The organism is Candidatus Binatus sp. (assembly GCF_036567905.1).
Taxonomy (GTDB): Bacteria; Desulfobacterota; Binatia; order Binatales; family Binataceae; genus Binatus.
This window is the reverse complement of the sequence record NZ_DATCTO010000044.1, coordinates 1-57,254: the sequence shown is the minus strand read 5'-3', so window position 1 is coordinate 57,254 and position 57,254 is coordinate 1. Positions and strand designations below refer to the sequence as shown.

Genomic DNA, 57,254 nt, shown 5'->3' with positions numbered 1-57,254 from the left:
GACCATCTTGGCGCCGTCCTTGGCGATACCACCCTGTTCGTAGCGCTTGCCGACGATGAAACCGGTGATGTTTTGCAGGAAGAGCAGCGGGATGCGCCGCGCGCAGCACAATTCGATGAAGTGGGTGGCCTTGAGCGCGGACTCGCTGAACAGCACGCCGTTGTTGGCGACGATGCCGACGGAATAGCCGTAGATTCGCGCGAAGCCGGTGACGACGGAGGTGGCGTAACGCGCCTTAAACTCATGCATCCTGCTCCCGTCAACCAGCCGCGCGATCACCTCGCGCACGTCGTAGGGCCTGCGGGTATCGACCGGGATGATGCCGTAGAGTTCGGCGGGATCGTAGTGCGGATCCTCGGGGGTGTCCTGCGCGATCGCGGCGGCGGTGCGGTTGCCAAGATTCTCGAAGATCGCGCGCGCAATCTGGAGCGCGTGCTCGTCGTCGTCGGCCAGGTGATCGCTCACGCCGGACAGGCGCGTATGCACGTCGCCGCCGCCGAGATCCTCGGCGCTGACCTCCTCGCCGGTAGCGGCGCGCACCAGCGGCGGTCCCGCCAGGAAGATCGTGCCCTGGCCGCGGACGATGACGTTCTCGTCGCACATCGCGGGCACGTACGCGCCGCCGGCCGTGCAACTGCCCATCACCACCGCGACCTGCGCCAGGCCGATCGCTGACATCCGCGCCTGGTTGTAAAAGATGCGCCCGAAGTGATCCTGATCGGGAAAAATTTCGGACTGCATCGGCAGGAAAGCGCCGCCCGAATCGACCAGATAAACGCACGGCAGCATATTTTCGATCGCGATTTGCTGCGCGCGGAGATGCTTCTTCACGGTCATGGGAAAATAGGCGCCGCCTTTGACGGTCGCGTCGTTGGCGACGATGACCGCCTCGCGCCCATGGATTCGGCCGATGCCGGTGACGATGCTCGCCGACGGCGAGTCGCCGTCGTACATCTCAAACGCGGCCAGCGGCGACAGTTCGAGGAACGGACTGCCGGGGTCGAGAAGTTTCTTGACGCGATCGCGCGCGCGCAGCTTGCCGCGTTCGACGTGGCGCTCGCGAGCGGGAGCGGGACCACCCTGGCGAATCCGCTCGATTTCGTCGCGCAGGCGCTTGACCAGCGCGTCCATCGCGTCGCGGTTGCGGCGAAACTCTTCGGAGTTGGCGTTCAGCCGGGATTCTATCCGATCCATTTGAGTATCCTTGATGCGTGTTAAAAATCCGTGATGCCTGCGGACCAAAGTTGGGCTAGATATTAGCCTGAGGGCCGGGCCAATAGGCAAAAAGCCGGGCGGCTCTGACGCGATGCGGGAACGCGATCTGAAAGCGCTCGAGTTCGACAAGGTGATTCACCTCGTCATGCAGTTTTGCGCCTCCGAGCCGGGGCGCGAGGCGACCACCGAGCTGCGCCCGTCGATCGACCCGGCCGAAGTGCGCCGCCGGCTTGATTCGACCGCCGAGATGGCCGCTCTGAGATCGCATGCCGGCTCGATCCCGATCGGCGAATTCACCGATCAGCGGCCGTACATCCTGGCGGCGGCGCGCGCGGGCGCGATCCTCGGCGGCGAAGCGCTGGTGAAAGTGCGCGATTTTATCGTGGGCTCGCGCCACGTCGGCGGCTTTATGCGCTCGCGGGTCGAGCGCTTCCCCCATGTCGCGGCGTTGGTGCGCAACCTGCTCGCGCCCAAGGAACTGGCCGACGCGATGCTCGGCGCGTTGGCCGACGACGGCGCAATCCTGGACGACGCGAGCCCCGAGCTGAAACGTCTGCGCGGCAAGCTGCGCGACGAGCGCACCGAACTCGAAGCGCGCCTGCTGCGCTCGCTCAACGCTTCGGGCATGGAGTCATTCGTATCCGATTACATCGTGACGATTCGCAATCGCCGCTTCGTGCTGCCGATGAAGCTGAACTACGCGGAACGATTCGAAGGAATCGTTCAGGACCGCAGCGTTTCCGGCGAAACACTGTTCGTCGAGCCGATGTGGGCGGTCGAGCTGAACAACCGGCTGATGATGCTCGAGCGCGAAGCGGAGGCGGAAGAAACGCGAATCCTCGCGCGGCTGACGGCGATGGTCGGCGGATACGCGCCGGAACTGCAACTGACGTTCGACGCGATGGTGGCGCTCGATGCGCTCAACGCGCGCGCGATTTTCGCCGAGCGATTTCGATGCGTCGAGCCGCAGCTCGTGGACGAGGGAATCGACTTTATCGGCGCGCGGCATCCGCTGCTGATGACCAGCGGGCGCGAGGTCGTCCCGATCGACGTGAAAATCGGGGCCGGACAGCGCGGGATCGTCATCTCGGGGCCGAACACGGGCGGAAAAACGGTCGCGCTCAAGACGGTCGGGCTGCTGTCGCTGATGGCGCAGGCGGGGATGCTGATTCCGGCGCTGGCCGGCAGCAAGGCGACGGTTTTTCGCAGCGTGTTCGCCGACATCGGCGACGAACAGTCCATCGAATCCAACCTGTCGAGCTTTTCCGGGCATATCGCAAACTTGTCGGAGATCGTCAGATCGCTGGTCGAGCCGGCGCTGGTGATTCTCGACGAGCCGGGCGCCGGCACCGACCCGGCCGAGGGCGCGGCGCTCGCAATCGGCCTGATGAACCATCTCGGGACGCGGCGCTGCATGCTGGCGATCGCGACGCATTCGACCGCGGTGAAGCTCCACGCATATTCGCAAGCCGGGTTCGAGGCCGCCGCCGTGGATTTCGACGCCGACCATCTCACGCCGTTATATCGGCTCAAGCCGCATACGATCGGGCAGAGTTACGGACTGGCGGTCGCGCGCAGGCTCGGGTTGCCCGAGGAAATAATCAGCGCGGCCGAAAAATCGATGGGCGCCGGGAGCATCGAGCTCAGCGACGCGCTGAAAAGATTGGACGGCGAGCGCGCCAAGCTCAATGCGCAGGCCGAAAAGTTGCGCGAGCGCGAAGCCAGCCTGGCGCGCATCGAGCAAGAGGTGCTTCAGAGCGCTGAAAAAACGCGCGAGCGCACCGAACTGGAAGGCAAGCGGCTGCGCGCCGAAGGCGCGGACCTGATCGAGGCGCTCAGGCGCGACGGTGCGGCACTGATGGATGAGTTGAAAACCCGGACGAAATCACGCACCGACTTGAAGGGATTCATCACGAAAGCGGCGGCGAAACTCGAGCGCCTGGCGCCGGCTGCCGGCGCCGTGGCGGAGTCCGATGCGCCACTCAAGGTCGGCGACAGCGTCGAGGTAGGCGACATCCGCGGCGAATTGATCGTGCTCGAATCGGGACGCGCTGTGATCAGCCGCGGCGGCCTCAGGATCGAAGTCGCGCCCGAGCGCCTGCGCAGGTCGGCGGCGAGTGCGCCGGAAAATCGCCCCGCGCGGCCAAAAGCGGCGACCGTCACCTTCAGCGCCGAGCGTGGCGAGGGCGACGAGCTGAACCTGATCGGGATGCGAACGTCCGACGCGCTGCGCAAGCTCGAGGAATTTCTCGACACTGCCTTCCTGACCAATCGTGCGGAGGTGCGGATTGTCCACGGGATTGGATCGGGCGCGCTGAGGAAAGCGGTGACGGAATACCTGGGCACGTCGCCGTATTGCGCGTCGTTTCGGGGCGCGCAGCCGCATCACGGCGGCGCGGGCGCGACGATCGTGCAGATGAATTTGTAACGTCGCGCGCGTGCGTTAGAACAATTTTTTCAGCTGATCGAGCGGATTCGGCGCAGGGGTGGACCCGCCCGCGGGTGCTCCGCTACCGCCCGAGCCGTTGTTTCCACCCGAATCGCCGCCGAGAAATTTTCCCAATCCTCCCGGAACTCCCTTCTTGCCAAAAATTTTACCGAGGTACTTCTGACCCTGCGCCTGGACCGCGTGACTTCCGGCGCGCTGCGCAAGTTCCGTCACGTTGGGCAGCACCTTCGGCTTGGGCAATTGCCCGACGATCTGCAGCGGGATGTCGATTTGTCCGTCCTGATTCGCGATGAACGCGACCTCCTTCTTCTGCTCGATCAGCTCCTTGCTGAATTGCGGCGAGAGCAAGATTCGCGCCGCCAGGTCGATATTCTTGTCCAGGTCGAACCATCCGTCGCCGAGCAGATTGTAATCCACGGTTTGCACCTTGATGTCGTGCGACGTAATTCGCGGTCCGGCGAGCACGAAGCTCAGACTCGCAAGCTGGATGTCGGTGTCGGGATCGCTGAACAGCTCGGGATGGTTCTTGACGACCGCATCCGGAACCAGATTGCCGATCGCGGGCAGTTTCTGCACCTTCTTGAGCGCCTGACCGCCGATATTGACGCCGACCAGCTTGGCGTTGGTCAGCATCAGCTTGCCGCTGCCCTTGAGTGTCGGCTTCATCTCGTCGAAGCTGCCGGTCTTGGCGGTGACGTCGATGCTTCCACCGAGCGACCCGCGAACAGTACCGGCGGCCTTGGACTTTTGCGCGTCGAGCGCCTGCTGAATATTGAGATTGGCAAAACTGATCGACGCCGCCATCGGCGCGGCCGCCTCGAGCCGGGTGTTTCCCGTCGCGACGATTTCACCCGAAAATGCCTTTACCTTGAGCACGGTCACCCGGGCGAGCTTGCCCGCGAGCGACAGCGACAGCCTCAGGTCCTGGTATGGGACGTTGGCGAGGTTGCCCGACGGCGACGTGATTTCAGAATCGATGACCGGACCCGTCACCGGAGCAATCGAGGCAGCGCCCTTGGCGAAAAGCTGGTTGATCACTTCGTCGGGCGGCCGCGAGGGCGCGAGATCGGCCAGATGAACCGAGGCCGCATTCAGTTCATAGCTCATGACCAATGGCTGAAACTGATCGACGTGCGACTTCAGCGTTGCCTGAGACGCGCCCAGGTTGAACGCCAGCGGGCCAATGTCGGCGCTGGTGCCCGTGAGCTTGATATTACCGCTGAGATGGCTCAGCGGCGGCGCTTTCTGATCGGGGATGGACAATCCGACATCGGCCAGCGCGACCGTGCCGTCCGCCGACAGCTTGCCGCGCTCAAGCGTCGCGTCGGTATGGATCTCGGTCTTGCCCTCGAGGCTGAATTTGCCGAGAGCCGGGATCATCTTCGCGATCGAAGCGATATCGAAGTTGTTGGTATCGATGCGGGCCGCGCTCGCGCCGCCGCCGACTTTAATGTTGGCCGCCTTCGCTTCGAGGTCGCCGAGAGTGACGTTGGCGAGCGTCACGCCGACGGCAGAGCCGGTCCGCGTACCTTCGGCGGAAATCTTGAGCGGCAGGTTGGCGGGTTTGTTAAACGTGTCGCCGAAGGCGATCGCGGGCGCGCTCAAATCGCTCGAGACGTTGAACTTGATCGATTGAACAGTGCCGTCGGCCGAGGCGTCGAAGCTAAACGGGCCGGAAATCGAAAGCTTCGGCGGGATGGCTTTCGCGAGCATCGGGATCGTTTCGAGCTGCGTCAGTAGAATCGGGCCGACCTTGGCCGTGGCCGACAGCGCAATCGCGTCGATGTCGATGGCGCCCTTGTTGATTAGGGGCCCAATCGTCGCGGAAAGATCGAAGTTATCCTGGTCGGCGAGCGCGGCGAAGGTGAGCGCGACGGTGAAGGGCGCCTGAAAGCCGAAATCGCGGACCTTGAGGTCGATCGCGTTGACGACGGCGGCTTGCGCCGCACCCTCCGTCTCATATTCCAAAGTGCCGCCGTTGACGGTGAAGTTGCGCACGAACAGCGAGCCCAGCGTCGCAGGCGTCCGGCCCGATTCGGCCTTCGGCGAGCCTCCAGCCATGCCCCAGTGTTGCTTGCGCTTGGCTTCGGCCGACTCCTCTTCGGTGACGATTTTTTTCCTGCCGAGCGTGGAGAGGTTGAGAGTGCCGTCGCGGGTCTGAACGATTCGGATCACCGGCTTGTCGAGCACGACTTCGGTGATTTCGATCCGGCGCGCCAGCAGCGGCATCAGTTCCAGCCGGGTGTAAACGTTGCTCGCCTCGATGAACGGCTTCTTCGAGATGTCGGGGTCGTCTGCGACCTGGACCCCGGTCACGTCGGCGAGGATTCCCCAGCCGAGACTCACTTTGATGTCGTCGGCGTGAACATTGCGCCCGAGCGCGGTGCTGACCTTGTCGAGGATGGTCTGGCGGCGCTCGGCGATGATCGAGTTGAGGTTGATCGCGGCATAGAAGAGGATCGCGCCGGCGAAAATCACGACGGCTCCGACAATAGCGGCGGCGGTTACAATGACACGACGCATATGAGGATCCTCACGTCAGGCAACTTCGAAGTGGTTCGCGACACGCCGGCAAGTCTAGTCGATGCGCGCCGAACGCGCATCATTAAGGCAGACGATTTTCCCGTCCGATCGCTTCATATCGCGTCCGCGGTTTGAACCGCGTTGCGTTCCCGGCGTAGTCTGTCTGGTCGTGCACGTATCCGGGACCTGCGACCCCCTCCGATGGCAAAAAAGCGAAAGCATGGCCGCCAGGATGACGAACGAGGCGGCGAACGAAAGGCGACACCGGCGCCCGAGCGGGTCTTTTCGTCGCCATTCAAAGACCTGAAGAAGATGCTCGCCGGGCGAGAGGTGTCGCCTTCGCCCCCGCCAATCAAGCCCAAGGCCGCGACGCCGGCGGCGCCGGTCGTCGAAAAACCCGCGCAAGCCGTCGATGGCTTATGTGACGAGCTGCTCGACGACGAGTCTTTCCTCCGCCGCGCGCTCGAGGGTGTGCGCCCGCTGAGTAGCAAAGGCAATCGCAGGTCGCGGATACCGCTGGAACCGCCGGTGACTCACACGATCGTCGATGAGGACGCGGAGGTAATCGCGCAATTGTCGGACCTGGTATCGGGGCAGGCGCCCTTCGATATCACCGAGTCGGACGAATACCTCGAGGGATACCGCGTCGGACTGGACCCGCGGCTGGTGTCGCAGCTTCGCCGCGGCGAGTTCGCCGTGCAGGCGCATTTCGATTTGCACGGCATGATCCAGGGCGCCGCCAAGGAAGCGCTCAAGGAGTTCATCATCGCCTCGGTTCGCAAGGGGCTGCGCACGGTGCTGGTCGTGCATGGACGCGGACTGCGATCTCCCGGCGGGCATTCTGTGCTCAAGCACGCGTCGGCAGGATGGCTGTCGCATGGCGCGATAGGCGGGCACGTGTTGGCATTCACCAGCGCGCGGCCGACAGACGGCGGCGCGGGTGCGACGTACGTGTTGCTGAAGCGGGAAAAAAGCCGCGCGCCGTTCGACATCTTGCAGGGCGCCAAGCGCCGCGGATAGCAAACAAAAAAAGAACGGGGCCCGGTCGGGCCCCGCGGTCGCTACGACATTGAGATTGTCGGCGTGCGTAATCGCTAGATCTTCGCCTGCAGCAGGTATCCGATAACCAGCGCATACAGGGTCAGCGCTTCGATGAACGCGAGGCCCAACAGCATCGGAGTGAAAATCTGCCCGGCCGCGTTGGGATTACGCCCAATGGATTCCATCGCAGATGCTGCCATCCGGCCCTGGGCAAGCGCGCTGCCGAACGCCGCGAGCCCGACGCCGAGGTTTGCGGCGAGCGCGATTAATCCAACGCTCAGCGGTGAAGTGGTCAGCCTGACCACCGGGGGCGCCGCTTCTGCCGCCATCGCGAGCAGCGGGGCCGCGATGATAGCAAGCGAGACCATCGCTAGAACCTTACCTATCCTTCGAACCATTTCTCGTTCCTCCTTGTTTCGCGCGCCTCGAAGTGCCGGGACCGGGCCGCCTCTCTTCCTCTACCACCACAATTTCCGGGCGGAATCTCGGGCGCATGAAAATCTATTTTATGCTTTTCGACTAATGTTCGTGGCTGACCGCAAGGCGTACATACGCCATCGACAGGATCATGAAGACCATCGCCTGTATAACGCACACGATCGATCCAAGCGTCAGGAACGCCAGAGGAACCAGCAACTTGGTCAAGCCGGTGAAGATGCTGAGCACCATGTGATCGGCAAACATGTTCGCGTAAAGACGTACGCCGAGCGAAAACGGGCGAAACAGGTTGTCGGCGATTTCAATCACGAGCATGAGCGGCGCAACCGCAATCATCGGTCCAAGAAAAGTTCGCAAGTAGCGGACCACGCCCTGCGCTTTCATCCCCTGGTAGATGTAGAAAGCGAAGCAAATCGTTCCCAACGCGAAAGTAAGGTCGGAATCGGCGGTGGGAGGTTCCATCCCCGGGACGAGCCCGAGAAAGTTCGCAAGCAGAATGAACATAAACAGCGTGCCGAAGAAGGGGACCAATCCGCGGTAGTGATGGATCTGGGTAACTTCAGAAACGGAACTGTCGACCCACTCTACGATGGTCTCCGCAACCGAGTGCAACGTGATCTTATCGTCGGAAACGATTGGGTCCGCGGCGGCGGCAAGCGAGCGTCGCGCAAGAAACGCGAAAATCAGCAGTATCCCCATCACCAGCCAGGTTCCAACCAGAACCTCGGGGATTTTGCCCCCACCGATCATTTCGAGGAAGTTTATCGACTGCTGCAAGGAATTATCTCCACCGCGGCAATCTTAGCTGGCGCCGCGGAGCGAAGCACGCCCGGTTTCAATAATTGCAGCGGTCATTTGAGTCAAGACCCCGAGCGCGAATCCCAGACCGTCAATGTGGGTGCGTTTGAAGAGCAGATAGACCAGGCCCGCTACGATCAGCATCTTGAGTGGTATCGCCATAACGCCAAACTTGGCGGCGGTGGCGGAGATGCCCGCGCCGGCGGCCGAAAGGATCGCCGCGCCGAAGAGGCTGAGCAGCCATAGGTTGGCGATTACGACGGCGCCGCCGAGCAGACATCCGAGGGCGGCGGAACTTGAGTCGAAATAAAAGAGAACGATCGCCGTGCCGGCCACCAGGATGAGGTTCATCCGCTGAATCGCCGCAATGGTCGGAATACGGTCGTTTCGCACCGCCGTCTCGCTAGCCTTCCGAACCGGGGGGTATTTCCTTGGCGATCCTGATGATCGTCAAAATTGAGTGAATGAAGCCCGCGAATGCGAGAATGCCGGTGAACCATGGCCCGGTTTGAAAGTATTCATCGATGTAATAGCCCAACACCCCTCCCGCGATCGGCGACATCGGGATCTCCAGCGCCATCGCGAGCGGCCGCGCGTACTTTCCGGGTATCAGCGCCAACGGTGATTCACCTCAGAACCGATCATGGTCGCATCGACGCGAGAGATTCGCGAGCGGCGGCAATCGTGCGGTCGAGGTCGGCATCGGTATGCGCGGTGGAGATGAACATGGCCTCGAACTGCGACGGCGGTATATTTATCCCGCGATCCAGCATCCCGTGAAAGAACTTCGCGAATTTGGCGCTGTCGCAGGTGCGAGCCTCGTCGGCGTCGCGTACGCGCTCTGGACCGATGAACATCGTCAGCAACGATCCTGCGCGATTGACGCATCCCGACCCGCCATTTGTTCTCAGCTCCTTCACCGCGTCGCGCAGTCCGGCTTCAAGCCGCGCGCCGGCGGCGTCGAGCGCGGCGTACGGATTGGTTTCCCTGAGAATGCGAAGCGTTTCGAGCCCGGCGCGCACGGAAACCGGATTTCCCGACAGCGTTCCCGCCTGATAGACCGGACCAATCGGTGCGAGCAAGTCCATGATCTCAGCCGGGCCGGCGATTGCCCCCACCGGCATCCCGCCGCCAATTATTTTCCCGAGCATGATGAGGTCGGGCGCGATGCCCATACTTTCAGCAACCGATCCGAAGCAGAGCCTGAACCCGGATATAACTTCGTCACAGATCAGAAGAGCGCCGTTATCGTGCGCGATTTCGGCGAGAGCTTTCAGCGAGCCGGGGTCGGGATTTACGACGCCCATGTTGGCGGCGACCGGCTCGACGATCACGGCGGCGATTTTGTCAGGCGCGGCGCGGAATAAACCTTCGACTGTCTCAATCCAGTTATATCGCGCAACCATCGTCATCGCGGCAAGCGCCGATGGAACGCCGGCGCTGTCGGGTTGACCAAGAGTCAACCCGCCGGAACCGGCGCGCACCAGCATCGAGTCGCTATGCCCGTGATAGCATCCGTCAAACTTTATTATGTTCGGACGCCCGGTCGCCGCGCGCGCGATCCTGAGCGCGGTCAGGCCGGCTTCGGTTCCCGAACTGACAAGCCGGACTTTTTGTGCGCATTTGATCGCCGATGAGATCAATTCCGCGAGCTCGATCTCCAGGCGGGTCGGCGCGCCGAAGCCCAGACCGAGCCGCGCCTGCTCGGCGATGGCTTGGGTGACGCGCGGATGGGCATGACCGAGGATCGCAGGGCCGTAGGAGCAAACGTAGTCGAGAAAACTGTTGCCGTCGGCGTCGATCAAGGTAGCACCGCTGCCACTTTCGATAAAAATTGGCATCGCGCCGACGGCCTTCCACGCGCGAACGGGAGAATTCACCGCACCAGGAATCTTAACACTGGCGCGATTGAAGAGTTCATCTGATTTTTTGCGGGATGTCATCGCAATTCTCCTGAAGATCCGGAGCGATCAAAAACAATTTTTCGATCGCGAAGAAAAATTCGATTGCACGCGTCAGAACAGGACCGAATTGCGCCGCGATGCGAAAAATTGAGATCGCGCGTGACGGCTTCCAGAGCGGAGTTGCGCGATCGCAGGATCGGCGCGAAATTTTGCGCGCGCGGCGCGCGATCACTCGCACGCGAAATTTCCTTTTCAATCCGCCCGCATAGCGGCAAAATTTTTTCCGCGCTTGTCCTCACCGCGAAATAAGTTTATCACGTTCACTTGGCCGCACACTTCCTGTTTTGAAGAACCATTTTCCGCTCAAGGGTTCATTTGCGGCGCGTTGAATATGACATTGAAGCGCGTGTATATCGCTCGCATTCTCGATCAGACTTTTAAGCCCAACAGAACCGATCGTAACCCGGACAAGTTGATAGTCCGGCGTGCAGCGCGGTCAAATTGTCGGCTGCAAAAAGGGAAATGGGGCTTATCCACAGATGTGGATAAGCTTGTGCGTAATTCGCGTGGCATTTGATTCCGCGCGCTAGTCCCGGAGCATGGCGGGCAGTCCGGGTTTGCCAGGGGGAAACGATATGAATGGTTTGTGGCAAAGGGCCTCTGACCGCATCCGCGATGAGCTCGGTCAGGTCGGCTATGAGACGTGGATTGGACCTCTCAATTTTGTCGCTCATCAAGGATCGACCGTCACAATCGAGGCGCCCAATCGGTTTTTCCGCGATTGGATCAACGAACGTTACCTGAGCCTGATGCGCTCAGCGCTGTCGGCCGAGGCAGGCGAGGAAATGCAGGTGCGGCTGACTCTCGGCGAAAATGCTGCCGTGCCGACGCCGCAGCAACGCCCAGCCAATGGCCATGCCAGTGGCCATGCCAACGGGCATGGCAATGGTAACGGCAAGGCGACCGCGGCGAATCGAGCGACTGCGGCAGCCGCGCCGCGTGGAGATCGGCATCCGTGCCTGAACCCGCGCTACAGTTTCGCGGAGTTCGTGGTCGGATCGGCCAATCAGTTCGCGCATGCCGCGGCGCAGGCGGTCGCCAACCAGCCGGGCGAGAAATACAATCCGCTGTTTATTTATGGCGGGGTGGGACTGGGCAAGACTCACCTGGTGACCGCCATCGGGCACCATATCTGGGCCAGCGGCGATCGGCCGAGGAAAGTGCTGTTCATGCCGGCCGAAATTTTCATGAACGAGATGATCAATTCGCTGCGGCGCGACAAGATGGACGAGTTCCGCGAGAAATTTCGCCGGGTCGATACGTTGATCCTCGACGACGTGCAGTTCCTGGCCGGCCGCGAGCGCACCCAGGAGGAATTCTTCCATACTTTCAACGCGCTTCACGCCGAGCGGCATCAGATCATCCTGACCTCGGACAAAGTTCCCCGCGAAATCCCCGGGCTCGAGGATCGGCTGCGCAATCGGTTCGAGTCGGGATTGATCGCGGACATCGCCCCACCCGACCTCGAGACGCGGGTGGCGATCGTGCAGAAAAAGGCGGTGCACGATAATCTGCGGATGGCGCCGGAAGTCGCGATGTATATCGCGCAGAGCGTCTCGTCGAACGTGCGCGAGCTCGAGGGATGCCTGACGCGGCTGGCGGCGCTGGCCTCGATCAACCAATCAGCAATCACCGTGGACTTCGCGCGGCAGGCGCTGCAGGATCTGATTCGAAGTCCCGACGCGAAGCCCGACGTCGAATCGATCCAGAAGACGGTTGCGGATTTTTTCCATATCCGGCTGACGGATTTGAAGTCGAAAAAGCGCACCCAGCACATCGCGTTTTGCCGTCAAGTAGCGATGTATCTCTGCCGCAGGCTGACCGACAGCTCGTTTCCGACGATCGGCGAGCATTTTGGGCGCGACCATTCAACGGTGATTCACGCGCACAATCTGATCATGCGGCGCGTCACCAGCGATCCGGCATTCCGGCTCTCGATCGAGAAAATCGAGCGCGAGCTTAAATCGATTCGCGCCAATGCCGCGTGAATCGATGTGGCGAAGGTTGTGGATGAGGTGGGCATAAGGCTATCGATATCGACAGGGCCGGTGCGCGCCAGGCCGGCCCTGTCGGTCAGCCGCTTTTCTGCTGACAGCTTTTCAGCGATCGTTCGGCTTTCATTTCCGGGCGCTTGCGCGATCAATCAACAAATCCACAACTCCTACTATTACTGCTATTTTCTTTTAAAGATCTAAGATCTAGGAATAGGAGACGGGCTAACAATTCATGGGACTCTCCATCGAGCGCGCTTCGCTGCTTACCGGTTTGGGACTCGTGCAGGGCATCGTGGAACGGCGCACGACGGTTCCGATACTCGGCCATGTCCTGATCGAACCCAACGGAAATACGCTGACTTTGAGCGCCACCGACCTCGAAGTCGGAATTCGCACGCAGGTCGCGTGTTCCGGCAAGGAAAAAAGCCTCACGCTCAACGCGCGCAAGCTTTTCGAAATCGTGCGCGAGACCGAAGGCGATGAAGTCGCGCTGACCTCGCTCGACGGCGATTGGGTCGAGCTCAAGTGCGGCCGGGCGAAGTTCAAAATGATGGGCCTGGACCCGCGCAGCTTCCCTGCCATGCCAAGTCAGAGCGCCGGCAAGGATTCAGCGCCGGCCAAGAAACAACTGAAGACTGAATTGACGATTCCGGCTGCCGTGCTGGCCGGGATGATCGACAAGACGATCTTCGCGGTCAGTCCGGATGAAGCCCGCTACAATTTGAGCGGCGTGTTCGTTGAATGCAACGCTCCCGGATCGGCGCGGATGGTCGCAACGGACGGCCATCGGCTGGCGATGATCGAGCGCGAAGTGCCGGGATTCAGGATGGAGGCCGGCGCGATCATTCCGCGAAAGGGACTCTCGGAGCTGCGCAAAATTCTCGATGAGGGTGGCGACGCCGAAGTGCGCTTGAACCTCGAAGGTCAGCTCGCATACCTCAAGCGTGGCGCGACCGAAATCTCGATGCGGCTGGTCGAGGGCGAGTTCCCCGATTACCGCGGCGTAATCCCCAAGCAGTCGAGGTACAAGATTATGGTCAAGCGGGATTTGCTGTTCGCCGCAATCAAGCGCGCGGCAATTTTTTCGAGCGAGCGTTATCACGGGGTCAAATTCGCGCTATCGGCCGGGACGCTGACCGTTTCATCGACCAGTCCGGAAACGGGCGAAGCAAGCGAGTCGCTTGACGTCGATTTCAAGAGCGAAGAATTCGCGATCGGGTTCAATGCCGCATACGTGCAGGACGTGCTGGGCGTAATTGCGCCGGGTAACGATTCGACCGTGGAGCTGGGGCTCAGCGATGACGTCAGCCCGGGCGTCATCAGGACGGAGTCGGATCAGCGGTACACGTACGTCGTCATGCCGATGCGATTGTGACCGGCACTCGCGCGGAAGAAAAATCCACTTAATTGAACGTGAAACCCGCCGTGGGTTTCACACATCCTTGGGCAGGGGTGCCCCCTGCACCCAGTGAAAAGTGAAAAGAGAAGATGCGGGCTTCGCCCTGTTAGAAGGGGTTAGGGGAAAGTGAGCGACCGATCGGGTCATTCTGAGCCGCTGCGGCGAAGAATCTCGACGGACGCTCCTGCGTCCGTCGTCGGCAACGTACTAATCGCAGGCGTTACTTGCCGAGCCGGACGAGCAGCACTTTATTTCGGTAATTGTAGTCGGTCTCCCACGGATATGACGCCTCGCCAAGCTCGACGGTGGTGAGAGTGTCGAGCTTGGGCATATCGCGCCGCCGAACAATCATCCAGCGGGCGCTCCCCTTGGCGATCGCATCCTGCAAATCCTGCTGCTTATTGAACTCGGCGATTGGCTTTGGCGGATTGAGATAGAACAGCGGCCCCTCGGTCTTGAACAGCACGAGCCGGTCGGTCGAACCGCCAATCTTGTTCAGGACTGCGTAGCCGAAGGGCTTTTCACCGCGATAAGCCTCCGCCGCAGGTATCGCGAAGATAAAGATATAGACCATCGCAAGATACGCGATCGTGCCCACCGATATTGCCACGCGATAGGGGCTGAATTTGCCAGTCGCGTACGCGACGGCGGCGACTGATACGACCCAGAACACGATGAAGGCGAGCTTGGCGGGCAGTGGCGGGAACGCATCGTAGGGACTCGGGAGAATCGCCCGGGCGGGAATCAGCAGAACGATGCCGGCGACCGCGGTCAACGCGACGATCGCGTAGCCGACAGTCAGCAGTCGGCGGGCGATCATCGAGCGTAATTCGCTTTCGCTGGGATACGCGAGCGTTCTGGCGACCAGGATCGCGGCGGCGGGCAGAATCGGCAGGATGTAGTAGCTGCGGCGCGATCCCGAGACAGTGAAAAATATGAACGTCGCCCAGAAATAAACCAACGCAAATCGATCCGCGCGAGCAGGCTCGGCGCCGCCGCGGCGCAGGCTGTGCGTTTCCACCAGGGCCGCGGGCAACAGCGCCGACCACGGAGCCATCAGCGCGAAGATAACGTAGACATATAAGTAGATAGGTCCGCGATGATCGAACGGGTGGAAAAACCGCACCACGTTCTCGCGATACACCATCCTGAGGCCCTTTTCCGAGCCCATCAGGCGCGACGAGATTTGGAAGGGCAGCCCGTAAACCAGCGCGCCCAGCGCGACGGCGGCGACCGTGTACCAGTTGAAGAACCATCGATTGCGCTCGACCAGCCATCGTATCCGATCGATCAGAGGGCCACGGATAATCGCCTGAAAAAACGGGACAACTCCGTCGCGCAGGCATGCATACACTCCGATCACCAATAGCGGCAGCGCGAATCCGAGCAGACCTTTGGTGAGCGAAGTCGCCGCCATGATCAGCCATAGGCCCACGACCCACAATCCGCCGCCGCGCTCTTCGTAGTGATTGAAGAGCAGCAGTGCGGCCAGCTCGCCGGTGAGCGTTTCGACGTCGGCGCTGGCGTTGCGCGAAAAGAATACGAAGCTGAAGCTGGTCGCGAGGATGACGCCGCCAAGGATCGCGGTGCGAGCGTCGTAGAGGCGTCGCACCAGCAGCATCAGTATCGCCACTGCCAGCAGGCCGGCTATCGCGCAGGGCAGGCGCGTGGCAGCCTCGTTGAGGCCGCCGGTGAACGGTGTGGAAAAAATTACGAGCCAATAGGAGCCGAGCGGCTTGTCGTAATAAACGTGACCGTTGATCGTCGGCCAGAAGTAGTTGTGCGTCACCAGCATCTCGCGCGCGATTTCGGCCCATCGGAATTCCGAGGACCACAGCGCTCGCGCACCCAGGCGGGCGAAGAAGAGAATCGCGGCGAGAATCAGGACGCATCCGGCGCGCAGGCGAAAGCGCGAATCGTTGTCGTTGCCGGCGGCGTGCTGCGATGCGGCGGAGTCGCGTGATGCGCAATCGGAGGTCATAGCAGCGAATTGTAACTGGCGCGCGCGTTGCTCTGCCATACGGTGACTTGCTCGGAATGACAGCGCGCGGCGAGGGAGATAGGATGAAGCGAGATACATGAGCCAGGCCAACAATCCCGAAAGTCATTCCGGCCGCAAGCCGAACCGGTTAATCAACGAACAAAGTCCGTACCTGCGCCAGCACGCGTACAATCCTGTCGATTGGTATGCGTGGGGACCGGACGCGCTGGCGCGCGCGAAGGCGGAGAACAAGCCGATCATGCTGTCGATTGGCTACTCGGCCTGTCACTGGTGCCACGTGATGGAGCGGGAGTCGTTCGAGAACGACGCGATCGCGCGGCTGATCAACGAGAACTTCATTGCGATCAAGGTTGATCGCGAAGAGCGGCCCGACCTCGATCAGATTTACATGGATGCGGTGCAGCTGATCACGGGGCGCGGCGGATGGCCGCTGACGATGTTCCTGGCGCCGGACGGACGGCCGTTTTTCGGCGGGACCTACTACCCGCCCGAAGATCGTCATGGGATGCCCGGATTTCCGCGCATCCTGGCCGCGGCGTCGCAGGCGTATCGCGATGGCGCCAAGGAAGTCACCAACAATCTCGAAAAACTGACCGAGGCGCTCGGCGCGCTCACCAACTACGTCCCCACCGGCGGCGACTTGAAGCCGGGACTGGCGGCGGAATCGGCGCGCGCGCTCGCCGCGCACTACGACAGCATCAACGGCGGACTGGGCCAGGCGCCGAAATTTCCCAACACGTTCGTATTCTCGCTGTTTCTTCGCGTGCACGCGGCCGACGGCGACGAGGCGATGGCCGAGATGGTTCGGCACACGCTTTCGAAGATGGCGCGCGGCGGAATCTACGACCAGGTCGGCGGCGGATTCCATCGCTACAGCGTGGACGAGCGATGGCTGGTGCCGCACTTCGAAAAAATGCTCTACGACAACGCGCTGCTGGCGCGCCTGTACCTGGACGCCGGCCGCGCGCTCAATGAGCCGGAGTTTCTCGGCGTGGCGCGCGAAATCTTCGATTACGTTTTGCGCGAGATGACAAGTCCCGAGGGCGGCTTTTACGCCGCGCAGGACGCGGACAGCGACGGCGAAGAAGGAAAGTTTTTCATCTGGACGCCGGAGCAGGCCGACGCCGTCCTCGGTCCCGAGCTCGGCGCGATAGCCCAGCGCTATTTCGACATCACGATCGAAGGCAATTTCGATGGCGCGAATATTCCGCATCGCACCATCGAGCTCGCCGACGCCGCGCGGATGTTCAAGCTTTCGGAAGACGACATGGCGTCGAAGATTCGCGAGATTCGCGGCAAACTGTTCGCGGCTCGCGAACAAAGGGTGAAGCCGGGCCGCGACGAAAAAATTCTGGTGGCGTGGAACGCGATGATGATCGGCGCGTTTGCGCAGGGATATCGCGCGCTGCACGAGCGGCGGTACCTCGAAGCGGCCCGGCGCGCTGCCGATTTCATGCTGGCGTCGATGTGGGATGGGCGCGCGCTCAAGCGCTCGTTCAAGGACGGGGTCGCGCGGCACAACGCCTACCTCGAAGACTATGCGCAGTTGGCGGGCGCGATGCTCGACGTGTACGAAGCGTCGCTCGACGCGAAATACCTGGCGCACGCGCGGACGCTCGCCGGCGTGATCCTCGAGCGGTTTATCGACAAGGGAAAGGGTGGATTCTTTTTCACCTCGGACGATCACGAAGCGCTGATCACCCGCTCCAAGGCGGCTTTCGACGGCTCGACGCCGTCGGGCAACAGCGCGGCGGTGATGGCGATGCTCAGGCTGCACGGCTACACCGGCGAGGAGCGCTACCGGGTCGAGGCGGAGCGGACGCTCAAGCTGTTTCGCGAATTTATCGAGAAGCAGCCGTTCGGGTTCTCTCACATGCTCGAAGCGGTCGAGCTTTACCAGCGCGGGCCGACCGAAGTTGTGATCGTCGGCAGCCGCAACTCTGCCGAGCTGCTCGAATGGACGGAGCGGCTCGGCCTCATCTACGTTCCGAATCTTGCGATCTTCGTTTTCGTTGCGGGCGATGCCGATGCCGGCGCTCAGACTGGGTTCATCCCGGAGCAGGTGCGCGGCAAGCGGCAAATCGACGGCCATGTGACTGCTTACGTATGCCGCGAGCACACCTGCACGCCGCCGATTACGACGTTCAAGGATCTTCAAAAGGAATTGGCCGACTAGCTCGGGTGATGGACCGCGACGTGCGCGACCTTACCGCGGCTGGCGCAAAACCGACGCCGTATTTCCCGCCAATCGTCGTGAACCGTGCGGCGCGGCGCCGGCCGGATGCGCGGCTGCGAGTTGTGCTGCTCAACGCGGCTGGCGGGCGAAAGGTCCGCGAAATCCTGGCATGTCTCAGGCGTCCGCCGCTCCAGAGCGCCGATGTGATTCTGCTATGCGAGGTCAATACGGGAATGAAGCGCAGGCCAGGCCGTGACCTTGCGACGGAACTCGCCGAGGCGCTCGAGATGAGCTGCGCGTATGCTCGCGAGTTCGGTCTGAGACCCCCGGGGAGCGAAAGCGAAATCGTCTCGTACATGGGTAATGCGATCCTGAGCGCCGCGCCGTTCGAGGACGTGGCCGCCGTCGCGATGCACAAGCCGCCCACTCCCATGGCGTGGCCGATGCGCATGCGGCGCTGGTCGCGGGTGGGCACGCCGACGGGATTGGTCACCAGAGCGAAATTCGGCGGCGAGGAGTTAACCGTCGGCCTCGCGCATCTGCACAGCCGCTGCACGCCCGCCGAGCGCGGGCGCCAGATGGCGACTTACCTGGAATCATTCCCGGCGGCAGGCCGCGCGATTTTCGGCGGCGACCTGAATACGACGACCACTGAGCTATCGAGCCGGGCATTGATATTGGCAACGGCGCGGCAGATGCTCGCCAATCCCGACAGGTTCCGCGCGCCTGAGGGATACGAGCCCTTGTTCGATCATCTACGAGAGCGCGGACTCGAGATCGAGGGCGTCAACGTGGCCAATCGCGCGACTTTCACTTTTTCCGGCCTGATTCCGCGATCGATGAGGCCAAAACTTGATTGGCTCGCAGTCCGCGAGCTTCGTCCGATCGCGGGCACCGCGGCGGTCGTCGCGCCGCGGTCTCCGATTTTGATGCGCCGCGCCTCCGATCACGATTTCGTGATGGTCGATCTCGAACTGTAATCGCGGCGCGAGCCAGTGAAATAGTGGAATACTGAAATCCTTGCGCTCTGCTACGCAATCTCCGGCGGTGGTGGGAGCGCGCCGCGCGCTCTCTCATAAGCGGCGGCCACGCGAATTATTTCCGGCTCTCCGAACGGACGGCCGATTACCTGCATCGCAATCGGCAGTCCGTCAGGCGAAAGACCGGTGGGAACAGCTATTGCGGGTTGACCGGTCGAATTGAAAGGCTGCGTGAAGCGCAGGATCGCCGCGACGACATCCACCCGGTCTTCGCGCGCTTCCAGGATTTGAGTAGTGCCGATTTTGGGCGCCACGATCGCGCTGGCCGGTGCGACCAGCGCGTCGTGATCGGCCAGCACCGCGATCGACTCGGCCAGCGTGCGCGCACGGGCGCGCTGGGCGCGGATGTAACTGGTGGCGGTCGTCATCATTCCGATCTCGAGTATGCGGCGAACGTCGTCGCCGTAGTCCTGGGGACGGGTGCGCATCCACTCTTCGTGAATTTCGAGCGCCTCGGCCCAGGTGATGACGCCGTTCATGATGCCGGCCGCCGGGAGCGAGGGAATCGTCACGTGGTCAACGGTCGCGCCGAGCGATCGCAGCGTCTCGAGCGCGGCGTTGAACGAGTGCGCGACATCGTCGCTCAGGCCGTCGTTAAGTTCGCGAATCACGCCGATGCGCATGCCGGAGATCTGGCCGTCGAGACCGGCTGAGAAATCGGGCACCGGCTGGCGGCTGGCGGTGGAATCGTTGCGGTCGGCGCCCGCGATTATCTGCAGCATCATCGCGGCGTCGCGAACCGTGCGCGTGATCGGGCCGACGTGATCGAGCGTGTAGGCCAGCGGGATGACGCCGTAGCGGCTGACGCGGCTCCAGGTCGGCTTCAGCCCGACGCATCCGCAAAGCGCGGCGGGAATCCGAATCGAGCCGCCGGTGTCGGTGCCGATGGTGGCGGCGGCGCTGCGCGCGGCGATCGCAGCGGCCGAGCCGCCGCTCGAGCCGCCGGGGATTCGGTCGAGCGCGTAGGGATTACGGACGATTCCCCAGTGCGGATTCGACGACGTGATCCCGTAAGCGAACTCGTGCTGGTTGAGTTTGCCGAGCAGCACGGCGCCGGCGCGCTTGAGGCGCGTCCACACGGTCGCGTCGTGATCGGGTTTGAAATCGGCGAGGATCTTCGAGCCGCCGGTGGTGCGAATCCGGCTCGTGTACACCAGATCCTTGAGCGCGATCGGAACGCCATGGAATGGCCCCCGCCATTTTCCGGCGGCGATTTCGGCCTCGGCTTTTTTCGCCGCCTTGCGCGCGATCGTATCGGTGACGGTGATATAGGCGCGCAGCGATCCGTCGGTCTGTTCGATTCGGCCGAGATACGCCTCGGTCAGCTCGACCGGTGAAATGTCGCGCGCGCGCAGCTTGCCGGACAGAGTAGCTACATCGAATTCGAGTAGTTCCTGAAATGGCATCGACATCCGAATAAATCCTCGAAGTGAGTATTGAAGTGGATATTACGGCCTGGCTTTGGCAAGGCGGGTCGCCTCAGTCAACAGCACCGGATAGCCGAAGGGCGGCTCGATCCCGCCAAGGCCGATCGACGGCAAGTGCCCGGCGAGCGCGAGCATCGCGCCCGCACTGTGCGCGATTGCATCCGCGTCGGCGTCGGAGATTTCGTAGCCGTACAGATCGCGCATTACCTGTTTGACGGTTTCGCTGGTAAGCAGTGGCATAGTGTCTCTCCGCTTCGGACTATTTCAGCTTGTGCGCCGATTCGACTATCAAGTCGCACACGCGGCGGGCGTCTTCAAGCGCGATTAGCCGGTAGCACTCGGGCCATCCGATCCAATCCGGCGGGACCGAAGGGTTCGTGAACGGCAGATGCCGCAATTGAAATAGCTCTTCGCTGGGAGCGCGCAATTCTATGTCGCGGTAGATGCGCCGGATGCGGAGTTGCGCCGCGTTCAGCCGGTCAAGCAGAACTGCCACCATCTGCGGCTCTCTCAATCCAGACACGATGATCACGCGTTGATTGGTGACGCCGTAAAACGTCTTCGACAGATAGGTGTGGAAGACGATCGCTTCCGCGATCAGAACGCCGACCAGCATCGCCAGCAGAATTGAATTGGTGTCAGCACGCTCGGCAAGACCGGAGTCGAGCGGGATCGAACGCATCACCAGCGCGGCGATTGCAACCAGTATGATCGCGCCCGCGCGCCATCGAAGCGCCCTCGTATCACGCGGGCGTCCGCACCAGAGCAGCTCCTCGCGCGCGAGCAGATGCGGAGTGATAACGGCGGCCGCCTCAGGATCCATCGATCACTTGACGACGCCGGCGGCGCGCAGCGCGGCGATTCGGCCGGCCGGGTAACCGAGGCACTCGCGGAGGATCTCGTCGGTGTGCTCGCCCAGCATCGGCGCGGCGCGGTCGATCGTGGCGGGGGACGCGGAAAACTTCGTCAGCATTCCGGTTTGCTTCACGCGGCCCCATTGCGAATGAGACAACTCGGCGATCAGGTCGTTGGCGAGGACCTGCGGATCGTCGAACAATTCGCCCAAATGATTTACCCGCGTAGCCGGGATGGCGGATTTCTTCAACGCGGCGAGTGCGTCGTCGCGATCGAGCTTCGCAAACTGCTGCGCAAGCGCCGCCGCCAGAGCGCCCTCGTTCGGTTCCGCCGCGGCCGCGTCCCAGTTAATCTTCGGCAGCCCGGACGCAATAGTCAGTAGCGCCTTCCATTGCGTCTCGTCGGTCAGCGAGATGAATAGCCATTCGCCGCCGCGGCAACTGTAGGCGCGCGAAAGCGCCGAGCGCCCGCGATTCTCAGCGCCGCCATTTTCCATGTCCTGCCGCCCCGGATAGAACGCGAACTCGCCGGCCTGAAAAGCCATCGCGGCTTGCAGCAGCGAGGTCTCGCATAACTGGCCGCGTCCGGTACGTTCGCGCGCACGCAGCGCGAGCACGCATCCAAACGCGGAGAGCATCGCGGCGCCGTAGTCGCAAATCGCGCAGGTCAGGTACACCGGATGCCCGTGATGGCCGCCTTGCGCCGCCATCGCGCCCGAGCGCGCCTGCAACAGCGGATCGAAGCCGGGCTGGTTGTGCTCGGGTCCGCGATTTCCGAACCCGTTGAGCGACATATAGATGATGCGCGGGTTGCGCGCCGCCAGGCTTTCGTAATCGAAGCCGAACTTGCGCATCCGGCCCGGCCGCAGATTCTCGACCACGATGTCGGCCTTGTCCGCGAGCCCATGGATGATTTCGCGGCCTTCCCCGGTCGCAAGATTGACCGAGATGGCGCGCTTGCCCTGGTTCCAGCCGAGGAAGCCGAAACCGAAGTGGCGAAACGAATCGCCCTCGAGGCTTTCGATCTTGATGACCTTGGCGCCGAGTTGCGCGAGTATCATCGGGCCGTACGAACCCGCGATGTAGCTGGCGAAGTCGAGCACGGTGACGCCGTCGAGCGGCGGCCGTTCAGCCGAGCGCAGGTCCTTTTCCGGCGATGGATCGCGCCCTGGCTCTGCAAGCCATTGCAGCGCCGCGCGATCGTCGCCGGCCTGGGGAGCGGGGCCCGTGATTTCGCCGGGAGTGTCGCTCAGGAACACCGGCAGGCCCATCTGAATCATGCGGCCGAGAGCGGGGTCGTCGATCTCAGTGCGCATCCCGAGCGCGCGCGTCTGCGGGTGATCGATGAACTCGTGGCGGGTCATCACCGGGGCGCACGGGACGTCGTATTCGCGCAGGATGCCCAGCCATTCGTCGCGCGTGCGCGTGCGGATGATCGGCTCGATGATGTCTTTGAGCGGCTGCCAGTGTTCGGGCGCGATTCCCCACGGCGCATTTTCGAACCGCGGGTCGGCGACCAGTTCGGGGCGATCGATTGCGATCGCGAACTTGCCCCAGAAGGTCGTGTTACCGCATGCGACAAACAGGTACTTGCCGTCGGCGGCCTCGAACAGACGATAAACCGGAATCGGGCCGAGCGGATCCAGCGGACCCTGATAGAGGCTGGTCATCGCCTCGTGACTCAGGATTGCGCCGGTCTGGAGCGAGAACGCGCCGGCCAGAAGCGAGACTTCGACCGCGTCGCCCGCCCGGTTCGCGCCGCGCGCCACAATCGCCGCGACGGCCGCAGTCGCCGCCAGCACGCCCGCCGAATAACTCGCCGCCGGAAAAACCAGCGCGACGGGATTGCCGCTGCGCGCCCACTGGCTGCCGGTGATTCCGCCGCGGGCAGCGGCCAGCTCGTCGTTCGCATCGAAGTCGGCGTCGGGGCCGCGGCTGCCCAGCGGATGCATGCCGAGCGCAATCGCGCGCGGATTAATCCGGCGAATCGATTCGGCGTCGAGGTTCAGTTGTTTCAGCCGGGCCGGTGTGAAGCCGGTGACTACGATATCGGCCCATCGAATCAGGTCCGCGATTCGAGGCTGCGATGCGCGATCGTCGAGGTCCAGCTCGAGCGCACGCTTGGAGCGGTTGAGGACGTGGAAGTGCGGCGTGCCGCGCTCGCGCGAACCGCGCGGCGGCTCGATCTTGATGGCGCGCGCGCCGTTTTCCGCCAAGAGCATCGTGGCGTAAGCTGCGCCCATGTGAGAGGCGAATTCAACGATGTTGATTCCGTCGAGTGATTTACCCATTGAAAATTGCCAGGCGCCGTTTTTGGAATTGGATTGTCGTTGAGCGAGGGCGGGAAAAGCAACCGATCGCGCCCAAGCGCAACTATGCACGGGAATCCGGATCGAGGCGGCCGAATTCAACCCGCGGACACGCCGGGTTCATCCTCCCTTAATGTCCGATGCGTAGCTTTTGCGCGCCACACTCAGATCCGCGCAACGGACCCGACTAACTTCGAGGCAGGTTCAAAAGATGCTCAAACGACGACTAATCATTGCCCTTTTCACAGTCCTGGCGATCGCTGGTACCGGCCGCTCCGGATTTGCCGATAGGTTAATCAATGGCGCCGGCGCGACGTTCCCGTACCCGATCTATTCCAAGTGGTTCGACGTTTACGCGAAGGAAAATCCGGGCATCAAGTTCAACTACCAATCGATCGGTTCGGGCGGCGGCATCAGGATGCTCTCGAATCGCACCGTCGATCTTGGCGCGAGCGACGCTCCGCTCACCGATCAACAGCTTGCCGAAGCGCCGGGAAAAATTCTGCACTTCCCGAGCGTGATGGGCGCGGACGTGGTCGCGTACAACCTGCCCGGATTTACCGGCACGCTCCGCCTGACGGGTCCGGTAATCGCGGATATTTTCTCGGGCAAAATAACCAAGTGGGATGACGACAAGATCAAGGCGCTGAATCCGGGCGCGGCGATCCCGTCGCAGGACATCGTCGTATGCCACCGCTCCGACGGCAGCGGCACGACGTATATTTTCGTCGATTACTTGTCGAAGGTCAGCCCGAGTTGGGCGTCGGAGGTGGGCAAAGGAACCTCGGTCAAGTGGCCGGTCGGACTCGGCGGCAAGGGCAACGAGGGCGTGACGGCGCTGGTTCAGCAAACGCCCGGCGCAATCGGCTACGTCGAGCTGATCTACGCGCTCAACAACCACATCCCGTACGCCGAATTACAGAACAAGGCGGGCAACTGGGTGCGGGCGAGCCTCGAGGGCGTGACCGCGGCGGCGGCGTCGGTGTCGGGCAATATGCCGGCCGACTTCCGCGTGTCGATCACGGACGCACCGGGCGCGCAGGCGTACCCGATCTCGTCGTTCACCTATCTGATCGTTTATCAGAAGCAGACCAACAAGGAAGTCGGCGAACAGATCGTGAAGTTCCTGCACTGGGCGCTGACCGAAGGACAGAAGTACGCGCCGGAGCTCAAGTACGCGCCGCTGCCGGCCGAAGTCGTGCAGAGGGAAGAGGCACAGATTCAGCAGATCCAGATTCCGTAACGGGATAGTCGCCAGCACAGAGCGGCGCGGGCGCCGGCGCAATCGCGGGCATCGCAACTTGCGGCGCGCGCCGTGGTAGGATCCCGCTTGACGTGGCCGACAAGGTAATTTACCTGCGCGAAAAGCCGGCATCGCCGGCCGACGAGCGCAACTTCAAGATCAAGTACGCCGAGCTGCTCAATCCCGCGCAGCTGGCCGCCGTGACCCATCGCGAGGGCCCGCTGCTGGTGGTAGCGGGGGCGGGATCGGGCAAGACTCGCACGCTGATCTATCGCGTCGCGCGGCTGATCGAGAGCGGCGTGCCGCCCGGCGCGATCCTGCTGCTGACGTTCACCCGCCGCGCGGCGCAGGAGATGTTGCATCGCGCCGAGCAGTTGGTGGGAGATCGGGCGGGCGCCGTCGCGGGCGGCACGTTTCATTCCTTCGCCAACAATGTGTTGCGCCGGATGGGCGCGCCGATGGGCCTCAAGCCCAATTTCACGATACTGGATCGCTCCGACATGGAGGACGTGGTCAATCTGCTCCGGACGCGGATGGGGCTGGCGTCGCGCGAGCGCCGGTTTCCGAAGAAAAGCACGATTGCCGAGGCGATCAGCATGGCGCGCAACAAGCGGCGCGCGCTCGAGGAGGAAATCGAGATCGATTTTCCGCATCTCGGCGAGCATCAGACCGAAATTCTCGAACTCGCGAAAAATTACGAGAGCTACAAGCGCGAGCGCGCCCTGCTCGACTACGACGACCTGCTGTATCGGCTCGCCGAGCTGCTCGAACAGCATGAGAACGTGCGCCGCCGGCTGTCGGACAGCTATCGCTTCATCATGATCGACGAGTACCAGGACACCAATCTGATTCAGGCCGACTTGGTGCGCCTGCTTGCGATGAATCATCGCAACGTGATGGCGGTTGGCGACGATGCGCAGTCGATCTATTCGTTTCGCGGCGCCAACTTCCGCAACATCATGGATTTTCCCGCGATTTTTCCCGGCGCGAAGATCGTGAAGCTCGAACAGAACTACCGCTCGATCCAGGGAATCTTGGATGTGGCAAATGATGTGATCTCCCGCGCGGGTGAAAAATACACCAAGGCGCTGTTCACCCAGCGCGAGGGCGGCTTTCGGCCTTTCCTGGTGCGCGCGCAGGATGAACACATGCAGTCGCGGTTTGTCGCCCAGCGCATCCTGGAGCTGCGCGAGGAGGGAGTCGAACTCGGCGAGATCGCGGTGCTGTTCCGCTCGAGCTTTCACTCCTTCGACCTGGAACTCGAGCTGCAGCGCCGCGACATCCCGTTCATCAAGCGCGGCGGATTCAAGTTTATCGAAACCGCGCACATCAAGGACGTGCTGGCGCATCTGCGCGTCATCGCCAATCCGGCCGACGCCGTGTCGTGGCTGCGCGTGCTCACGCTGGTCAAGGGCATCGGCCATCGCACGGCCGAGCGAACGATCGACGCACTCATCGCCGCCGACGATCCGGCGGCCACGGTTGCGAAACTTGCCGACAAGGCCCGCGGCGGCGCCGACGGCGGCCTGAAAAGGCTTGGCGCGCTGCTGGCGGAATTGCGCAGCGGGGAGAAACGGCCGCCCGAGCAAATCGCGATGACGCTCGAATACTATCTGCCCGTGATGCGCGAGGCGTACGCCGACGATTATCCCAAGCGCGAGCGCGACCTCGAACATTTTCAGAATCTCACCGAGCGCTACAAAAGCCTCGAACAGATGCTGGCCGACATGGCGCTCGAGCCGCCCAACGATTCACTTGACGGCATGCTCGCGACCGACTCCGACGACGAACGCCTGACGCTCAGCACGATTCACTCGGCCAAGGGACTCGAATGGAAAGTCGTGTTCCTGATCTGGGCCGCCGACGGGCGTTTCCCGGGACCGCAAAGCGTGGGCGATGACGAAATCGAGGAGGAGCGCCGCCTGATGTACGTCGCGAGCACGCGGGCGCGCGACGAGCTGTACCTGTCGTATCCGATCTATATGTTCGACCGCAGCTTCGGTTTCGTGATGGGCCGGGTGTCGCGCTTTCTGGAAGACGTGCCGGCAGAGCTACTGCAGACCGCAACGCTGCAAGAGTCCGAAGAGCCGTAGCGGCCCCTACTCGCCGAGCACCTTGATCAGGATGCGCTTGGGGCGCCGTCCGTCGAACTCGCCGTAGAAGATCTGTTCCCAGGGACCGAAGTCGAGCTTGCCGGCCGTGATCGCGACTACGACTTCGCGGCCCATCACCTGGCGCTTGTGATGCGCGTCGCCGTTGTCCTCGCCGGTGCGATTATGATGATAGCGCTCGGGGCTTGGGTCGTACGGCGCCAGCCATTCCAGCCATCGCTTGTAATCTTCGTGAAGGCCGGGCTCGTCGTCATTGATGAAGACCGAGGCGGTGATGTGCATCGCATTGACGAGGCAGAGGCCCTCGCGCACGCGGCTTTCCTTCACCGCCTTTTCAACTTCGCCCGTGATGTTCACGAAATCCATCCGGTTGGGCACCTTCATGGTGAGATATTTCGTATGCGACAGCATGCGGCGACCTCCGATGTTCGATCGATGACGCTACCATCGTAGCAACTTCACCAGGTTATTTGGCGGCTTCGAACTTGGCGTAGCCGGTCAGGTCATCGTCGTGGGTTGTGTGCATCGGCATCGAGATTTCGCGCAGCACCGGAACCTTCTCGGTGATCGTGCCGGTTGCGGGCGCGTCCTTTGGCACCGTGATGACGCGCGTGCCGACGAAGCGGACGACAGTCGGCAGCATCCCGCCGGTGTCGAGGTAGCGGGTGCGCGTCGCCTCGAAGACGGTATCGCTCTTGAAGAGTTTCGAGCCGGCGCGAATCAGGTACTCGTTATTGGAGAGCAGGCGGACCAGCGTCGATTGGCTCATCACATATAGATGTCCGACGGTCGGCCGCAGAAATCCGGGGTAGAGCGGATTTACGCCGAGCCAGAACGGCACGATGATGCGCCGTCCGGGCTTCCAATCGGTGAGACTGATGTGCGCCTCGTGATCGTTGTTGGCGAGAATGAAATCGCGTCCGGCGAAATCGCGCATGATGTCGCGGCTCAACTGATCCTCGGGCGGCGTGGTTATCTCGCCGGTCGGTCCGAAGTCGAGCGCCTTGTCCGGCGTGCATCCCGCGACGACCGCCGTGAGCGCAAGCGCGAGCGCGACGGCGATCGCCATCCCCCGGCGAATCATGTGCGGTATCTCGCGTAGCTTGCCGGGATCGTCCCGCCGAGCGTCCATTTCATCGGCAGCGAGACCTCGCGCAGCACGGGAATATTCACGGTCTTGCCGTCGGGGCGTTTGAATTCGCGCTTGCCGATATACTGGACGATGGTGGGCAAAATCTTTCCGGGCGCCAGATATCGCGTGCGCGTCGTGACCAACACCGTCTCCTGCTTCACCAGCGAGCTGCCCGCTTCGATCATCCATTCGCCGGGCGTGTCCAAAGGCTTTTCGAGGGTGGCCTCGCTGATGACGTAAAAATCGCTTTCTTTGGGCGCCATCACTCCGGGCACCAAAATGTTGACGCCGAACCAGAACGGCAGCTTGAGGAACTTGTCCTTGGGCCAATCGGGCGGGCGCACTTGCGCGATTTGATTGTTGTCGCCGAGCACGAACGTGCGGCCGCGAAAGTTGAGCTCGACTTCCTCGGCGCTGGCGAAGGTGCGCGGCGGCGCGTTTGCGGGCGGCGCGGGATTCCCGCATCCGGCAATGGTCGCGGCAATGACGGCGCAAGCGAACGCGAGAGCGGCTGCGGTCTTCACCTGTTTCATCGGCGGCGCTCCCTGGTTTGCGCGCATCCACCGATGATATTAGCATAGGCCGCCGCAATGAATCCGAATCGCACGGCATCGAACGGTGCGCCGGTAACCGTGACTCTGTTGGGCACCGGCGATGCGTTCGCGAGTTTCGGCCGTTCACAATCGGGCTACCTGATCGACGCGCCCGGCGGGCGGATCCTGATGGAAGCGGGGCCCGGCCTGATGCCTGCGCTCAAGAGCAACGCCGTCGCGCCCGACAGCTTCGACCTGGTGCTCATCAGCCATCTGCACGGCGATCATTTCGCCGGCCTGCCGTTCCTGATTCTCGACTACATGTGGGAGACGCCGCGCAAGCGGCTGCTGACCATTGCGGGCCCGCCCCGGCTCGAGCAGCGGACGTGGCTGCTGATGCGCACGATGTTTCCGCATTTCGAACTCGACAAAATAAAGCGCAAGCTGAAGTTCGTGGTGCTCGAACCGGGCAGCTCGACGCGGCTGGGCAAGTTCAAGGTGCGCGCGATCCGCAGTCCGCACACCAAGCCCGACATCTCGCTGTCGCTCAGAATCGACGGCGGCGGCAAGTCGATAGTTTTCTCGGGCGACACCGGATGGAACGATGAGCTGGTCGAGCTCAGCGCCGGCGCCGATCTGTTCCTGTGCGAATGCACCTACTACGAGAGCACGGAGCTGAACTTTCATCTCAACTACCCGCTGCTGGCGGCCAATCGCGACAAGTTCAAGGTGCGCCGAATGGTGCTGACGCATCTTGGGCGCGAAGTGCTGAGCCGCGCCGATGAGATCGTTCTTGAAATGGGCTATGACGGGATGAAGATCGAAATCTGAGCCCGCGCGCGCATCGTCGCAAATAAGGAAACTCGCCATGGGCATAGTACAGGGCAAGCGGGCGTTGATCGTCGGCGTCGCAAACGAAAAAAGCCTGGCGTGGTCGATAGCGCAGCGGCTGGCCGCCGAGGGCGCCGAGATCGCGCTGACCTACCAGGGCGAGATCCTGGAAAAGCGCGTCCGTCCGCTGGCGGCGCAAATCCAGGCCGACGTGATCGGCGAGCTCGATGTGACCGACGACGCGCAAATCGCGTCCGTGTTTGCGGCGCTCAAGAAAAAATGGAACGGGCTGGACCTGCTCGTGCATGCGGTCGCGTTTGCCGAGCGTGAAGATCTCCGCGATCGATTTCTGACGGTCAGCCGCGCCAATTTTGCGAAGTCGATGGAAATCAGCGCCTACTCGCTGGTCGCGCTCGCCCGCGCCGCGGAACCGCTGATGGAAGCGCGCGGCGGCGGATCGATCCTGACGCTCAGCTACCTCGGCGCGGTCCGTGCGATCCCCAATTACAACATGATGGGTGTGGCCAAGGCGGCCTTGGAGGCCTGCGTGCGCTATCTGTCGGTCGATCTGGGGGCCGGGAATATACGAGTCAACGCGCTCAGCGCCGGGCCCGCGCGCACGCTCTCGTCGTCGGCGATTCGCGACTTCCATACGATGGCGCACGAGGTCGAGGCGCGCGCGCCGCTGCGGCGCGCGATGAAGATCGAGGAAGTCGGCAAGATGGCGACTGCGGTGCTGAGCGATTTTTCCAGCGGCGTCACGGGCCAGACGCTTTACGTGGACGTGGGCTACAATATCGTCGGCGTCTAGCGGCAAGGAGTATCGCGATGCCAATCGTCACCGCCCCGCAGCTATCGGACAACTACGCGTACCTGGTGATCGACGACGGCAGCAAGCAATGCGCGGCGGTCGATTGCGCCGAGCCCGACAAGCTGATCGCGGCGGCGAAATCGCACGGCGCTACAATCGTCGCAGTGCTGACCACGCACTGGCACGGCGATCATTGCGGCGGCAACAGCGGCATCGCGTCCAAAGTGCAGGGACTCAAAGTGTACGGCGCGAGCGCGGAAGGCGGAAGGATTCCGGCGTTGACAAATCCGGTCGCCGACGGCGACCTGATTCGAATCGGCGCGCTCGAAGGCCGCGTGATCGGAATTCCGGCGCATACCAACGGACACGTCGCCTACTATTTTCCAACGCTCGGCGCGGTGTTCACCGGAGACACGATGTTTGTGGGCGGATGCGGCCGCGTGTTCGAGGGGAAGGCATCGATGATGGTGGCGGCGCTCAAAAAACTCGCGACGCTGCCCGACGCGACCCGGGTTTATTGCGGCCACGAGTACACCGAAAAAAATCTACGCTTTGCGCTGACGCTGGAGCCGGGGAACCAGGCGCTGGAAAAGAAGCACCAGTGGAGCCTGAAAACGCGCGCGGAAAACCAGTTCACGGTGCCATCCACCATCGGCGACGAGAAGCAGACCAATCCATTTCTGCGTACCGACAGCCCCGAGCTGCGGGCGAATCTGAAACAGCGCGATCCGTCGGTGGACGACGATCCGATCGCGATTTTTGCCAAGCTCCGCGAACTCAAGGACCATTTCTAGCAGGAGTTGGCCCGTGCGCCCTTGCCTGAACAAAAGAGCAACGGCCAGAGCTGAAACTTCGGTTTGCTGCTAGAACGGTTTCGTCACGGCCAGCATCAGGATCGCGATCAACAGCAGGCTCACCATCCCGTGGATGACGCGATACTCGCGACGCGTTGACTGGCTCGGATTTTCCTCGAGGAACATGATCCGGCGGTAAAACCGCACGTGATAAAAGAGCAGCACCGCGACCAGCGCCAGCTTCACGTGGAACCATCCCTGCCGCAACACCGGCGGATTTGTCAGGATCAGCAGAAGTCCAAGAAAGATCGTGATTGCTGCCCCGAGGTTGGTTGTGGCCTCGAACAATCCGCGCGCCACGCCGAGGAAGCGTTCCTTGGGCAGTCCGACTTCTTCGGGCACGCGCGCCAGCAGGCTGGCGATCATCAGCAGCCCGCCCAGCCAGAAAACGACGCCGAAGATATGCAGTGCGATAAGGCAGCCGCGAAGCGCGTTCATGGTATTCCCCCCGTTGCGTCAGGATGCGTGAGCATCGATTCGGTTGGTGGTCGCGAGCGCGAGCATAACGACAACGGCGCCGCCGAGGTAGGGCGCCGCCGGTCCCAGCAGTTGATACGCCAGGCCGCCCGCGATCGGGCCGCAGATGCGCGCGAGCGACATGGCAGACTGATTCACGCCCATCACTTCACCCTGCAAATCGCGGTCGGTGTTGCGCGAGATTAGGCTGGCGATCGACGGGCTTGCGAAACCGTAACCTACGGAGACCGCCGCCAGCATCGCGAGCAACGCGCCGTGCGATGAAATCGAGCCCATCGGTGCCAACCCGACGATCATCGCCAGCAGTCCGATTTTCAGCAGCCGCGCCTCGCCGAATCGGCCCACGATTTTTCCCAGCAGATAGCCCTGCGCCAGCGCCTGCATCAGGCCGGAGAAGGCGAGCAATACGCCGATGCCGAACGCGCCGTAACCGTAAACCGCGGGCACCATCAGCGCAAACGTCGCTTCGAGCGCGGACAGCGAGAACGTCAGCAGAAATGCAATCGCGAACATCCGCGCCAGCCGATGGCGGAGCAACTGGCGCGGGATTGCCAGCAGCGGCGCGATGAAGTGGGAGAGGTCCAGCGGCGTGGAGCGATCGGCATGATGCGACTCGGGCAGTCTGGCCGCGGCGAAGATGAAATTCGCCAGCGTCAGCGCGCTGGCAAAGAACACCGGCGCCCGCAAACTCGATTGCCCCATGATTCCGCCGAGCGCCGGCCCCAGCACGAAGCCGAGTCCGAACGCCGCACCGATGAGTCCCATGCCCTTGGCGCGATGCTCGTCGTCGGTGGTGTCGGCGATGTAGGCCTGCGCGGTCGAAATCGTTGCGGCGCATGCGCCGTGCATCGCGCGCGACGCGAGCAGCCAGAAAAACGTTCCGGCAAATCCGTAGATCAAGTAGCCGATCGATGAGCCGAGCAGTCCCAGCAGGAGGATCGGCCGGCGTCCGATGCGATCGGAGATTCGGCCCAGGATCGGCGCAAACACGAACTGCGTCAGCGAATAGATCGAAAGCAGCAACCCCACTCCGACCGCGCCGACGCCCATCTTGTGCGCGAACATCGGCAGGAACGGAATGACGATGCCGAAGCCGAGCAGGTCGATGAAGACGGTCAGAAAAAGTATCAGCCGCGAGGCCGCGGCCGGCTCGGCGCTGGCGGGCGCTTGCTTGACTGGTTCGATACTTGGCATTGATTGAAGTACGCCGGTTGAAGAGAATCCTACGCCAGCCGTGCAGTCAAGCAAATCGACCGGAATCGATACGAGGGCTTACCGATGGCGATTTCCTATCAGGGAGAACTGAAGCGCAAAAAAGTCAGCGCCGATGAGGCGGCGGCGCGAGTCAAATCCGGCGATTGGGTCGAGTACGGATTCGGACTCGGGCAGCCGGACTTGTTCGATCGCGCGCTGGCCGAACGAGTGCGCAAGCTCAAGCGCGTAAAGATCCGCGGATGCCTTGCGATGCGCCCTCGCGCGGCGGCCGAGGCTGATCCCGAACAACGTCATCTCGTTTACCTGTCGTGGTATTTTTCGGGACTGGAACGAAAGATGTACGACCGCGGCCTGGCCCATCATATACCGATGAACTTCGGCGAGGCGCCCGACACCTATCGCCGCCTCATCGACGTGGACGTCGCGGTGTTGAAGACGGCGCCGATGGACGAGCACGGATTTTTCAACTTCGGCCCGTCGGTCACGTATCACAAGGCGATCAGCGAAAGAGCCAGGACCATGATCGTCGAGACCGACGCGAGCATGCCTTACGTTTTCGGAATCGAAAACGCGGTGCATATAAATGATGTCGAGTTCGTGCTGGACGCCGGCGCATCCGCGATGCCAGAGCTGAAGTATCCCGCCGCGAATGCGGTCGATCAGAAAGTCGCGCAACTGATCGCGCCGGAAATTTCCAGCGGCGCCTGCATCCAGATTGGGATCGGCGCGATGCCCAACGCGGTCTGCGAGCTGCTGGCGGCGGCGCCGATCAAGGATCTCGGCATTCACACCGAAATGTTCGTCGATTCGCTCGTCTCGCTTTACCAGGCCGGCAAGGTGACCGGCGCGCACAAAGCGACCAACCGCTACCAGATGGCGTACACCTTCGCGGCGGGTTCGAAACGGATGTACGACTTTCTCGATCGCAACGCCGCATGCTTTGCGGGTTCGGTCGATTACACCAACCTGCCGCATCGCATAATGCTCAACGACTGCGTCATCTCGATCTGCAACGCGGCGCAAATCGATCTCACCGGACAGGCGTGCTCCGAGTCGGCCGGAATCCGGCAGATAAGCGGCACCGGAGGACAACTGCAATTCGTGCGCGGCGCGCGCGACTCGCGCGGGGGCAAATCATTTCTATGCCTCGCCTCGACCCACGAGCGCGCGGGCCGGCGCGCCAGCCGAATCGTCGCGCGAATCGACGACTCCAACATCGTGACGACGCCGCGCAGCGACGTGATGTACGTGGTGACCGAGTATGGAATGGTCAACCTGAAAGGCAAATCGGTTCCGGAGCGCGCGCGCGCGTTGATCTCGATCGCGCATCCTGATTTCCGCGAAGAACTGGAACTTAAGGCTCGCGAGTATCGGCTGATCCCGCGCGTTGTTTTCTGATATTCGCGGACAGTTCAGCGCGGCGGCGTTTCGTGGTCGTCGTCGTCGGCGAATTTGTACACCAGTTCATCGGGGCGCGCGTAGCCAAGCTCGCGGCGAATCAGGCGTTCGATATAGCGGTCGTCGGAACGAAGTTTCGCAATGCGGATTCTGAACGCGGCGTTGTCCGCTGCCAGTTGATTGCGCCGCTTCTCCAACGCGGCGCGATGGCTCTGGAGGGCGACCAGATCGCGCGGCCCCTGCCTGCCGAGCACGGCGCTCAACAGCAGCATCACGAGAACCCCGCCGAAGATTAGGCTGAGCCACTCGCGGCGCAGTAGAAAGCTTAACCGCCTCATGCGCCCAATCGTAATTCAAGCGGCGGTCCGAGTTCAAGGGATCTAATTTTGAACGACATTCTAAAGACCCGAAAGAGACCGGTTCGGTTGCACTCTTTCGACTTTAAAATTTCTTTATAAATCGCCTTGCGGCTCTTGATTTTAGAATAACATGTTTCTATAATCGGCTCGAATCGATGAGGGATGAACCCTCATCTATAAGAAAGGGTGCTTGTCCAGCAGCAGCCTAGGAAGAGGAGGTACCTATGCCAGTGAGGAAGAAGATACGGGCCAAAAAGGCCACCAAGTCCAAACCGATGCGAAAGAGCAAAATGGCAAAGAAGAAAGCCGCCAAAAAGACCAAAAAGAAGTAACCACTTAACGAGTTTACCTTCGGGCCAATACCCCGAAGGCTGGCTAAGGCTGCCAGGATTGCTGCTGGATTAAGCCGAGGCTGAAAGGCCTCGCAACACGGGAGAGCCCCCTCGAAAGAGGGGGCTCTTTCCTTATCCGGCGCTTGCTTGCGGGCGCTCGCGTTCAACATGATAGGGTTCGATCGCCGCGAAGTTGCGCAAGCCTTATGTCTGCGTTGGCAAAAGATTTTGACGCGATAATCGTTGGCGCGCTCGCGCCCAAGTGGTTCTCCACCGCTGGCGGCAATTCGATTCCCGCCGCGCAGATGCTGACACCGCGCGCGGCTTTTCCGTCGTTCAAATTCGCGCGCCTGATGGCGGCAGCGTCGCGGGCCGCATAATTCGGCAGACTCCAGTGGACGACGTCGAACTCGGCCGCTTCCCCGCGCAATGCGAGCGCCCCGAGCCGGTCAAGTTCGCGTGGCCGATCGTGCTGCTGCCCGAACTTTTCGCTACGCCGCGGCATCTTGCGCTGGTGTTCGGTTATCTCGCGTCGATCGGATGGGAAGTATTCGTTCCGGATTTGCGGGCTGTGGTCGGCAAAGGCTCGACGCCTCCGCTGGGGAAACTTCGCTTCAATGATTTGGCCGCGCTGGCCGGCGAAGCGATCGACGGGATTGGCCGCGATGCAATCGTGGTCGGTCACGGCGTCGGGGGATTGGTCGCGCTCAAGCTCAGCGCGCATCGCCGAGTGAAGGCCGCGGTCGCATACGCGCCGCTGGCGCCGGGCTTTCGCACGCCGCTGGCGGGCGGCCTCGCGAATCGGCTGGCGATGATGTGGCGGCTGCCGATCAAGCCGCCGCGCGGCAGGATATTGTTTGAGTTGATTGCCGATGCCGATCCTTTCACTCGCGACGGTTTGATAAATGCGATGGCGCCGGACTCGGGTGCGATCGCCGCCGATGTGATGGCCGGCGCGATCGAGTTTGCGGCGGCGGACAAAGCCGCGCCGCGCCTGATTGTAGCGGGCGACTCGGACATCTTTGCGCCGCTGGCGCGGACCGCGCAGTTTGCGGAGTCGATCGGCGCGAAGCTGGCGACGATCGCCGGCCGCGGGCATTGGCTGATTGGCGGACGCGCGCTCGAACGCGCGATCAACGAGACGCAGCGATTCCTGGTGCGCGCGCTCGGCCAGGATTTGCTGCTGCTCTATCCCGAAGAATGGAAAAACGATCCGGACGATTAGCATGCGGTTGAAAAAGCGGGAGAATGGAAAGCAGGTGAATAACCGATGGCAAATGAAAACGCGCAAAAGAATCTGATCGTCGAGGAAGAAGCCGGGCTGGTCACGATTACGATGAATCGTCCCGAGAAGCGCAACGCGCTCTCGACCGCGATGATGACGGAACTGACCGCCGAGCTTCGCGCGATCGGCAAACGGGCCGACCTGCGCGCGGTGATAATCGCGGGCAACGGACCCGCATTCTCGGCCGGCCACGACCTCGGCGAACTGAAGGGGCGCGACCTTGCATTCTACCGGTACGAATTCGATCTGTGCGCGCAACTGATGCAAACGATTCAGGCGACTCCGCAGCCGGTGATCGCGCGCGTGCATGGGATCGCCACCGCCGCGGGATGCCAGCTTGCGGCGACGTGCGATCTCGTGGTCGCGGGCGAGAGCGCGAGTTTCGCCACGCCGGGCGTGAGGATTGGACTGTTCTGCTCGACGCCGATGGTTGCGCTGACGCGCGCGGTCGGACGAAAGCATGCGATGGAAATGCTGCTGACAGGACAGCCCGTCAATGCGCGCACGGCGGCCGAGTGGGGACTCGCGAACCGGGTGGTGTCCGATGCGGAACTGATCGCCCAGACGCGTAAGCTGGCGATGCAGATCGTCGAGGCGAGCCCGCTCGTGATTGGAATTGGCAAGCAGGCGTTCTACGCGCAGATCGATCTCGATACGGCCAACGCGTACGAGTACACGAAGGAAGTGATGAGTCAGAATGCGATGGCGCCGGACGCGCAGGAAGGGATCGCGGCGTTTCTGGAGAAGCGCAAACCGGTGTGGTGCGGCAAGTGAAGCGGGGCTGGTGATGTGATGTTGCCATTCTGAGCGACGGGTAGATTGTGCGGGAAGCGGCAATTCATACCACCGGTTGTGATCCAGTGAGGCTATGCCACAAAGGCTAGCTTTGTTCCGTCAAAAATATTTTCTGCCGCGCGTCGTCCGCCGCCCAAGTCATTCCCGCGGCGATGAAGTCGAGTCCGATGATCCCGGGCAACCGCGCGCGGCCCGGATGCGCTCGAGCGAATCAAGGGCGCGGAACAGATTGCGCTTTACGGTTCGTTCGAAGCGGACGATTTTATCCACATCCGAATCGCCCGGCAGGGTAAAGGCGTCGAGTCCGCTGCGCCGGAGCTTGCGAGCCGTGCGCCGGCGGACGCCGTAGTGATCATAACCCATCGTGGCGAGGAGCGATTCGGTGGGTGTCTCAGTAGCGGCATCGCGGCGGCAAGCGTCCTCATCGAGCCAGGATTCGCGGCATTCGTAGCGCAGCAATCGCCGGATCCGCCAGCAGCATGCGGCGACCTCGTCCACCAGGATGCGCTCGCGGGCGGACTCGGGTTGGAACTCTTCGAGCAAAGCGTCGAGGATCGAATTGAATTCCTCGGCGCGAGCGGGGCCGTCGAGTTCGGGGTTGACGACGTCGCAGGCGAAGAAACCGTGCTTGAGCGCGTTGAGACGGACGACGGCCTTGCCCTCGGGCGTGCGCGGGCCGGTGGATTTCATCGCGTTGGCACGGCGCGCCGCAAGCGGGCGCGGCGAAAGCGCGGGCAGGCTGAACTAGGGCATCCCTGAGCAGGGGCTGGGATTTTGAAACGGGGCGACCGAGCTGACATCGGATTCGGGGTCCCTCGGCTCCGCTCGGGATGACGGAAATGGACGCTTGCGGAAATGCACGAAGGATGGAAGCGGCCAGTGGCGGCCGCGCTTGAGCCTCAGGACGTGCCGCCGTTGCCAGATCGGACGCCACAATCGACGCTCAGAGCAGGATACCAGCTGCTCAAATTGCGTGTAATTCCGGGCGGAAAAGTGAGAAAACCTCGATGAGCAGAACGGGAGGGTTCAGTCAAATATGCATATAGCTTGCGGCTGTTCTCTCGACACTCTATAAATTAGGGCATGGGAGAAAGCGGAGACGTACAAACGGGGTTTCTTTTCGCCTCTCCGAGCTTCCTTTCAGGAATTGCTCGACTCTTCGATCTATTTTGCCAATTGGATTTTTACAACGTGAGCCGGACTCCTGAGCAGGCCGATGCACGCGCCACATATTCTGATTGGCGAATTACGGGCCAAGACCTTCGCGACGCGTTTTGGGCGTATGATACTGATAGAGAAACGAGGCAGCGCAACTTGTTTGACAGTAAGGTCGCGTAGCAATCGTGGCTGACCCTGATGAGGTTCAGCCTGCTCCTGCCGCGGTACCCAAAACCGCAGCCATCGGTTTCCGTGCACAACTCGATTTTTTCTCCGGTCCGCTGCCCCCGCCCGAAGTTCTAAGACGGTACAACGAAATATTCCTTGGCTGCGCTGAACGAATTGTCGGCATGGCCGAGGCTCAAGCGCACCATCGCCAATATCTGGAAAAAACGGTCATCGATTCTAATGTCGCTAGTCAAAAAGCGGGTATGCGATATGGCTTTATTCTGTGCTCGATTGCGTTGATCGGAGGTCTAGGATTGTTGGCTCTAGACAAAAGCATAGCCGGATTCACAGTCTTGTTAGCCGATCTGGCTTCGTTTGCAGCGACTACAATTTATCTGCGCTGGAGTCAGCAACGTGAACGCGCGAAAAAGTCGGAGCCGATACCGCCCGCGCCCGCGCACGAATAATCGATGTCTTAATTTCCCGCCCTCGGTGTCTTAATTCAGACAGTACTCGCGAGATAGGTCGTATTGATCGCCGGGGTGGCGGTTGTTAAAGTCGCACATGGCGCATCTGAATAGACGGACTGCGTATAAAAACTGAAGGCCGATCTGAGCCCGCGGGAAATCCGCGGGCTCTTTTTTTATTTTTCACCCAAGGAGGGTCAATCAATGGCGTATCAGGAGCTCCGCGAAGCACTTACTTACGACGACGTACTCTTGCTCCCGCAGTCGTCCGACCTGCTGCCGGCGAATTGCGACGTCTCGACCGCGCTGACGCCCAAAATCCGCCTGCGCATCCCGCTGGTATCGAGCCCGATGGACACCGTCACCGAATCGCGCACCGCGATCGCAATCGCGCAAATGGGCGGGATCGGCTTTGTGCATCGCAACCTCTCGATCGAAGAGCAGGCCGCCGAGATCGAGACCGTCAAGAAATATGAAAGCGGAATGATCGTCGATCCGATCACCGTCAGTCCCGAGCAGAAAATCGGCGAGGCGGTGGCGGTGATGGAACGCTACCGGATTTCCGGGCTGCCGGTGGTCTCGGACGGCCGCCTGGTCGGAATTCTGACCAATCGCGATCTGCGCTTCGAACGCCGCCTGGACAAGCAGGTGCGCGACGTGATGACCAGCAAAGTGATCACGGCGCGTCCGGGTATCGACCTCGAACACGCCAAGGAACTGCTGCAGGCGCATCGGATCGAGAAGCTGCCGCTGGTCGATGATCAGAATCGGCTGCGGGGGCTGATCACCGTCAAGGACATGGACAAGGCGATCCGGCATCCCCACGCGAGCAAGGATCAGATGGGGCGGCTGCGAGTCGGCGCGGCGGTCGGAGTCGGTCCGGAGCGCGAGGCGCGGGTGGCCGCGCTGCGGCGCGCGGGCGTCGATGTCATCTGTATCGACACGGCCCATGGGCATACCCGCAACGTGATCGACGCGATCAAGGCGACCAAGCGCGAATGGCCCGAGGTCGAAGTCGTGGCCGGAAATGTCGCGACCGGCGAGGGCGCCAAGGCGCTGTGCGACGCCGGCGCGGACGCGTTGCGGGTCGGGATGGGGCCGGGATCGATCTGCACGACGCGGGTGGTGTCGGGAGTCGGGGTGCCGCAGATCACGGCGATAATGGACACGATCGCGATTGCCGAGCCGCGCAACATTCCAGTGATAGCAGACGGCGGAATCCGGTTCTCGGGCGATATCACCAAGGCGATTGCGGCGGGCGCGACCAGCGTGATGATCGGCTCGCTGTTCGCGGGCACCGAGGAAAGCCCCGGCGAGACGATTCTCTATCAGGGGCGCACGTACAAACTTTATCGCGGAATGGGATCGATTGGCGCGATGAATGAGCGCACCGGAGACCGCTACGGGCAGCTCGCCGTGACCGAGGGCAAGCACGTGCCCGAAGGAATCGAGGGGCGCGTACCGCATCGAGGGTCGCTGGCGTCGAATATCGAGCAACTGGTGGGCGGGTTGCAATCCGGGATGGGTTACCTGGGCGCGGCGAACCTGGCGGAGCTGCGCAAGCGGGCGCGCTTCGTCAAGGTCAGCGACGCCGGAATGCGCGAGAGCCACGTGCATGACGTGTTTATCACCAAGGAAGCGCCGAACTACCGGCAGTAGCAGGCAGGGGTGAGCATCGGCAGCGCGGAAATCAATTGAATGTGAAACCCACCGTGGGTTTCACACTTCCTTCGGCAGGGGCTGCGGCCCCTGCACCCGCAGTGAGAAGACGCGAAAATCTGCGCAGCGCATCTTTTCGCGACTACGCGATGGAAGAACCGCGGGCGCGGCCACTGCCAACGGCCTAATACTGCGCTGCCGTCGCCACGGCTAAGTTTTCCCAGCGCGTGCGGCCTTGATACTCGAACATGCGGGCGCGGCGTGTCAGAATCTTCGCCGTCAAGGCGCGCGGCGCGACGGTCACGATGACAGAAAAAAAGCGACTGAGGGTGGGCGTCCTGTTTGGAGGACGCTCGAGCGAGCATGAAATTTCGCTGCGCTCCGCGCTGACCGTCATGTCGGCGATGGATCCGGCGCGGTACGAGATTGTTCCAATCGGGATTGGCCGCGACGGGCGCTGGTATCTCGAGCGCAACGCGCTCAAGCTGCTCGCCGAAAAGACGCCGCATCTTGCCGCGCTCGGCGCCGGCGGCATGCAGGTGACGCTGCTGCCGCATCCGGAGGGACAATCTCTCGTCGCGACGCAGGCAGACGGCGCGCGCGGCGCCACGGCGCGCGCATCAGATGCGATTTCGGGCGCGCTCGACGTGATGTTCCCGGTGTTGCACGGCACCTACGGCGAGGACGGCACGGTGCAGGGGCTGTTCGAGCTGGCGGGACTCGCATACGTGGGAGCGGGCGTGCTCGGCTCGGCGATCGGGATGGACAAGGACGCGCAAAAGCGCCTGCTGCGCGACGCCGGCGTCGCGGTGGTGAAATATTTCGCGATCGATCGCGCCGACTACCGCGACACTCCGGCGCTTGGGGCGCGGCTGGCGCGCAAACTTGGCTATCCCGTGTTCGTCAAGCCCAACGCGCTGGGATCGTCGATCGGAATCAGCAAGGTGAAGCGCGCCGCCGATCTGAACGCCGCGCTCGACGACGCTTTCCAATACGATCGCAAGGCGCTGATCGAGGCCGCGTGCGAAGGCCGCGAGTTGGAGTGCGCGGTGCTTGGCAACGATCGTCCCGAAGCGTCGGTACCCGGCGAAGTCCTGGTCAAGGGCGCGCATGAGTTTTATGACTACGAGTCGAAGTACGTCGATCCCGACGGCTCGGCGATAAAAATTCCCGCCGAGTTGCCGCCCGCCAAGGCAAGCAAGCTGCGCGCGATGGCGGTGGCGGCGTTCAAGGCGCTGTCGATCCGCGGGATGGCGCGGGTCGATTTTCTCGCCAGCCGCGATTTGCGCGAGATCTACGTGAACGAGGTGAATACCATCCCCGGCTTCACCGCCATCAGCATGTATCCGAAGCTGTGGGAGGCGTCGGGCTTGCCGTTGCCCAAGCTTATCGATCGGCTGATCGAGCTTGCGCTCGACGAGCATCGCGAGCGCGCCTCGCTCAAGATCACGTATCATCCCAAGGCTCCTGCCAAGTCTCCGGCAAAGCCCCGCGCCTGAGCCGATCAGATGGCGACGGGGCGGCTACTGATTGCGACTACCAACCCGGCGAAACTTGATGAGTACCGGTTGATCCTGCGCGGCATCGGCATCGATCTCGAACTGGTGTCGCTCGCCGAGCTCGGGATTTCCGAGACTCCCGAGGAGACGGGAGCGACTTTCATCGAGAACGCGTTGATCAAGGCGCGGTTCTACTTCCAGCGCGCGCGAATTGCGACGCTGGCCGACGACGGCGGACTCGAGATCGACGCGCTGGGCGGAGAACCCGGCGTCCGGTCGCATCGATGGCTCGGCGCGGGCGGCGATGATTCGGATCAGGCGCTGGCCGGCGAAGTTATCCGCCGGATGAAGGGCGTCGAGGCCGGGCGGCGGACGGCGCGAATTCGCGCCGCGATCGCGCTGATACACGAGGATGGCGGCGCGATCCGCGAGCAGACGGCCGAGGGCGCAATCGAGGGTGTGATCGCCGAGCGCGCGTATCCCAAAATTCGCGCGGGATTTCCGTATCGCGCGGTACTGGTTATTGCCGGGCGCAACTGTTATTTGGGCGAACTCGGCGATGAGGAAGAGGCGCAAATCAGCCAGCGGCGGATTGCGCTGTCCAAGTTGCGCGACGAGCTGGAGCGGATAGCGGCAGGCGGCGCAGCCCAACTATTATGATCGAGGAACGCGGGTTAAGATCGCCCAAGCAAAAGGTGAAGCTCAAGCGCAAGGGCAAGGTCGTCGTGCTGCATCTGGCAGCGCGGTTCCCGTTCGCGGGGGTGATCTGGCAACTGGTTCATCACTTGCTGGGACTCAGCCAGCTGGGTCTCGACGTTTACTACATCGAGGATCATCGCGCTTACGTGTACGATCCGACGATCGAAAGCACCACCACCGATCCGTCGCGCAACCTGAAGGTCTTGGGCGGCGTGCTCGAGCGCTTCGGCTTCGGCGAGCGGTGGGCTTTCCTGGACTCGGTGAAAGAGCAATACGTCGGGATGTCGCGCGAGCGATGCATGGAGCTGTTTCGCGACGCCGACGCGATAATCAATCTGTGCGGCGCCACCGAGCCGCGTCAGGAGCACGAGCGCAGCCGCTGCCTGGTGTACCTCGAGAGCGACCCGGGCGTGATGCAGCTCGAGCTCAAGCGCAAGATTCCGACCACGGTGGCGTTTGCCAAATCGCACAAATTGTTCTTCACCTATTGCTACAATATCGGCGCGCCCGACTGCCTGCTGCCCACCGCCGGCCTCGATTGGCATCCGACCCGTCCGCCGGTGGATCTCGAACAGTGGCATCCGGGCGTCGGCGCGGCCGAGCCGGCTGCGTTCACGACCGTCGGCACGTGGCAGAACAGCGGCAGCGACATGGAAATCGCGGGTGAGACCTACTACTGGTCCAAACATCTGAATTTTCGCAAGGTGCTCGAGGTCGCGGCGCGCGCGAATCAGCCCATCGAGATCGCCACCAACCTGACCGGCGGCGCCGACTACGAACGCGCGATCGCCGGAGGATTCAGCCTCACGCCGGCGGTGCCGATGTCGCTCGATATCGACGCTTATCGCGAGTACATCAGCCGGTCGCGCGGTGAGTTCACGGTCGCGAAGGACATCTACGTGAGGCCGCGCACCGGATGGTTCAGCGATCGCACGGTTTGCTACCTGGCGGCGGGACGTCCGGTCGTCACGCAGCGGACCGGGTTCGAAAAGTTCATTCCCACCGGCGCGGGGCTGCTCGGGTTCGACACGCCGGACGAGGCGGTCGATGCGATCGGGGAAATCAACGCCGACTATCCGCGCCATGCCCGTGCCGCGCGCGAGATAGCGGTGGAGTATTTCGACGCGGTGAAACTGCTCGACGAAGTCGCGGTGGCCGCGGGGATCTGAACGATGGCTCCGACACCGCTTCAGACGATGCTGGGATTGACCGCGGTGCACCGCGATTTGCGCGGCTTGGTCGAGAGCGTGCTGGTGCTGGCAGGATTGCTGGGCGCCTTCGCCGTGCGCCGGCGCAAGCGCGCGGTGACCGCGACGACGTTCCTGCTGCTGGCGGGCAGCGTTCTGATCGACGCAGGTTCGCGCTTCGTCCCCAACCAGACCATCGGCGATAAAATTGCCGTCGCGGCCTTCGTACTGTTCCTGTTCGGCGCGATCCGGCTGGTGCTCGAAGGCGCCGACGCGGTGACGCGCCGCGGCAAGGTCCACTTCTCGACCATCGGCAAGGACCTGCTGATGCTGGTGCTGTGGTTCGCGGTTCTGATGGTGGTGCTGTACACCGACTTTGGCGTGCAGCCGCTCTCGATCCTGACCACCACGACGGTGTTCGCGGCGGTGCTGGGCTTCGCGCTGCAGGAGACGCTGGGCAACATCTTCAGCGGCCTGTCGCTGTCGATGGGGCATCCGTTCGAGCCGGGCGACTGGATCCGCAGCGGCCAGCATGTCGGGCGGGTCAAGGGAATCGCATGGCGTGCGACGACGATCGTAACGCGCGCCAACGAGCGGCTCGAGATTCCCAACTCCGTGATTGCCAAGGATGTGCTGTTCAACTACACCACCGGCGCCGTGCGCGACGAAATCACGGTCGGCATCAGCTACGGCGTGCCGCCCAATCGCGTGCGCGAAGTCGTGCTCACCCTGCTGCGCGACGTGTCGCAAGTGCTGCGCGAGCCGCCGCCCGAGGTGCTGGCGTGGGAGTATGGCGATTTCTCGGTGCAATACCGGATCAGATACTGGATCGGGGACTACGGCGTGCAGGAATACGTGCGCGATCGCGTCGCGTCGAGCCTGTGGTACGCGCTCAGGCGCCATTCGATCGAGATTCCGTTCCCGACCCGCACCGTCCATGTGCGCGACGCGCGCCAGGACGAAGAAGACAGAGCCGACGCAGGCTTCGAGCGGGAACTGATGGCCGACTTGCGCCACGTCGATTTTTTGCGCGGCCTGAACGACGACGAGCTTCGCTTGCTGTTGCCGACCGTCGCGGTGCGCCAGTTCGGCGCGGGCGAGATGCTGATGCGCGCCGGCGAACAAGGTGACTCGATGTTCATCGTGCGCAGGGGAACGGCCGAAGTTTTCGCCAATACCGCCGACGGCCAAACGCGCCACCTGGCCAACTATAGCCGCGGGGATTTCACCGGCGAGATGGCGCTGATGACGGGCGACCCGCGCAGCGCAAGTGTGCGCGCGATCACCGACCTGGAAGTGATCGAGATGGACCGCGAGGGATTCACGCGGCTGTTCAAGGAGCATCCCGAAGCGGCGGCCGGCATCGGCGATATTATCGCCGCACGAAACCGGGACCGTCTGGAAAAGCTCTCATCGGGCGCGACGATGGACGGCAAGGGCGGGCCGCATCGATGGTTGCTGGCCAAAATGCGCGAGCTGTTCGACTTCTGAGCGTCTGATCATCTCTGGCGTCAGGCGATTGAGGCCAGCGCGACTTGCAGCTCGCGGAGATTTCGCGACGGCACCAGCGCGTTCACCTCGCGCGCGTATTGTTTGATCGCGCTGTCGCCCGTGCCCCAGCGCGCAGGATCTTCCGGATTCAGCCAGACCACGGCGCGGCATGCGCGCACGATCTCGCGGACCAGGTCGGCGCGCGCGGGCAACCGGTTGTTGCGGCCGTCGCCCATTATCACGACGATCGCGCCGCGCGTCAGCAATCCGGTTCGGCGCTCCCAAAGCTCGCCGAGCACGCGGCCGAAATCCGAGCGCGCGTACAGGTCGAGCGCGGGCGTCATCACCAGGTGTCCGTCCTCGAAGTCCGCCTCGGCCAGATGGTCCACGTATACGAAACTGCTGACGCGGCGGAAGCATCCGCGCGCCCCCGCCATCAATTCGAGCATCAACTGCGCCGCGTAGCGGACCGAACCCGAGATGTCGGCCAGGATTACGAGATCGACGTGGCGCGGACGCCGCGCGCGGAACTTGAGATCGATTAGCGCACCGCCGCGTTGCAGCGCCGCGCGAATCGTGCGGCGGAAGTCGATTCTGCCGGTCCGCGCCAGTCGCAGCCGCCGTCCCAGCCGAATCCGGAAGCGTCGAATCAGCGGCGCGAGCGCGTCGCGCGCCTCGTCGTAGTCGAGGTCGGAGAATTTGTCGAACGCCGTCCGCTCGATCGCGCGGATGCGCGCAACCCGCGTCGCGTCGATGCCGGGCGTCGGCGATTCCTGAAACGACTGGGCCTCGCCGCGCTCCTGGCGGCCGCGCATCCGATCGGAAAGGCGCTCGGCGTCTTTGCCCTGTTCCGCGTCTTTTCCCTTTTCAGTGTCTTGGCCGCGCGCCGCCGCGGTTTTCTTTGCAGGCTTCGCTTCTGACGGCAGTGAAAGCGATTTCTCGTCGCGAGGGCTCGCGAGCGCGGCGTCGCGCGGTGACGGCTGCTCGCCGGGACGGCCGCGGCCGCTGGCAGCCGAGACCTGCTCGCCGCGATGGTCGGGATGCTCGCCGCGATTTGCCCGTGGCGCGGCGAAAAAACGGTTGAACGATTCGTCGAAGATCGCGCGGTCGGCTTCGTCTTTGATCAACGCCGCCGCCAGCGCCTCGTGCATCGGCGCGCGCTCGAGCCCGACGGCGGCGACCGCGTTCATCGCATCGATCGATTCCGCGACCGAGATTCTGACGCCGGCGGCTCGCAGCGCGGCGATGAAGCTGACGAGCTGATCGCGAAGCCGGGCCATCTAGCAACCCCGCGGATTCATCGCCGGCGCGGCGCGAGCGCCGAGGCTTTCGACTCGACTTTGATGCGATCGTCCTCGTGCTTGAGCAGCACGCCCAGCGCGGTGCGCACCGCGTCGGTGTCCAGTTCGCGCACGCCCAGGCGCACGAGCGCGCGCGCCCAGTCCAGGGTCTCCGCAATCGAGGGGGGCTTGCGCAGTCCGAGTTTGCGAATCGCGCCGACAAAACGCGCCGCCTCGGCCGCCAGCTTCGCGTCGAGCTCGGGCACCTTGAGCTCGATGATTTTTCGCTCCTGCTCGGCGCCGGGAAAGTCGATGAACAAATGCAGGCATCGGCGCCGCAGCGCCTCCGACAGTTCGCGCGCGCGATTCGAGGTCAAAATTACCGCCGGCCGTTCGTGGGCTTTCAAGGTTCCCAGTTCGGGCACGCTTACCTGGAAGTCGGAAAGCAATTCCAGCAGAAAGGCCTCGAACTCCTCGTCGGCTTTGTCGATCTCGTCGATCAACAGCACCACCCGGCTCGGCGCGGTGATCGCCTTGAGCAGCGGACGCTCGAGCAGGTAATCGCGCGAGAAGATGTGCTCGCTCAGTTCCTCCCATCGCAGCCCCTGCTGCTCGCCGGCCTGCATGCGCAAAAGTTGTTTCTGATAGTTCCATTCGTAGAGCGCGCGCGCCTCGTCGAGACCCTCGTAACATTGAAGCCGGATGAGTTCGGTGTGGAGAATTTCCGCCAGCACCTTGGCGACTTCGGTCTTGCCCGCGCCGGCGGGACCCTCTATCAGGAGCGGCTTTTCGAGCGCGAGCGCCAGGAAGATCGCCGTCTCGACGCGCTCGTTGGTGACGTAGAGGGCGCGCCTGAGGCCGTCGGAGATCTGTTCGCGCGTCAACATCACCTTCAATTTCCCTCGACTCCGCGCCGGCTGCGCCTCGGGGCGCCTACGGCGCTGCGCTCGGAAGCGCCCACTTCGTATCTTCGCCTGCCTTCAGCGCCGATTGATCTTCGGCGCGCGGCGGCGCTCCAGAAAAATCCGCGCGCGATGCTTGAGCCCGTCGCGCTCGTCGCGCGGCGCCGCGCGCATCTCTTCGGTGCAGGCCGCCAGCTCCACGCACAGCCGCTCGACGTCAACTCCGCCGCGCGCGGGCTTGAGGTCGTCGAGCGCGAGCATCGCCTGCGACATCAGGTTGATCGAGGCCTGCCGGGTGCCGCGTTCGAAGCGCAGATGGAGTGCGGCGGCGATCTGATTGAACGCCACGAAGAGCGCCTTCAGATCATTGTCGTCGCCGGCCGCGTGCGACGCCGTCTCGAACATCTCGGCCGCCTCGAAATAGGCGCCCCGATTGAAAGCCGCGATCGCATCGGCAAACGACGGCGGTGGGGAATAGTCACTCACTGGGACCTGGCAAACTACAACTGCTCTTTTTCCTCGACCGCGCGATACTCGGCCTCGCCCAGCGCCTGCGCCTTGCGCGTGCCGTAACGGTCGTAAAGATCGAACAGGCTCGACTTATGCGGCCGCACTTTGCCCAGCGGGCACTTCTGCCATTCGTCGAGCGACTCGTCGCAATAGCCCATGCGATTCTCGCCGCACTTGGGCTGCAGGAAAACGGCGATTTCCGGCAGCACGCGCTTGATTTCCGCGCGCATCATCGCGACCATCCGGCGGATTTCCCACTGCGCGCGCACGCACAGCCGCAGATCGCAGATGTGCAGCATCTCTGCGAAATTCACCATCACGTGAAAATTCGTCGGCGCGGCGTTGGGCAGCACGAAGCGCGCATCCTCGGCGGGAATCCCGGCCTTCAGCGCCTTGGCGTAGAGCTCGGAGGTCTTTGAAAGCAAAGCGGAGAATTCACTCTCCAGCCCCGCGCGCGACCACGAATCCGGCAGCACGAAGGCGAGCTTGTCCTGCTTGAATTTCACGTAGCGCTGACTCTGCTGCTCGAAGCTGATTCCGATCCGATGGCGGACGAACTGATGCGACAGCGAGCGCGAGACGTTGGCGATTGCGAACCAGAAAACGATTTGTTCCAGCGGAGAAGCGTGGCCGGTCTTCAGCCGCTCGGTGATGAACTCGCGAATCTTGTCGTGGGTAATTTTCTCGGATTTGATCTTTTCCCAGACTTCGATTGGCGTGTCGGAGGAATAGCAGGTGCGAAACGCCGCGTAGAGTTTTTCGAGCGGCTGCTGGGCGTAGTCGATCAACTTAACTTGCATTATCGCCTGATTTTCCACGCGATCCTCACGCCTCCCGCAAATAGCCGGGCGCTTGACGCCCCCACTGCTTTCTAATCTTATTCCAACTCGTGATGCGTCTGCATCAGGGGCATCCGCGCTCAATCCACAACACGTTTTGATTGTGTTAGCCGCGTCAAACTGCGAGGTTACCTGTTAAGAGCTGCCATGCCTGCCGTTTCGATAATCGACGCCGTCTATCGGCACCTCCTGAAGCGATTCCTGTTCGCCCAAGATGCCGAGCGTGCGCATCGGATGACGCTGCGGATGCTTGCGGCGATGCCGGCTTTTGGGCCGCCGCGGGACAAACCCGAGCTCGGAATCAAGCTATGGGGAATCGATTTCCCAAACCCGATTGGGCTGGCGGCCGGGATGGACAAGGACGCCGTCGCGATCCGCGGATGGGAGACGCTCGGCTTCGGCTTTGCGGAGTTGGGAACGATTACGCCGCGGCCACAGGCGGGAAATGAAATACCGCGGATATGGCGGGTGCCCGAACGTCGCGCGCTCATCAACCGGCTGGGGTTTCCCAGCGAAGGGATGGAGGCGGTCGCACCGCGAATCGAGCGGATTCGCAAGGCCGGGATTTCGATTCCTCTCGCGCTCAACTTCGGGCCGAACAGCGACACGCCGCCCGAAGGGATTGCCGCCGACTACATCGCCCTGCTGGCGCGGCTTGGGAGGCTAGCCGATTTCATCGTCGTCAACGTGAGCTCGCCGAATACGCCCGGGCTGCGCGACTGGCAATCGCCGGAGAAGATGCGCGAGCTTTTCGCGGCGGTGGGCGAACATGCCGGCGAGTCGGCACGCGGGAGGCCGGTGCTGCTGAAAATCTCGCCCGACCTGGAACGCAACGAGATGTTTCGAATCTGCGACACCGCGCTCGCGCTGGGCTTGGACGGAATCGTCGCGGGCAACACGACTGTCGCGCGCGCGGCGGTCGGCGTCCCGTCGCCGCACCCGGGCGGACTCAGCGGCCCTCCGATCCTGATTCGCGCGCGCGAGTTGATCCGCGACATCTATACGCACACCCGCGGGCAAATCCCGATTATCGGCGTCGGAGGAATCGCCAGCGCCGAGGATGCGTGGCTGCACATCCGCGCCGGCGCCTCGCTGGTCGAGGTTTACACCGGGCTCGTCTACGAGGGCCCGGGCCTGGTCGTCAGAATCAAATCGGGACTGGCAGACTTGCTTCGTCGCGGCGGATTTCGTTCTATTGGCGAGGCGGTCGGAATCGACAGATAGGTCCGCGTGCGGCGGAGGCGATTTGAATCAGGAAAAAACTGCCCGCGCCGAGGGCAAAACGGAGTTGATCGTCGATGCGCGATGGCTGCGCGAGCATCGCGACGGCGCCGGTCTGATCCTTGTCGATACGCGACCGGTCAAGGAATTCCACGCCGGGCATCTAAGCGGCGCGCGACACTTCGATCCGTTCGCGTTTCATCATACCGATACGTCCGCGCGCGGCATCGCGGAGTTCGGCGCACAACTTCAGTGGATATTTTCGGCGCTCGGAATCAGCGGCCGCGAGACCGTCGTGTTTTACGAGAATGAATCCGGAATGCGCGCGGCGCGAGGCCAGTGGGCGCTCGAATACGCGGGGCATCCCAAGGCCCGAATGCTCGACGGCGGACTCAAGGCGGCGGCCGGTGAAACGTTGACAACCATGGTTGACAAGTTCGCCGCCACGGACTTCAGCCTCAGTCCGCGCGCGGAAATTCTCGCGACATACGCACATCTGCTCGAGCAAATCGGGCGTCCCGGCGTGCAAATCTTCGACGTTCGCAGCGATGAGGAATACTTCGGCGAACGCGTGCGCGCGAAACACGGCGGCGCGATTGCGGGCGCGTTCCATCAGGACTGGACCGCAGCGCTCGGCGCCGATGGAACCGTGAAATCGCCCGCCGAGCTGCGCGTGCAGTTCGAAGCTCTCGGCCTCGATCCCGCCGCCGAGATAGTGACCTACTGCCAGGGCGGATACCGCGCCGCGCATGCCTATATCGCGCTCAAGATTGCGGGCTATCCGAAGGTGAGAAACTATCTAGGGTCGTGGGCGGAATGGGGAAACCGCGACGACCTGCCGATTGAGCATCCACGGCGCAAATAGCGGGATGCGTCGATGCGCCCGATCCTGATTCTCGCCGGCTTCGAGCCGTTTCGCGGCGAGCGCATCAATCCGTCGTGGGAAATTGCCAGGCGGCTCGACGGCGAGGTGATCGGCGGGCTGCGGATAAAGTCGGTGCGCGTGCCGGTTGGATGCGCCAAGGCGGCGCGGCGAATTACCGGCGCGATCGCGCGCTACCGGCCTCGCGCGCTGATCGGACTGGGCGAGGCGGGCGGCAGGCCGGCGATCTCACTGGAAAGGATCGCAATCAATCTTGCCGACGAACGCGGCCGGCTGGCCAAAAGCGGAGACCCGGGATTCACGCCGGTCGTTCGCGGCGGGCCCGACGCGTACTTCTCGCGATTGCCGTTGCGCGCGATCATCGGCGAACTGGATCGCAAGGATATTCCCGCGAGCGTTTCGCTGACGGCCGGTGCGTATGCGTGCAACGCGCTGATGTATGCGGCGCTGCACAGTCTGCGGCGCGAGCCCGGCGTCCCGGTCGGATTCATCCATCTGCCGTACGAGGCGCGCCAGGCCCGGCGGCATCGCAACCTGCCCAGCATGGCGCTTGCGACGATGGAGAGCGCGGTGCGCATCGCAATCGCCGCGACCGCGCGCTCGATCGGGTGACTTGCGGCGGCGCGCCTACTTGATTGCGACCGCGTTGGGGGGCGAGGCGATGCCGCCCTCCAGATTCATCGGCGCCGACACCAGCATGAATTCGTAACGCTTGTCGGCGGCGCAATCCGCCGCCAGTGCCTCCAGGTCGAACTGCTCGCCTATAGGCAGGCCGAGCAGGCATAGCGTGCGGTAATGCAGCGCGCCCTCGTTCGAGAAATCCCACGGCCATGGCTCGACGGCGGGACAATCCGTGCCGACCGCGGCGAGCCGATGATCCCAGAACCATTCGACCATCGCGCTGCTGTCTTCGATGCCGCAGGCCTTGAGCGCGCCGAGCGGCGCCATCGCGGCCTTGTGCTGCGGCGACGCGGCCAGGTAGGCCTGCATCCAGCCGGTGCGAATCAGCAGAATCGTGCCCGGCTTCAGCTCGACGCCATCGGCGACGGCGGTCTCTTTCAAATCGTCGAGGCTGTACTTTTCCGAGGTGAGCGGATCGATCGTGCGGCCATGCGAGATGCGGTAGCGAAAGGCGTCGAGCAGGACGGCGCGGCCGACAAACTTGTTGGCCCATTTGTGGATACTCAGGCGCCCGCCCGGCCCATCTTTGATCTCGCTGGATTTCACTCCGTTGTAGAACGCCTTGTAGCGCGGACTGCCGACATGGGCCAGCCCGTCCCACTGGCTTCCCTCCTGCGTGTTGTAGCTGTCGAGCGAGTCGTCGAAACCGAGCAGGCCGAAGCTCTCGAAGCTCATGATGTTGTGCCTGGCGGGAGGCCGGGCGAACAGGGGCGGGTTGGCGTAATTGATTTTGGTATCGAGCCGGAAGACGCTGCCCTTGCGCACCAGGCGCGCCGCGTCGATTACGCCTTCGGGGGTCAGGAAATTCAGGCATCCGAGTTCATCGTCGTCGCCAAACACGCCCCACGAGGATTCTTTGGGCTTGCCGGGTTTGATCGGGAGTTCGGAGAAGCGTGGAACTTTGTTCAGATCGATCTTGGCCATCGCATCAACTCCTTGGCGGAAATTGCGGTCATTCAAGGCGTCCATACACCGTCGCGAGGGGTAAAGAGAAGATGCGGACTTCGGACACCGGAACCTCGAGCAGGTTTCGGACTTCCCGTCGGTCAAGAGAATCGGCTGGCGCATCGCGAAACCTTTCGGTTCGATGCGGCGCATCATTTATGATATTCAAAATACTATTGGTGTATTTTGGACCGGACCGCCGGAAAGAGGCTCGCATGGCGACAGAGCAAGACATCCTGCTATCGACGCGATCTGCGGTGGCGAGGCGAACTGCGCTTAAGAACATCGTCCGGCTGATTCCGGCGGTTGTGATTATCGCGGCGACGCTTAATGTGCTGTCGTGCGGAAGCTCTGGACTGCTGTCGCCGGTCAGCGGTAGTTCCAGCCCCTCTCCGACGTCGACCAAAACGCCGACGGGGTCGCTCGCGTTCGTGACCAACTACAACGACGGCAAGGTGTCGTCGTTCACCCGCAACATCACGACCGGCGCGCTCAAGCATACCGGGCAGGTGAGTGCGGGCGCGATAAAAGGGCCGCTAGGGGTAGTCGCGTCGCCCAGCGGCAGCTTTCTGTACGTCGCGAATATCGGCGACGACAATATCTACGAGTACTCGATCGATTCGACCAACGGCACGCTGAAACCGCTGCCCACGCCCTCGATCCTTAACGGCGCCGGGAGCGGACCACATCAAATTGCGGTCAACCCGGCCGGAACTTTTTTGTTCGTGACAGGATTCGCGAACGGCACGATCACGACCTATGCAATCGACGCCACTACCGGCCAGCTCACGCAGCAAAGCAAGGTGATCGGACTCGTGAACCCATTGGGAATCACGGTGGATTCAACTGGCTCATTCGTTTACGTCGCGGACAACAAGGCCGGGTTGGTCTATTCGTTCGGAATCAACGGCGGCGGCGCGCTCGGCCAGATAGGATCGCCGGTTTATGATCTCAACGCACCGGGCGGCACCCCGGGCTTCATCGCGATCGATCCCGCCGGCACGTATATATACGTCACGGATCTCAATGCCGGCGTGCTGTCGGTTTTGGGAGTCAGCGGAGGTGGGTTGTTGTTCGGCTCGCTGATGCCGTCAATCGTGACGAACAACATGCCGATCGGAATAGGATATGCCGCCGCGGCGAGCGCCGATTTCGTTTTCACCGCGAATCAGGGCACCGCGACGATGTGGTCGTTCCAGGTTCCGGCTCCAGGCTTTCCCTCGCCGCCGGTCCAGTTCGGAACTGGCGACTTAAGTGCGCCGACCGGGCTGGTTGTCGATCCGCAGAATCTGTTTCTTTACACCACCAATCAAAACGCAGGAACGGTAAGCCAGTTCTCGCTGAGTTCCACGTGTTTAGCCGCCGGGGCTCCGTGTTTTAAACGCTCGGTGGCGACCGAGAGTCCGGCCAAAGCCAACAGCGGTCCGTTCGGGATCACGCTGGCGCAGTAACGCGGGATGGACGCCGGTCCCTGCACTTGGGGGAGAGGAAGCGGCGCGGACTCGCCCGCAACAACAGAACCCTCACCCGCGCCAGGGGCGCGGCCGTGTGTCTGTGACACCTCCCATAGTAACGGGCGAGGCGGGTTTTTCACTGGTCTCCCCCACGGGGGGAGAAGTCGCGCGGAACGCAACATCCTAGCTTGATCAGGATTGGGGGATGGGCTTGGGGATGGCCGCGGTGGCGGATGCGGCGGCGGCTTTGGCGGCGATCGACGCGGCTTTCGCTTGCGCTTTCTGCTGAGCCGCCTTCTGGCGCAACTGCAGGAGCATCGCGCGCAGCTTGCCGGGATTGACCGGCTTCTTGAACAGCGCGCCCTCGAGACCGCGCAGGCGCGAGCGCTTGAGCACGTGATCCTTGTCGTAGTAGTAGGCGGTCATGAGGATTACCGGCAACTGCGGCATCTCTTCCTTGACCTTGAGATAGAAATCGTAGCCGTCCATCTCGGGCATCACGACGTCGGAGATAATCGCGTCGAGCTTGACGTTGCGCAGGATTCCAAAGGCGGCCGACGGCAGCGTGGCGCAATGGACGACGCATTTTTCGGCGCGCAGCAGGTCGGCCAGCGAATTGACGACGGCGCTATCGTCGTCGAGCACCAGCACCGACATCCCTCTGAGCGGAGATTCTTCGGTGAGATGGGGCGCGTCATCGGGGCGGGTCTGTCCCTTGGCATCCTCGCGCGGGGCAAGATCGGCCATCCGCTTGCCGGCCAGGTAGTCGCGGGTCTCGTACTGGCCCTTGCGGGTCATCTCGTCGAGGCGGCGGACGATGGCCTGCACGCGTTCGATGGAATTTCGAATCGAGTTGAGGCGCTCGTTCTCGACGATTTTTTCGGACTCGGTGAGCCGCAGCTCGAGGCATTGCGAGAGCAGATCGAGATTGTTGGTGATCGATTCGAGCGGATTGTTGATCTCGTGGGCGAGGCTGACCGCGATTTCGCCGGCGGTTGCGAGTTGCTGCGCGCGGCGCAGGCGGCGAATGTCGCGGGCGAAGCCGATGGTACCGACTTCGCGGCCGTCGGCGTCGTAGATGAGCGCGCCGGAGATCATGACCGGGATGAGTTCGCCGGCCTTGTTGCGGAACTCGGTCTCGAAGCCGGCGATTCGGCCCGCGTCGGTGGACTCGCGCAGCGCCTTCATCACGCGGCGCGCTTCTTCGATCGACGGATAGATGCGGGTGCAGTTCTGGCCGATGATCTCGTCGGAGCCGTAGCCGAGGCTGCTGCGCGCGCCCTCGTTGTAATAGGTCACGGTGCCGTCTCGATCGACGGCGATTATGATGTCCGGCGAGCTCTCGATGAGACGCTGGAAATATTTTTGATCGAGCGGCAACTTACTTGATTCCTTGATGAATTGAGCCGGGCCGGATTATTTCGCGGCGCGCAGCCGGAATTTAGGCATCGACACTTCATCGCTGAGCTTTTCGAACGTCACCTCGACCGGCATCCCGCACTTGATGTCGTGGGGCTTGACGCCGAGCAGGTTCGACACGAATTTGCATCCCTCCTCGAGCTCGACGACGACGACGGCGTAGGGAACCTGGCCGGCGAAGCCCGGGTGATAGACCTGATGCATGATATTGAAGCTGAAGATTTCACCGCGTCCGCTGACCGGGACCCATCGCGAGGCGGTCGAGTTGCAGTGGGAGCAAAGCTCGTGGGCGGGGAAGCGAAGCCGCCCGCAATCGTCGCATTTTTGGACCATCAGGCGTCCGGCGCGCGCGCCGTCGAAAAACTCGCGCATCTCGGGGGTGATTGCGGGAATGGGTTTGGTGAATTCTGGCATCGCAATTTTGCTTATATATGGTTTAGACGAATCGGCGTTTGGAACGGTTGAAACACGCTGCGTCGCAGCACAGGCAGCAACAGCGCGATCCGCGGCTGATGTTATGGCTGCGATCCCAGTACGAGGGTGGAATGTGTGGCAAGGATACCGCCGTTGCCGGAAACGAGTCCAACGTCGTGCTTTGCCACCTGGCGCCGCCCCCCGTCACCACGCATCTGCACGATCGCCTCTCCGACCGGAGTCATCCCCCACATATAGAAGGAGCTGAGCTGACCGCCGCCGGTATTGACGGGGAGCGAGCCGCCGGGACCGATGGCGCCGCCGGCAACGAATGGGCCGCCCTCGCCTTTTTTGCAAAAGCCGTAATCCTCGAGCGTGACCAGCACGGTGAAAGTATAGCAGTCGTAGAGTTCGCAGAAATTGACGTCGGCGACCTTGATTCCCGCCATCTTGAACGCGGTGTCTTTGGCGATCGGCGCGCCGGAGAGCAGCGTTTCGAGCGGATCGCGGCCGGGATGACCCTGCCCCATCCCTAATATGTAAACGGGCGGGCGCTTCAAATTCTTCGCGCGCTCGGCCGAGGTTACGATAACCGCCAGACCGCCGTTGGAAACCAGGCAGCAATCGTACAGATGGAACGGCTCAACCACCCATCGCGAGGCATGATAATCGGCGATCGACATGGGAGTGTCGTAAAACTGAGCTGCGGGATTCAGGTTGGCCCACTTGCGCTCGGACACCGCGACCGCGCCGAGATGATCGTTGGTGGTGCCGTAGCAATGCATGTGGCGCTGGGCGACGAAGGCATACTGGGCGTTGACGCCGAACAGGCCGTAGTGCGCGTCGAGACCCTGGGCGAAGCCGTAGAAAGCAGCCGAGCCGCCACCATCGCCCTTGTTGGGCGAGGGCGGACGCAGGGGAGCGTCGGCGAATACGCACGCGACGACCTCGGCCATGCCGGCGTCGATGGCCTGCGCGGCGTGCATGATCATCGCGGCGCCGGTCGCGCCGCCGAGGTTCATCGTCGCGGTCAGGCGCAAATCGCCCAGGCCCATCGCATGCTGGAGCGACGACGAAGCCATCGGATTGTTCAACCAGGTGATTCCGGGGTTGACGAGCAGGCCGTCGAGGTCGGCGCGCTTGAGGCCGGCATCGTCGAGGGCGAGATTGACGGCCTCGGCAGCGAAGCCGATCGGTCCGGGATGATCGAAGTTTTTGCCCATCCGGGTCTGGCCGAGCCCGGCGATAGCGCATTTAGCTCTTAAAGACATAGCGCCTAGTCTCTTACGCTCTTTTGCGGAGGTCATCCAGTGGGCAGGGGTGACCTCTGGCAGGGCTGAGCCCTGCACCCAGTATTAAGGCCGCCCGCCGTT

55 protein-coding genes (1 of these 55 running past the window's edge) are annotated in these 57,254 nt (G+C 62.6%); 28 read left to right on the top strand and 27 right to left on the bottom strand.

The genetic code is table 11. The annotated features are described in order from the left end of the window. Positions 1-1,194, bottom strand: the 5' portion of a protein-coding gene (locus VIO10_RS07255; protein ID WP_331961549.1) for a carboxyl transferase domain-containing protein. Its footprint begins 417 nt before the window's first position; the window shows 1,194 of its 1,611 coding nt (coding positions 1-1,194); its start codon is at positions 1,192-1,194; its stop codon lies off the left edge, out of view. A gap of 112 nt (positions 1,195-1,306) precedes the next feature. Between VIO10_RS07255 and VIO10_RS07250 the strand changes: the two genes are divergently transcribed. Continuing rightward, positions 1,307-3,643: an endonuclease MutS2 gene (locus VIO10_RS07250; RefSeq protein ID WP_331961546.1), complete on the top strand. Its 2,337-nt coding sequence runs from the start codon at positions 1,307-1,309 to the stop codon at positions 3,641-3,643. A gap of 15 nt (positions 3,644-3,658) precedes the next feature. On the opposite strand, the gene VIO10_RS07245 is transcribed toward VIO10_RS07250, so the two are convergent. After that, positions 3,659-6,187 carry an AsmA family protein gene (locus tag VIO10_RS07245; protein WP_331961543.1) on the bottom strand — a complete coding sequence of 843 codons (2,529 nt, stop codon included), beginning with the start codon at positions 6,185-6,187 and terminating at the stop codon, positions 3,659-3,661. Between the two features lie 201 nt (positions 6,188-6,388). Between VIO10_RS07245 and VIO10_RS07240 the strand changes: the two genes are divergently transcribed. Continuing rightward, complete coding sequence (locus tag VIO10_RS07240; protein ID WP_331961539.1) at positions 6,389-7,207, top strand: Smr/MutS family protein; 819 nt, start codon at positions 6,389-6,391, stop codon at positions 7,205-7,207. A gap of 74 nt (positions 7,208-7,281) precedes the next feature. Here the strand turns inward: VIO10_RS07240 and VIO10_RS07235 are convergent, their stop codons facing one another. The 5 genes from VIO10_RS07235 to hemL form a co-directional block, all read right to left on the bottom strand. Then, positions 7,282-7,596, bottom strand: a complete 315-nt coding sequence (locus VIO10_RS07235) for an ATP synthase F0 subunit C (RefSeq protein WP_331961536.1) — start codon at positions 7,594-7,596, stop codon at positions 7,282-7,284. 151 nt (positions 7,597-7,747) lie between these two features. Beyond that, positions 7,748-8,443 (bottom strand): F0F1 ATP synthase subunit A, encoded by a 696-nt coding sequence (atpB, locus tag VIO10_RS07230; RefSeq protein WP_331961533.1) that lies wholly within the window; start codon positions 8,441-8,443, stop codon positions 7,748-7,750. 24 nt (positions 8,444-8,467) lie between these two features. Then, positions 8,468-8,857 (bottom strand): ATP synthase subunit I, encoded by a 390-nt coding sequence (locus tag VIO10_RS07225; RefSeq protein ID WP_331961530.1) that lies wholly within the window; start codon positions 8,855-8,857, stop codon positions 8,468-8,470. 10 nt (positions 8,858-8,867) lie between these two features. After that, entirely contained in the window at positions 8,868-9,083 is a 216-nt protein-coding gene (locus VIO10_RS07220; RefSeq protein ID WP_331961527.1) for an AtpZ/AtpI family protein, read from the bottom strand. Positions 9,084-9,105: 22 nt separating this feature from the next. Then, entirely contained in the window at positions 9,106-10,344 is a 1,239-nt protein-coding gene (hemL, locus tag VIO10_RS07215) for a glutamate-1-semialdehyde 2,1-aminomutase (RefSeq protein ID WP_331961626.1), read from the bottom strand. Here hemL and VIO10_RS07210 point away from each other — a divergent pair. The 4 genes from VIO10_RS07210 (at position 10,250) to dnaN (ending at position 13,797) form a co-directional block, all read left to right on the top strand. Continuing rightward, positions 10,250-10,519: a hypothetical protein gene (locus VIO10_RS07210; RefSeq protein ID WP_331961629.1), complete on the top strand. Its 270-nt coding sequence runs from the start codon at positions 10,250-10,252 to the stop codon at positions 10,517-10,519. The genes hemL and VIO10_RS07210 overlap by 95 nt on opposite strands. Before the next feature lie 484 nt (positions 10,520-11,003). Then, positions 11,004-12,416, top strand: a complete 1,413-nt coding sequence (gene dnaA, locus VIO10_RS07205; protein WP_331961524.1) for a chromosomal replication initiator protein DnaA — start codon at positions 11,004-11,006, stop codon at positions 12,414-12,416. A 6-nt stretch (positions 12,417-12,422) separates the two neighbouring features. Then, entirely contained in the window at positions 12,423-12,623 is a 201-nt protein-coding gene (locus VIO10_RS07200) for a hypothetical protein (RefSeq protein WP_331961521.1), read from the top strand. A gap of 31 nt (positions 12,624-12,654) precedes the next feature. Continuing rightward, positions 12,655-13,797 (top strand): DNA polymerase III subunit beta, encoded by a 1,143-nt coding sequence (gene dnaN / locus VIO10_RS07195; RefSeq protein WP_331961518.1) that lies wholly within the window; start codon positions 12,655-12,657, stop codon positions 13,795-13,797. Between the two features lie 244 nt (positions 13,798-14,041). Here the strand turns inward: dnaN and VIO10_RS07190 are convergent, their stop codons facing one another. Next, positions 14,042-15,841: a glycosyltransferase family 39 protein gene (locus VIO10_RS07190; protein WP_331961515.1), complete on the bottom strand. Its 1,800-nt coding sequence runs from the start codon at positions 15,839-15,841 to the stop codon at positions 14,042-14,044. Between the two features lie 58 nt (positions 15,842-15,899). Between VIO10_RS07190 and VIO10_RS07185 the strand changes: the two genes are divergently transcribed. Next, the gene (locus VIO10_RS07185) at positions 15,900-17,999 is read left to right on the top strand and encodes a thioredoxin domain-containing protein (protein ID WP_331961512.1); all 2,100 of its coding nucleotides are present in this window, start codon (positions 15,900-15,902) and stop codon (positions 17,997-17,999) included. Positions 18,000-18,007: 8 nt separating this feature from the next. Continuing rightward, entirely contained in the window at positions 18,008-18,979 is a 972-nt protein-coding gene (locus tag VIO10_RS07180) for a hypothetical protein (RefSeq protein WP_331961509.1), read from the top strand. 50 nt (positions 18,980-19,029) lie between these two features. On the opposite strand, the gene VIO10_RS07175 is transcribed toward VIO10_RS07180, so the two are convergent. The 4 genes from VIO10_RS07175 to VIO10_RS07160 are packed head-to-tail and all read right to left on the bottom strand — an operon-like array spanning position 19,030 to position 23,611. After that, a complete protein-coding gene (locus VIO10_RS07175) occupies positions 19,030-20,445 on the bottom strand; it encodes an amidase (protein WP_331961506.1) in 1,416 nt (471 codons plus the stop codon). A 42-nt stretch (positions 20,446-20,487) separates the two neighbouring features. Next, the gene (locus tag VIO10_RS07170; protein ID WP_331961503.1) at positions 20,488-20,706 is read right to left on the bottom strand and encodes a hypothetical protein; all 219 of its coding nucleotides are present in this window, start codon (positions 20,704-20,706) and stop codon (positions 20,488-20,490) included. A 19-nt stretch (positions 20,707-20,725) separates the two neighbouring features. Continuing rightward, positions 20,726-21,289, bottom strand: a complete 564-nt coding sequence (locus VIO10_RS07165) for a hypothetical protein (protein WP_331961500.1) — start codon at positions 21,287-21,289, stop codon at positions 20,726-20,728. Between the two features lie 3 nt (positions 21,290-21,292). Further along, complete coding sequence (locus VIO10_RS07160) at positions 21,293-23,611, bottom strand: CoA transferase (protein WP_331961497.1); 2,319 nt, start codon at positions 23,609-23,611, stop codon at positions 21,293-21,295. A gap of 229 nt (positions 23,612-23,840) precedes the next feature. On the opposite strand from VIO10_RS07160, the gene pstS reads away from it, so the two are divergent. Next, entirely contained in the window at positions 23,841-24,872 is a 1,032-nt protein-coding gene (gene pstS / locus VIO10_RS07155; protein ID WP_331961494.1) for a phosphate ABC transporter substrate-binding protein PstS, read from the top strand. A 92-nt stretch (positions 24,873-24,964) separates the two neighbouring features. Further along, positions 24,965-26,965 (top strand): ATP-dependent helicase, encoded by a 2,001-nt coding sequence (locus VIO10_RS07150; RefSeq protein ID WP_331961491.1) that lies wholly within the window; start codon positions 24,965-24,967, stop codon positions 26,963-26,965. A gap of 6 nt (positions 26,966-26,971) precedes the next feature. Here the strand turns inward: VIO10_RS07150 and VIO10_RS07145 are convergent, their stop codons facing one another. The 3 genes from VIO10_RS07145 to VIO10_RS07135 are packed head-to-tail and all read right to left on the bottom strand — an operon-like array spanning position 26,972 to position 28,648. Continuing rightward, a complete protein-coding gene (locus VIO10_RS07145; RefSeq protein ID WP_331961488.1) occupies positions 26,972-27,394 on the bottom strand; it encodes a secondary thiamine-phosphate synthase enzyme YjbQ in 423 nt (140 codons plus the stop codon). Positions 27,395-27,449: 55 nt separating this feature from the next. Next, entirely contained in the window at positions 27,450-28,115 is a 666-nt protein-coding gene (locus VIO10_RS07140) for a hypothetical protein (protein WP_331961485.1), read from the bottom strand. Continuing rightward, positions 28,064-28,648: a hypothetical protein gene (locus VIO10_RS07135; protein WP_331961482.1), complete on the bottom strand. Its 585-nt coding sequence runs from the start codon at positions 28,646-28,648 to the stop codon at positions 28,064-28,066. Before VIO10_RS07135 ends, VIO10_RS07140 begins: the two co-directional genes overlap by 52 nt. A gap of 57 nt (positions 28,649-28,705) precedes the next feature. On the opposite strand from VIO10_RS07135, the gene VIO10_RS07130 reads away from it, so the two are divergent. The 3 genes from VIO10_RS07130 to gloB are packed head-to-tail and all read left to right on the top strand — an operon-like array spanning position 28,706 to position 31,084. Next, positions 28,706-29,479: an MBL fold metallo-hydrolase gene (locus VIO10_RS07130; RefSeq protein WP_331961479.1), complete on the top strand. Its 774-nt coding sequence runs from the start codon at positions 28,706-28,708 to the stop codon at positions 29,477-29,479. A gap of 37 nt (positions 29,480-29,516) precedes the next feature. Beyond that, positions 29,517-30,290 carry an enoyl-ACP reductase gene (locus tag VIO10_RS07125; protein WP_331961476.1) on the top strand — a complete coding sequence of 258 codons (774 nt, stop codon included), beginning with the start codon at positions 29,517-29,519 and terminating at the stop codon, positions 30,288-30,290. Between the two features lie 17 nt (positions 30,291-30,307). After that, complete coding sequence (gloB, locus tag VIO10_RS07120) at positions 30,308-31,084, top strand: hydroxyacylglutathione hydrolase (protein WP_331961473.1); 777 nt, start codon at positions 30,308-30,310, stop codon at positions 31,082-31,084. Between the two features lie 69 nt (positions 31,085-31,153). On the opposite strand, the gene VIO10_RS07115 is transcribed toward gloB, so the two are convergent. Together VIO10_RS07115 and VIO10_RS07110 are read right to left on the bottom strand one after the other, a co-directional pair. Then, on the bottom strand, positions 31,154-31,582 hold the full coding sequence (locus tag VIO10_RS07115; RefSeq protein WP_331961470.1) for a CopD family protein: 429 nt from the start codon (positions 31,580-31,582) through the stop codon (positions 31,154-31,156). Between the two features lie 18 nt (positions 31,583-31,600). Beyond that, entirely contained in the window at positions 31,601-32,815 is a 1,215-nt protein-coding gene (locus tag VIO10_RS07110) for an MFS transporter (protein WP_331961466.1), read from the bottom strand. 84 nt (positions 32,816-32,899) lie between these two features. On the opposite strand from VIO10_RS07110, the gene VIO10_RS07105 reads away from it, so the two are divergent. Beyond that, entirely contained in the window at positions 32,900-34,234 is a 1,335-nt protein-coding gene (locus tag VIO10_RS07105; RefSeq protein WP_331961463.1) for an acetyl-CoA hydrolase/transferase family protein, read from the top strand. Between the two features lie 14 nt (positions 34,235-34,248). On the opposite strand, the gene VIO10_RS07100 is transcribed toward VIO10_RS07105, so the two are convergent. Continuing rightward, the gene (locus tag VIO10_RS07100) at positions 34,249-34,572 is read right to left on the bottom strand and encodes a septum formation initiator family protein (RefSeq protein WP_331961460.1); all 324 of its coding nucleotides are present in this window, start codon (positions 34,570-34,572) and stop codon (positions 34,249-34,251) included. A 211-nt stretch (positions 34,573-34,783) separates the two neighbouring features. Here VIO10_RS07100 and VIO10_RS07095 point away from each other — a divergent pair, with 211 nt between their 5' ends. The 4 genes from VIO10_RS07095 (at position 34,784) to VIO10_RS07080 (ending at position 36,984) form a co-directional block, all read left to right on the top strand. Beyond that, complete coding sequence (locus VIO10_RS07095; RefSeq protein ID WP_331961457.1) at positions 34,784-34,933, top strand: hypothetical protein; 150 nt, start codon at positions 34,784-34,786, stop codon at positions 34,931-34,933. A gap of 198 nt (positions 34,934-35,131) precedes the next feature. Then, positions 35,132-35,305, top strand: a complete 174-nt coding sequence (locus VIO10_RS07090) for a hypothetical protein (protein WP_331961454.1) — start codon at positions 35,132-35,134, stop codon at positions 35,303-35,305. 14 nt (positions 35,306-35,319) lie between these two features. Further along, positions 35,320-36,150: an alpha/beta fold hydrolase gene (locus VIO10_RS07085; RefSeq protein WP_331961451.1), complete on the top strand. Its 831-nt coding sequence runs from the start codon at positions 35,320-35,322 to the stop codon at positions 36,148-36,150. Positions 36,151-36,195: 45 nt separating this feature from the next. Then, positions 36,196-36,984 (top strand): enoyl-CoA hydratase, encoded by a 789-nt coding sequence (locus tag VIO10_RS07080; protein ID WP_331961448.1) that lies wholly within the window; start codon positions 36,196-36,198, stop codon positions 36,982-36,984. Between the two features lie 159 nt (positions 36,985-37,143). Here VIO10_RS07080 and VIO10_RS07075 read toward each other — a convergent pair whose 3' ends face one another. After that, a complete protein-coding gene (locus VIO10_RS07075) occupies positions 37,144-37,695 on the bottom strand; it encodes a hypothetical protein (RefSeq protein ID WP_331961445.1) in 552 nt (183 codons plus the stop codon). A gap of 653 nt (positions 37,696-38,348) precedes the next feature. Between VIO10_RS07075 and VIO10_RS07070 the strand changes: the two genes are divergently transcribed. The 6 genes from VIO10_RS07070 (at position 38,349) to VIO10_RS07045 (ending at position 45,333) form a co-directional block, all read left to right on the top strand. Beyond that, on the top strand, positions 38,349-38,798 hold the full coding sequence (locus VIO10_RS07070) for a DUF2335 domain-containing protein (RefSeq protein ID WP_331961442.1): 450 nt from the start codon (positions 38,349-38,351) through the stop codon (positions 38,796-38,798). Between the two features lie 204 nt (positions 38,799-39,002). Then, positions 39,003-40,457, top strand: a complete 1,455-nt coding sequence (gene guaB, locus VIO10_RS07065; protein ID WP_331961439.1) for an IMP dehydrogenase — start codon at positions 39,003-39,005, stop codon at positions 40,455-40,457. Between the two features lie 305 nt (positions 40,458-40,762). Continuing rightward, the gene (locus VIO10_RS07060) at positions 40,763-41,956 is read left to right on the top strand and encodes a D-alanine--D-alanine ligase family protein (RefSeq protein WP_331961436.1); all 1,194 of its coding nucleotides are present in this window, start codon (positions 40,763-40,765) and stop codon (positions 41,954-41,956) included. 9 nt (positions 41,957-41,965) lie between these two features. Further along, positions 41,966-42,616, top strand: coding sequence for a non-canonical purine NTP pyrophosphatase (locus VIO10_RS07055; protein WP_331961433.1), 651 nt, complete (start codon positions 41,966-41,968; stop codon positions 42,614-42,616). Next, a complete protein-coding gene (locus VIO10_RS07050; RefSeq protein WP_331961430.1) occupies positions 42,613-43,824 on the top strand; it encodes a glycosyltransferase in 1,212 nt (403 codons plus the stop codon). Before VIO10_RS07055 ends, VIO10_RS07050 begins: the two co-directional genes overlap by 4 nt. A gap of 3 nt (positions 43,825-43,827) precedes the next feature. Beyond that, a complete protein-coding gene (locus VIO10_RS07045) occupies positions 43,828-45,333 on the top strand; it encodes a mechanosensitive ion channel family protein (RefSeq protein WP_331961427.1) in 1,506 nt (501 codons plus the stop codon). A 20-nt stretch (positions 45,334-45,353) separates the two neighbouring features. Here the strand turns inward: VIO10_RS07045 and VIO10_RS07040 are convergent, their stop codons facing one another. The 4 genes from VIO10_RS07040 to thyX form a co-directional block, all read right to left on the bottom strand. Beyond that, positions 45,354-46,613, bottom strand: a complete 1,260-nt coding sequence (locus tag VIO10_RS07040; RefSeq protein ID WP_331961424.1) for a VWA domain-containing protein — start codon at positions 46,611-46,613, stop codon at positions 45,354-45,356. A gap of 17 nt (positions 46,614-46,630) precedes the next feature. Beyond that, positions 46,631-47,500, bottom strand: a complete 870-nt coding sequence (locus tag VIO10_RS07035; RefSeq protein ID WP_331961421.1) for a MoxR family ATPase — start codon at positions 47,498-47,500, stop codon at positions 46,631-46,633. A gap of 93 nt (positions 47,501-47,593) precedes the next feature. Beyond that, positions 47,594-48,001, bottom strand: coding sequence for a DUF309 domain-containing protein (locus tag VIO10_RS07030; protein ID WP_331961418.1), 408 nt, complete (start codon positions 47,999-48,001; stop codon positions 47,594-47,596). Positions 48,002-48,015: 14 nt separating this feature from the next. Further along, positions 48,016-48,843, bottom strand: a complete 828-nt coding sequence (gene thyX / locus VIO10_RS07025) for an FAD-dependent thymidylate synthase (RefSeq protein WP_331961415.1) — start codon at positions 48,841-48,843, stop codon at positions 48,016-48,018. Between the two features lie 168 nt (positions 48,844-49,011). Here thyX and VIO10_RS07020 point away from each other — a divergent pair, with 168 nt between their 5' ends. The 3 genes from VIO10_RS07020 to VIO10_RS07010 are packed head-to-tail and all read left to right on the top strand — an operon-like array spanning position 49,012 to position 51,580. Next, positions 49,012-50,088: a quinone-dependent dihydroorotate dehydrogenase gene (locus VIO10_RS07020; RefSeq protein WP_331961413.1), complete on the top strand. Its 1,077-nt coding sequence runs from the start codon at positions 49,012-49,014 to the stop codon at positions 50,086-50,088. A gap of 22 nt (positions 50,089-50,110) precedes the next feature. Then, positions 50,111-50,950, top strand: coding sequence for a sulfurtransferase (locus tag VIO10_RS07015; RefSeq protein WP_331961411.1), 840 nt, complete (start codon positions 50,111-50,113; stop codon positions 50,948-50,950). A 12-nt stretch (positions 50,951-50,962) separates the two neighbouring features. Then, positions 50,963-51,580, top strand: a complete 618-nt coding sequence (locus VIO10_RS07010) for a pyroglutamyl-peptidase I (protein ID WP_331961408.1) — start codon at positions 50,963-50,965, stop codon at positions 51,578-51,580. Positions 51,581-51,595: 15 nt separating this feature from the next. Here the strand turns inward: VIO10_RS07010 and VIO10_RS07005 are convergent, their stop codons facing one another. Beyond that, positions 51,596-52,573 (bottom strand): cyclase family protein, encoded by a 978-nt coding sequence (locus VIO10_RS07005; protein WP_331961405.1) that lies wholly within the window; start codon positions 52,571-52,573, stop codon positions 51,596-51,598. Positions 52,574-52,809: 236 nt separating this feature from the next. On the opposite strand from VIO10_RS07005, the gene VIO10_RS07000 reads away from it, so the two are divergent. Beyond that, positions 52,810-54,045, top strand: a complete 1,236-nt coding sequence (locus VIO10_RS07000) for a lactonase family protein (protein WP_331961402.1) — start codon at positions 52,810-52,812, stop codon at positions 54,043-54,045. A gap of 195 nt (positions 54,046-54,240) precedes the next feature. Here VIO10_RS07000 and VIO10_RS06995 read toward each other — a convergent pair whose 3' ends face one another. From VIO10_RS06995 to VIO10_RS06985, 3 genes are all read right to left on the bottom strand, one after another. Beyond that, positions 54,241-55,428 (bottom strand): PAS domain S-box protein, encoded by a 1,188-nt coding sequence (locus VIO10_RS06995; RefSeq protein ID WP_331961399.1) that lies wholly within the window; start codon positions 55,426-55,428, stop codon positions 54,241-54,243. Between the two features lie 36 nt (positions 55,429-55,464). Next, positions 55,465-55,881, bottom strand: a complete 417-nt coding sequence (locus VIO10_RS06990) for a Zn-ribbon domain-containing OB-fold protein (protein WP_331961396.1) — start codon at positions 55,879-55,881, stop codon at positions 55,465-55,467. A 101-nt stretch (positions 55,882-55,982) separates the two neighbouring features. Next, on the bottom strand, positions 55,983-57,152 hold the full coding sequence (locus VIO10_RS06985; protein ID WP_331961393.1) for a thiolase family protein: 1,170 nt from the start codon (positions 57,150-57,152) through the stop codon (positions 55,983-55,985). Between the last annotated feature and the right edge of the window lie 102 nt (positions 57,153-57,254).

Coding starts and splice junctions, on each gene's coding strand:
- guaB (WP_331961439.1), top strand. CDS start 39,003: ATGGCGTATCAGGAGCTCCGCGAAGCACTTACTTACGACGACGTACTC.
- VIO10_RS07020 (WP_331961413.1), top strand. CDS start 49,012: ATGCCTGCCGTTTCGATAATCGACGCCGTCTATCGGCACCTCCTGAAG.
- VIO10_RS07145 (WP_331961488.1), bottom strand. CDS start 27,394: ATGCTGTCGCATACGAAATATCTCACCATGAAGGTGCCCAACCGGATG.
- VIO10_RS07135 (WP_331961482.1), bottom strand. CDS start 28,648: ATGAAACAGGTGAAGACCGCAGCCGCTCTCGCGTTCGCTTGCGCCGTC.
- VIO10_RS07090 (WP_331961454.1), top strand. CDS start 35,132: ATGTCTGCGTTGGCAAAAGATTTTGACGCGATAATCGTTGGCGCGCTC.
- VIO10_RS07170 (WP_331961503.1), bottom strand. CDS start 20,706: ATGCCACTGCTTACCAGCGAAACCGTCAAACAGGTAATGCGCGATCTG.
- VIO10_RS07185 (WP_331961512.1), top strand. CDS start 15,900: ATGAGCCAGGCCAACAATCCCGAAAGTCATTCCGGCCGCAAGCCGAAC.
- VIO10_RS07240 (WP_331961539.1), top strand. CDS start 6,389: ATGGCAAAAAAGCGAAAGCATGGCCGCCAGGATGACGAACGAGGCGGC.
- VIO10_RS07045 (WP_331961427.1), top strand. CDS start 43,828: ATGGCTCCGACACCGCTTCAGACGATGCTGGGATTGACCGCGGTGCAC.
- VIO10_RS07040 (WP_331961424.1), bottom strand. CDS start 46,613: ATGGCCCGGCTTCGCGATCAGCTCGTCAGCTTCATCGCCGCGCTGCGA.
- VIO10_RS07180 (WP_331961509.1), top strand. CDS start 18,008: ATGGACCGCGACGTGCGCGACCTTACCGCGGCTGGCGCAAAACCGACG.
- VIO10_RS07100 (WP_331961460.1), bottom strand. CDS start 34,572: ATGAGGCGGTTAAGCTTTCTACTGCGCCGCGAGTGGCTCAGCCTAATC.
- VIO10_RS07235 (WP_331961536.1), bottom strand. CDS start 7,596: ATGGTCTCGCTTGCTATCATCGCGGCCCCGCTGCTCGCGATGGCGGCA.
- VIO10_RS07055 (WP_331961433.1), top strand. CDS start 41,966: ATGGCGACGGGGCGGCTACTGATTGCGACTACCAACCCGGCGAAACTT.
- dnaA (WP_331961524.1), top strand. CDS start 11,004: ATGAATGGTTTGTGGCAAAGGGCCTCTGACCGCATCCGCGATGAGCTC.
- VIO10_RS07160 (WP_331961497.1), bottom strand. CDS start 23,611: ATGGGTAAATCACTCGACGGAATCAACATCGTTGAATTCGCCTCTCAC.
- gloB (WP_331961473.1), top strand. CDS start 30,308: ATGCCAATCGTCACCGCCCCGCAGCTATCGGACAACTACGCGTACCTG.
- dnaN (WP_331961518.1), top strand. CDS start 12,655: ATGGGACTCTCCATCGAGCGCGCTTCGCTGCTTACCGGTTTGGGACTC.
- VIO10_RS07175 (WP_331961506.1), bottom strand. CDS start 20,445: ATGCCATTTCAGGAACTACTCGAATTCGATGTAGCTACTCTGTCCGGC.
- VIO10_RS07140 (WP_331961485.1), bottom strand. CDS start 28,115: ATGGACGCTCGGCGGGACGATCCCGGCAAGCTACGCGAGATACCGCAC.
- VIO10_RS07050 (WP_331961430.1), top strand. CDS start 42,613: ATGATCGAGGAACGCGGGTTAAGATCGCCCAAGCAAAAGGTGAAGCTC.
- VIO10_RS07035 (WP_331961421.1), bottom strand. CDS start 47,500: ATGTTGACGCGCGAACAGATCTCCGACGGCCTCAGGCGCGCCCTCTAC.
- VIO10_RS06990 (WP_331961396.1), bottom strand. CDS start 55,881: ATGCCAGAATTCACCAAACCCATTCCCGCAATCACCCCCGAGATGCGC.
- VIO10_RS07105 (WP_331961463.1), top strand. CDS start 32,900: ATGGCGATTTCCTATCAGGGAGAACTGAAGCGCAAAAAAGTCAGCGCC.
- VIO10_RS07130 (WP_331961479.1), top strand. CDS start 28,706: ATGAATCCGAATCGCACGGCATCGAACGGTGCGCCGGTAACCGTGACT.
- pstS (WP_331961494.1), top strand. CDS start 23,841: ATGCTCAAACGACGACTAATCATTGCCCTTTTCACAGTCCTGGCGATC.
- VIO10_RS07110 (WP_331961466.1), bottom strand. CDS start 32,815: ATGCCAAGTATCGAACCAGTCAAGCAAGCGCCCGCCAGCGCCGAGCCG.
- VIO10_RS07165 (WP_331961500.1), bottom strand. CDS start 21,289: ATGGATCCTGAGGCGGCCGCCGTTATCACTCCGCATCTGCTCGCGCGC.
- VIO10_RS07005 (WP_331961405.1), bottom strand. CDS start 52,573: ATGGCCAAGATCGATCTGAACAAAGTTCCACGCTTCTCCGAACTCCCG.
- VIO10_RS07075 (WP_331961445.1), bottom strand. CDS start 37,695: ATGAAATCCACCGGCCCGCGCACGCCCGAGGGCAAGGCCGTCGTCCGT.
- VIO10_RS07125 (WP_331961476.1), top strand. CDS start 29,517: ATGGGCATAGTACAGGGCAAGCGGGCGTTGATCGTCGGCGTCGCAAAC.
- VIO10_RS07060 (WP_331961436.1), top strand. CDS start 40,763: ATGACAGAAAAAAAGCGACTGAGGGTGGGCGTCCTGTTTGGAGGACGC.
- VIO10_RS06985 (WP_331961393.1), bottom strand. CDS start 57,152: ATGTCTTTAAGAGCTAAATGCGCTATCGCCGGGCTCGGCCAGACCCGG.
- VIO10_RS07245 (WP_331961543.1), bottom strand. CDS start 6,187: ATGCGTCGTGTCATTGTAACCGCCGCCGCTATTGTCGGAGCCGTCGTG.
- VIO10_RS07115 (WP_331961470.1), bottom strand. CDS start 31,582: ATGAACGCGCTTCGCGGCTGCCTTATCGCACTGCATATCTTCGGCGTC.
- VIO10_RS07250 (WP_331961546.1), top strand. CDS start 1,307: ATGCGGGAACGCGATCTGAAAGCGCTCGAGTTCGACAAGGTGATTCAC.
- VIO10_RS07190 (WP_331961515.1), bottom strand. CDS start 15,841: ATGGCAGAGCAACGCGCGCGCCAGTTACAATTCGCTGCTATGACCTCC.
- VIO10_RS07010 (WP_331961408.1), top strand. CDS start 50,963: ATGCGCCCGATCCTGATTCTCGCCGGCTTCGAGCCGTTTCGCGGCGAG.
- VIO10_RS07080 (WP_331961448.1), top strand. CDS start 36,196: ATGGCAAATGAAAACGCGCAAAAGAATCTGATCGTCGAGGAAGAAGCC.
- VIO10_RS07000 (WP_331961402.1), top strand. CDS start 52,810: ATGGCGACAGAGCAAGACATCCTGCTATCGACGCGATCTGCGGTGGCG.